The sequence below is a fragment of the Gilliamella sp. ESL1225 genome (genome assembly GCF_058502635.1).
Genome location: NZ_CP196358.1, coordinates 807,400 through 865,070 on the forward strand (window position 1 = coordinate 807,400; position 57,671 = coordinate 865,070).

Consider the following 57,671-nt stretch of genomic DNA (forward strand, 5'->3'; position numbering starts at 1 on the left):
TCTCCAAATTGGTGAGAATGTCAAAATAAAATTAAGTAATAAATTATTAAATGTTCAAATCGTAAATATCGAGAAAGAGCATATTAAAGTTAAAGTTGCCTCTGGGATGGAATTAACAGTAAAACCAGAGCATGTCATTGCATAATAGAGAATCTGAATGAATAAATTGGTAAAAGGTTTTATTAAATTAAGTTTTATCTGGGTTATTTGCAGTCAAAATGTGTTAGCTAAAGAGCAAACGATTGCACAATTACCGATCTTAAAACAAGATGAAATTCATGAGGTTGTGACAAAACGTGTAACTAATTATTTTACACAATCTCATTATCGTAATTTTGCTTTAGATGGCGCATTTTCTGCTAAGATTTTTGATCGCTACTTTAAGTTGCTTGATGGTAATAAAGCTTTTTTTATTCAAAGTGATATTGATAAATTTCGAGGTGAGCAAGAATTAATCAGTAATGAATTATTGTCAGGTGATCTTAAAATCGCTTATGAAATTTATAATCTTTCGCTGAAAAAACGTTATGAACGTTATCAATATGCTTTGAACATTTTACAAAAACCCATGGATTTTTCGAGTCATGAGCAGATTAATTTTAAACGTGACGAAATAGCTTGGGCAGCTAATGAAAAAGAATTAGATGATTATTGGGATAAGCGTGTTAAATTCGACGAGTTAAATCTTGCCTTATCTAAAAAAGATGAAAAAGAGATCCGCGAGATCTTAACAAAACGTTATAATCGTGTATTAAAAACCTTAATGCAATCTTATAACGAAGATGCATTTCAAGTATTTATGAATGCTTTTGCCAATGAAATCGATCCTCATACCAGTTACTTAGCACCCCGTAAAAAACGTGATTTTGAATCTGAAATGAGCTTATCTTTTGAAGGTATCGGCGCGACACTTAGTCAACAGGATGATAATACGGTTATTAATTCTTTTGTGACCGGAGGACCTGCCGAAAAAAGTAAATTATTAGCCGTTGGTGATAAAATTATTGGCGTAGGGCAAAAAAATTCACCTATAGAAGATGTTATTGGTTGGCGATTGGATGATATAGTCGATAAAATTCGTGGACCAAAAGGAACCGTTGTTAAATTAGAAATATTACCAGCTGGTATTAATAGCAAATCTAAAATAGTCTCTATTACTCGCGATAAAATTCGTTTTGAAGATCGGGAGGCAAAACTTAATATTATTAATAATGCTCGAGGTAAAATCGGTGTTATTGAAATTCCGAGTTTTTATATGGGATTAACTGAAAAAGTGGATAAATTATTAGATCAAGCAAATGGCGATAATTTACAAGGACTTGTTATTGATTTACGTAATAATGGTGGAGGCTCTTTAGCCGAAGTTATCTCATTAACAGGTTTATTTATTAATGCAGGTCCTGTTGTGCAAGTTCGTGATAATATGCAAAAAATTATCACCTATGAAGATAAAAGTGAAGGTATTAAATATAAAGGTCCTATCGTTGTTATGATTAATCGTTATAGTGCTTCTGCTTCTGAAATTTTCTCGGCAGCATTACAAGATTATGGTCGTGCAGTAATAGTGGGTGAAACTTCATTTGGGAAAGGTACTGTGCAAACATCACGTAATATTGCTTTTCCAATTGATGCTAAATTGCATCCCAAATGGCCTGAACTTGGAGCTGTGCAATATACTGTGCAAAAATTCTACCGTATAAATGGCGGGAGTACTCAATTAAAAGGTGTTGAACCTGATATCGAAATGAGTAAAAAACAGTTTATTGATGAAACTGGCGAGCGTTTTTTAGATAATGCATTACCGTGGGATAAAATACCATCGTCAACTTATACGAAATTTGCTGATATACCTTCTTTATTACCTGTTTTAAAAACAAAACATTTAGAGCGTATTTCTCAAAATCCCGAATTTGTTTATCTAGATGAAGATATCATTGAATATAATAAAAATAAGGATAAACGTTTTATTATTTCACTTAATAAAGATGAACGTATTAAAGAGCAATCAATTTTTGAAGATCGAGAGTTAAAACGCATGAATGAACGTTTAACGAAGGCTGGATTAGGTAAGATTCAAAAATTAGAAGATTTACCTAAAGATTATAAAATCCCAGATGCTTTTTTAGATGAGGCGATTGAGATTATGTTGGATTTATCCACAATTTACCCGGAAATATATGATACAATTAATTCAAATAAAGTTATTCAATTAAATTTTAAATTTAATTAATATTAATAATTAATCATATTTATTTTAAATGTTATAACATTTAAAAGCACAGCTGAGTAATAAATATAAAATTAACTGGAGATATTAAAATGAGTAGAAATGTTAAATATGCTTTATTAACAGTAGGTTGCATAATAGTAATTTTAGCTATTTTTGGAACAATTGTTGCAACCAATTAAAAATACTTGATTAATTATCAAGGGATCATTATAGTATGCGACTGCTTTTCATAAGCAGATAGCAATAGATAGGTGAGGTGTCCGAGTGGTTGAAGGAGCACGCCTGGAAAGTGTGTATACGGCAACGTATCAAGGGTTCGAATCCCTTCCTCACCGCCATTTATTGGAGCCTTTATGGAAAACTTACTTACTATTCAAGATTTTATCCGTTGGTCGACCTCACAAATCTGTCAGTCTGATGTTTATTTAGGGCATGGTACTAATGATCCTATTAATGAATCTCGGCATCTTGTTCTGGCTACCTTAAACTTACCGTTAACTATCCCTCAAGAATTTTATTCAACCAATTTAACGCAACACGAAAAATCTAATCTTATAGAGATTATTAATCAACGTATTTTAGGTCATGTTCCGACGCCTTATTTAACGGGACAGGCATTTTTTTGTAATCATACATTTTATGTTGATGAACGGGTATTAATTCCGCGTTCACCTATTGGTGAATTAATTGAAAATCGATTTTCTGATTTAATTAATTATAACCCTAAAAATATCCTCGATTTATGTACTGGAAGTGGGTGTATTGGCATCGCTACTGCTTATGCATTTCCTGAAGCAGTAGTTGATATAACTGACATTTCAGAAGATGCTTTAGATGTAGCCAACAGAAATATTGTCTTGCATGAAATGGAAGATAGGGTTATTCCTATTTTATCGGATTTATTTAATGAATTACCTTTAAAGCAATATGATTTGATTGTAAGTAATCCACCTTATGTGGATGAAGAAGATATGAGTGATCTTCCCGATGAATATTTATATGAGCCGAAATTAGCGCTTGAAGCTGGAGTCGATGGTCTGGATTTAGCGAAGCGTATATTGAATCAAGCTGTGAATTATTTAACTGACGAAGGTGTATTAATTTGTGAGGTTGGCAATAGCTGGGTTAATCTTAAGCAAATGTTTCCAGATGTTCCATTTAAATGGCTAGATTTTAAGCACGGCGCTCAAGGGGTTTTTGCGATTTCACGTCGGGATCTTTTAAAATATAATCATTTTTTTAATAATTAATATACATTGTTTTATATCTTCGATAAGGATAAAAAGAAATATGGCAGGCAATTCAATCGGTAAATTATTTAAGGTGACCACTTTTGGGGAATCTCATGGGATAGCTTTAGGTTGTATTGTTGATGGCGTGCCACCAGGTTTAACATTAACTGAATTAGATATGCAGCATGATTTAGATCGTAGGCGACCAGGAGCCAATCGTTATACAACGCAGCGCCGTGAAGCAGATCAAGTCAAAATCTTATCGGGTGTTTTTGAAGGAAAAACAACCGGCACAAGTATTGGTTTACTTATCGAAAATACAGATCAACGTTCTCAGGATTATGGGCGTATCAAAGACATCTTTAGACCAAGTCATGCAGATTATACTTATCAAAAGAAATATGGTATTCGTGATTATCGAGGGGGAGGGCGCTCATCAGCCAGAGAAACGGCGATGCGAGTGGCCGCTGGCGCGATAGCTAAAAAATACCTATATGAAAAATTAGGTATAACTATTCGTGCTTATTTAGCGCAAATGGGTGATGTTGTTTGTGAATTAAAAGATTGGCAACAAGTCGAGCAAAATGCGTTTTTTTGTGCTGATGAAAGTAAACTCCAAGCGTTAGATGAATTATTGCGATCTTTAAAAAAGGCTGGGGATTCTATCGGAGCAAAAGTTTGTATTGTAGCGGAAAATGTCCCTGTGGGATTAGGTGAACCGGTATTTGATAAATTAAATGCCGATCTTGCCCATGCCTTAATGAGTATAAATGCTGTAAAAGGTGTAGAAATAGGTGATGGTTTTGCCGTTATTAACAAGCGTGGTAGTGAAAATCGTGATGAAATTAATCAATCTGGATTTTTATCAAATCATGCTGGTGGTATTTTGGGTGGCATTAGCTCAGGGCAAACGATTACAATGAATATCGCTCTTAAACCGACCCCAAGTATTGAAATAGTCGGGAAATCCATAAATATTGCTGGTGACGAAGTCGATGTTGCAACACATGGGCGTCACGATCCTTGTGTTGGTATCCGCGCTGTACCAATTGCCGAAGCGATGGTAGCCATTGTTTTAATGGATCATTTTTTACGTTATCAAGCGCAATGTCGTGATGTTAATTCATAAAAATGACGCAATGAAGACTAATGAACTAGGTGGTTATGCAATTTAGTTACGAAATTCTAATTTTACTTTTTTTTGTTGCTCTCTTAGCAGGATTTATTGATGCTATCGCCGGTGGCGGGGGATTGCTAACATTGCCTGTTTTGCTTGCTGTAGGTATAACACCTGCCAATGCGCTTGCAACGAATAAATTACAAAGCTGTGGGGGCTCTCTTTCGGCTAGTATTTATTTTATTCGCCAAAAAAAAGTCGATCTAAAAAATCAAAAATGGTCAATTTTATTTGCCTTTATTGGTTCTGCTATTGGCTCATTATTGATTATGTATGTTTCATCCGATTTTTTACGTTATTTATTACCTATTTTGACTATCAGTATTAGTGTATTTTTTTTGTTTATGCCAAAATTGGGTGATGAAGATAAAATTGGTCGATTATCAGCTATACAGTTTGCCTTATTACCAGCACTAATGATCGGTTTCTATGATGGTTTTTTTGGTCCCGGTACTGGCTCTTTATATATGATAGCCTATCTTCTTTTAGCCGGTTATAATCTTGTCAAAGCAACGGCCCATACTAAGGTCTTAAATTTTACGTCAAATCTTTCTAGTTTATTATTTTTTATTTTTGGCGGAAAAGTAATTTGGCTTATTGGTTTTGTTATGCTAATTGGGCAATGTATTGGTGCTAGATGTGGTGCTAAAATGGCTATAAATAAAGGACATAAGCTTATCAAACCGATGCTAATAACTGTATCAATTTTAATGAGTATTAAATTAATTTACCAAAATTTTTTTTAATGGTTTAATCCAATAAAACTCTTAGAACAACAAAAATAGTTAAGCACATCTTATAACATTTGCGCCTTAAAAACCCGTAACCTTTTAATCAATATCCTTATTAATCAATATGACGTTGATTAATAATATATTTCATTTGTGGCTGAAAGATATTATGAAATTACAACAATTACGTTATCTAGTCGAAATAGCTCGTGCAGGTTCAATTAATGAAGCGGCTAAAAATCTTTATATTACTCAACCGAGTTTATCGACGGCTGTTAAAGAATTAGAAGCTGAATTCGGTATTACGATTTTTGTTCGAACTTCTAAAGGTGTGTCGTTATCAACTGATGGCATTGAATTTTTAGGTTATGCTAAACAAATTCTTGATCAAGCTGATTTACTTGAACAACATTATTCTAAATCAGAACCGTCCAAACAACTTTGTAGTATTTCAACGCAACATTATGCATTTGCTGTTAATGCCTTCGTTAACTTAATTAAAAAAAATCGCACTGAAGAATATGAATTTACATTAAGAGAAACGAGAACGTTTGATATTATTACCGATGTGGCCAATTTTCGAAGCGAAGTCGGTATTTTATATTTAAATGAATTTAATCAAAAGGTCATTTTACGTTTATTAAAAGAACATAGGTTAACATTTCATCCATTATTTGAAGCGGATCCTCATGTATTTATTAGTAGTCATCATCCTTTAGCTCATTATCAATCTTTGTCTTTGCAAGATCTTGAAGATTATCCTTATTTATCCTTTGAACAAGGAGAATATAATTCATTTTATTTTTCAGAAGAAATTTTAAGTACGGTTTATCATAAAAAAAGTATACATGTAAGTGATAGAGCAACATTGTTTAATTTATTACATGGTCTAAATGGGTTTACGACAAGTACAGGCATTTTGAGTACTGACTTAAATGGATCTGATATTTTATCGATCCCGCTAGAAGTCAATGAAAAAATTTTAATTGGTTGGATCACTTCTCAAAAAGTACAATTAAGTTATTCAGCATTAAATTTTATTCAAGAACTAAAAAAATTGATACAAGAAGAATATGGTTTTATATTGAAATAATTATTAATGATTAAAAAGATTATATTTCATATATTGATTATAAAAAAGAACACTAATAAGATGGTTTATTTTGCCGTTACCCCTTTTCTTTAAAGTAAAAAGAATGGCAAAAAGTTGTTTTATTTATTAATTAAAGTATAATAATCCCCTTCCATTCTAAATGGAGTTTCGGGGAATGACTGAATTAGAGATTGGTCATTTCAGAGTTTATTTTAAATATTGAGGTTTACTATGTCTCTAACTGTAGAAGATAAAGCACGTATTGTTGCTGAATATGGTCAAGGTACTAACGACACAGGTTCAACTGAAGTTCAAGTTGCTCTTTTAACTGCTCGCATTAATGATCTACAAGGTCATTTTTCTGAACACAAAAAAGATCACCATAGTCGTCGTGGTTTATTACGTATGGTTTCAAGCCGTCGTAAATTATTAGATTATTTACGTCGTAAAGATGTTGAACGTTATAACCAATTAATTCAAAAATTAGGTTTACGTCGTTAATCTTATATCCACTTAAAAAGAGGCTAGCGCCTCTTTTTTTATAAGTGAATAGCATTTTTATTAATAACAAGCGTTATTGTGAATAATTACAATTTTGCTATAATGGTTTGTCTTATATAAATATTTATAGTTATAGGCAATTCAAATTGTGATGATAATTATTATGCGAGAGCATGAAATTATCTGATTCAAAAAGTTTAAAGATTATCTCTCATGCTACGCGCGACTAATGAGAACTTTATCAATGATAGATTTGTCATTAGTCGTGACTGTGAAATAATCTTTTTGTTTAATCATTTGCTTTATGAACGATTATATAACTTAACAATTATTATTTTAAAATTAAATAAAAATAATATGTTAATTTGCATATATACGTTTTTAAAAAATAAGAGGATATTATTTTGTTTAATCCGACACTTCAAAAATTTCAATATGGTCGTCATACCGTAACATTAGAAACCGGTATTATGGCACGTCAAGCAACAGCTGCTGTTATGGTTAATATGGATGATACAGCTGTTTTTGTTACTGTGGTTGCTAATAAAAAAGTAAAAGAAGGGCAAGACTTTTTTCCACTCACTGTAAATTATCAAGAAAGAACTTATGCTGCGGGTCGTATACCTGGTGGTTTCTTTAAAAGGGAAGGTCGTCCCAGTGAAGGTGAAACCTTAATTGCCCGTTTAATCGATCGTCCATTGCGTCCTTTATTCCCAGAAGGTTTTGTTAACGAAATACAAATTATTGCAACTGTTGTGTCTGTTAACCCTGAAGTGAGTCCTGATATCGTTGCAATGATTGGGGCATCTGCTGCGTTAAGTCTTTCTGGCGTTCCTTTTAATGGTCCAATTGGTGCGGCAAGAGTGGGTTTAATAGATGATCAGTTTGTATTAAATCCGTCAGTAAAAGATCTTGATAAAAGTCGTTTAGATCTTGTTGTTGCTGGTACAAAAAGCGCCGTATTAATGGTTGAATCTGAAGCAGATTTATTATCTGAAGATAAGATGTTAGCTGCCGTCGTATTTGGTCATGATCAACAACAAGTTGTTATTGATAATATTAACGAATTTGTCAGTAAAGCAGGTCGTACTGCGTGGGATTGGCAAGCACCAGCCAAAAATGAGGTGTTATTTAATGCGGTATCTGCATTAGCTAAAGACCGTTTAGGCGAAGCTTATCGTATTACTGAAAAACAAGCTCGCTATGCGCAAATTGATTTAATTAAAGATGAAGTTATTGCGACATTAAAAGAACAAAATGATGAATTAGATGAAAACGAAGTCATTAATATTATTGTTGATTTAGAAAGCCAAATTGTTCGTAAACGTGTTATTGCAGGTGAACCTCGTATTGATGGACGTGAAAAAGATATGATTCGTGCGTTAGATATTCGCACGGGGGTATTACCTCGTACTCATGGTAGTGCTTTATTTACGCGTGGCGAAACACAAGCTCTCGTTACTGCAACTTTAGGAACAGAACGTGATGCGCAAATTATTGATGAATTAACAGGTGAATATACTGATCGCTTTTTATTACATTATAATTTCCCTCCTTATTCTGTAGGTGAAACAGGTATGGTTGGCTCACCAAAACGCCGTGAAATCGGTCATGGTCGCTTAGCAAAACGAGGTGTTGCTGCTGTTATGCCTGATGCCGAGGCTTTTCCTTACACAGTACGTGTTGTTTCTGAGATAACAGAGTCTAATGGCTCATCATCAATGGCATCTGTTTGTGGTGCTTCGCTTGCACTTATGGATGCCGGTGTACCGATTAAGTCGTCTGTTGCTGGTATTGCAATGGGTCTTGTAAAGGAAGGCGATGATTTCGTTGTTTTATCCGATATTTTAGGTGATGAAGATCATCTTGGTGATATGGATTTTAAAGTAGCGGGAACTCGTGATGGGATCAGTGCTTTACAAATGGATATTAAAATTGAAGGTATCACCAAAGAAATTATGCAAGTTGCTCTAAATCAAGCAAAAGGGGCACGTTTACATATTTTAGGTGTAATGGAACAAGCGATTAATGAGCCACGACAGGAGATTTCTGAATTTGCTCCACGTATTTATACCATGCATATTAATCCTGAAAAGATCCGTGATGTGATTGGTAAAGGTGGTGCAACAATCCGTACTTTAACTGAAGAAACTGGAACAACAATCGAAATTGCGGATGACGGTACAGTTAAAATTGCAGCATCTGATAGTAATAAGGCTAAAGATGCAATGGATCGTATTACAAATCTTGTTGCCGATGTTGAAATTGGTAAAATTTATACAGGTAAAGTAACACGTATTGTTGATTTTGGTGCCTTTGTTTCTGTTGTCGGTGGTAAAGAAGGTTTAGTCCATGTTTCTCAGATAGCTGATCATCGAGTTGAGAAAGTGACTGATTACCTAAAAGTTGGACAAGAAGTTAATGTGAAGGTATTAGAGATAGATCGTCAAGGTCGTATCCGCCTTAGTATGAAAGAAGCAGTCGCTCCAACTGATTGTACTGCTCCTATTTCAGAATAATTTATTCAGTAATTGGAGTTAATGATGAAACTGAACAATCTTAAAATTGCAAGTGCATTATTTGTTACTATGCTATTATTTGGTTGTTCAGGATCTGAGCCTTTATTGGCAGTACCAGAGCAGATATCTTATGATAGCGAGTTAAAAATTGCGCAATTAGGACAAGAGTTAGCCCGAGCTGATATTGATAGCGGCACTCGCATGCAATATTTATTTGAACGAGGAAATATTTACGATTCTCTTGGTTTAAAAGCTTTTGCGCAAAGTGACTTTACGCAATTATTAAATATGAATGAGCAATTGCCGGATGTATACAATTCTTTAGGAAATTATCTTTCAAGAGATGGCAATTTTGATGCAGCATTAATCGCATTAAATACGTCAATCGAATTAGATAATTCTTATTCTTTCGCTTATTTAAATCGCGCTATTGTTCTTTATCGAACGGCTCACTATCAATCGGCAAAACAAGATGCTATTAAATTTCATCAATATAATAATGACCAACCAATCAGTGCATTATGGGTATATTTAATTGAAACAGAAATTGATAAAAAAACTGCACTGAAAAATCTACAAAAAAGTTATGATTTGTTAACGGATAAAACGAATTATAGCAGCAATATTATTGCATTTTATTTAGGTAAGATTAATGAAACCGAATTAATGCAAAATCTTCAAAAAGGCGTTGAAAATAATGAACAATTAGCGAAACGGCTTTGTGAAGCTTATTTCTATTTAGGTAAATATTATCAAAATAGAGGTAATAATGATCGTGCCAAATTGTTATTTAAATATTCAATTGCATCAAATATTTATAACTTTGTTGAACATCAACAGGCACTTTATGAAATGAGATTATTCGATAACGAATAATCTGTCATGCCAGTTTTAAAAGTGAAAATAGTGTTATAGCGTAGTTCTGATTTGCTAATAATGTTGTATTTAATATGATAAGAGTTATCGTTGTTAAGGCAATAGATAACGCTATCGTAGTATGATTAAATCATATTTAGATATTTTAATTATTTGGCAGTTAGTTATTGGGGTGAGTTGTAAATTTTCAATTTAGTAGGCTGGCGTTATATTCTTATATTCATGTTCAAAGAAGATACAGTAAAACAAAAAGGTGAAATAACTATCAAACTTATTGCTTAGTTAGATGTTATTTAATTAATCATTAACACGGAAGTTAACGCCATCAGATGTTAATCTTAACCTGAAAGTTTGTTTAGGGTATCGAAAGCTGCAAAAGTGGCAATGGATGTTACCGATTTAATCATTGTAACATTTTAATTGATAATGAATATTTATTAAATTTATAAGCGAGTTTACATGACAACAGAAGTTTCTTTTCAGGACCTTGGTTTATCCGAGGATATTCTTAATGCCTTACAGGATTTAGGTTTTACAAAACCTTCTCCAATTCAAACTGAATGTATTCCTCTTTTACTTGAAGGGAATGACGTATTGGGTATGGCACAAACAGGTAGTGGTAAAACAGCGGCTTTTTCAATTCCATTTTTAATGAATATCGATGTTAACTTAAAAGCCCCACAGCTTTTAGTGCTGGCACCAACACGTGAATTGGCTATTCAAGTCGCTGATGCATGTACTGAATATGCAAAATATATTAAAGGATTAAAAGTTCTACCATTATATGGAGGTCAACGTTATGACATCCAATTACGTGCTTTAAAACAAGGACCACAAATTGTTGTTGGTACGCCAGGTCGTTTACTTGATCACTTAAATCGTAAAACATTAGATTTATCTCACTTAAAAGGTCTTGTCCTTGATGAAGCAGATGAAATGTTACGCATGGGCTTTATTGATGATGTAGAAGCGATTATGGCAGCTATTCCAGAAGATCATCAAACGGCATTATTTTCTGCAACAATGCCTGCTCCAATTCGACGTATTACAAAACGTTTTATGAATAACCCTAAAGAAGTACAAATTAAGGGAACTAATCAAGCCGCGCCTGATATTGATCAAAGTTATTGGTTAGTACGTGGTGTACGTAAGAACGAGGCATTAGTACGCTTTTTAGAAGCAGAAGATTTTGATGCAGCTATTATTTTTGTACGTACAAAAACAGCAACCTTAGATATTGCAGAAGTACTTGAAAAACATGGCTATAGTTGTGCAGCGTTAAATGGTGATATGACACAGCAGTTACGAGAACAAACTTTAGATAGATTACGTAATGGTCGTCTTGATATTTTAATTGCAACAGATGTTGCAGCAAGAGGATTGGATGTCGAACGTATAAGCCTTGTTGTAAACTATGATATTACGTTAGATTCGGAATCATATGTCCATCGTATCGGGAGAACTGGACGAGCTGGGCGCGCAGGACGTGCGATTTTATTTGTAGATAGTCGTGAACGTAGATTACTAAAAAATATTGAGCATACCATCAAAAAACCTATTCCAGAAGTTGGATTACCTTCTAAAGAATTATTAGAAAGTCGCCGTTTATCAAAATTTACTGCCCAAGTTGAGCAACAATTAGAAAGTTCAGATCTTGATAAATACCGAGATTTATTGACTAAAATACAAGAAAATAGTGGTGTTGATCTTGATACTATTGCAACGGCATTATTAAAGCTAGCTCAAAATGAGCGTCCGTTAATTTTACCTCCTGATCCAGTATTTAAACCTTCTCGTGATGAACGTGATCGTGATAATAATGGCCGTGAACGTCGTTTACGAGGCGATAATCGAGAATCACCAAAACGTCGTGAACGACGTGATGTTGGTGATATGGATAAATATCGTATTGAAATTGGTAAAGAGAATGGTATCGAAGTTCGCCATATTGTGGGTGCAATTGCCAATGAAGGTGATATTAGTAGTCGTTATATAGGTAATATAAAACTTTATGAAACCTATTCAACGGTTGAATTACCTAAAGGTATGCCTACCGATATGTTAAAACACTTTGAAAAAGTTAGAGTTTTAAATTTACCCATGAAAATGACTCTCATGAAAGAACAAGCTGACTCACGCCGTAGTCGCTTCTCTAAATCTGATGATGATTCATTTGCACCAAAAAAACGATCTCACCGTAACGGTAATGGTCGTAATAATCCACCTAAGTTTTAATTAAAGATTAAATCTGATAGCAAATCCCCTCTTTATTTCAATGATAAAGAGGGAATTAATGCATTATTTTAAACATTGATAATCACAAACGCTAATATTTACAATGCTATTAATGTTGTTTTATCTTGACTATTGGCAGATATATTAAAGCATCTAACCTTATATCATTTGATCCACAAGATTAAAAATGATTTTAGTCGATTTTGAGCTGTGATATGATTGCGTTTAACACATTTCAAATTTTAAGAGAGGCTAATATGACTGATTTTGTAAATAAAACTAAAGCTAACGAAACCCCTGCTTGTTGTTGTGTAGATGTCGGAACAATTATTGATAATGATGATTGTGTTGTAGAATACCAAAAAACATTTTCTTCAGAATTAGATGCCAAAGAAACTTTAACCTTATTAACGCAAGCAGCTAATGATTCTGCAAGTGATTCGGTTGACATTGAAAGTGAAATAAAAGCGATTGAAAATGGCTATCAATTAACGGCAAAATTTACCTTTAGTTGTAGCGCAGAATCTTTAATTTTCCAGTTAAAATTGCGCTAATAAGCCATGAAAGTTTGTATTATGAGACATGGTGAAGCTGGTTTTTCAGCTTCATCAGATGAAAAACGTGAATTAACTGCCGGTGGTGTAAAGCAAGCCGATTTAATTGGAACTTGGTTAAAAGAACAAAATTTCTATTTCGATTTAGGGCTAGTTAGTCCTTATCTGCGCGCTCAGCAAACTATGAATGCTGTATCTTCAAAAGTCATGATTGACTCAATTAATACAGAATCGATGTTAATCCCAAGTGGCGATCCAAAACAAATTGCTGATTTATTAAAGTTATTAGCAAATGAACATCCGCATTACACGGTTATAGTTGTTTCTCATTTACCTTTAGTTGGATATTTAGTCAATGAGCTTTACCCCCAAATTGCGGCGCCAATGTTTAGTGTAGGATCTGTTGCTTGTATAAATTTAACAATTAATGATACTGGTAAGGTAAAAGCTGGAACATTGGAATGGTTCAAACAACCCTAATTAAAAAGCTGAATCTATTTGATTTACCATTAACAGGGCGGGTATTAATTGAAGCCTCAGCTGGTACCGGTAAAACCTTTTCGTTAGCATTTATTTATTTACGCTTGTTACTAGGAATTGGTGATAATGCCTTTCAACGACCTTTAAATGTTGACAATATCCTCGTTGTAACTTTTACGAAAGCAGCAACACAGGAACTTAGATTTAGAATTAGACAAAACATTCAAGAATTATTATTAGGATTAACGCATGGCAAACATGAAGATCCGACTTTTCAGCAATTAATTAATTTAATCGCCGATCCAAAACTTGCGATTGAAAAACTCAATCAAGCTAAACAGTCTATGGATGAAGCAGCAATCTATACGATTCATAGCTTTTGTCAGCGTATTTTACAAAATTATGCTTTCGAATCAGGTGAATTTTTTAATCAAACATTGATTCAAAATGAAGAGCAAACCCAGCTTTTAGTGGTCCAAGATTTTTGGCGACAAGTATTAACGCCATTACCGAAAGAGTTGGTTTATCTCGTTTTAACATTATGGCAACAACCAGAAGATTTACTAAATGAATTAAAGCCTTATTTACGTCAAGATCTAAGCACAAAGCCACAAAATATTGAAGATTTGATACACAAAATTAACGATTTTTATCAAACCAATTTTAATGCAATTAATTTTATTAAACAAAATTGGTTAAACAATATTGAGTTAATAAATCAAATTATTATCGAATCGGGTGTGAGTAAACAATCTTATAGCAGCCGTTTTTTACCGCTTTGGATCAATAAAGTAACCAGTTGGGCTAAACAAGAGACGCTTAATTTTCAATTACCTACTGAATTAGAGCGCTTTAGGCAGTCTATTTTAAATGCTAAAACGAAAGAAGGTAAAGTAAGTCCAGAGCATGTTATTTTTGGTGAAATTGATAACCTATATCAGCGTAATCTTAATTTAGCCAGCCATATTTTGCTAGATATAGCACAAATCATTAAAAAGGGTATTGAACAAGAAAAACTAAAACAAAGTGAAATAGGATTTGATGATTTAATTAGCCACTTAAAAATAGCATTAAAAAGCCAACAAGGACGACAATTAGCAGAACATATTGCGCACCAATATCCTGTAGCTATGATCGATGAATTTCAAGATACCGATCCTATACAATATCAAATATTTGATTGTATTTATCCAAATCAACTTAAAGACCCGATTACGTGTTTGATTTTTATTGGTGATCCTAAACAGGCAATTTATAGTTTTCGTGGCGCCGATATTTTTACTTATTTACAAGCAAAACACTCAATTGGTCATAATCATTTCACGATGGGTATAAATTGGCGATCGTCTTTTAAAATGGTTACTGCGGTTAATAATTTGTTTGATAATTGTGAGAATCCATTTATATTTGCTGAAATTCCTTTTCTTAAAGTTGAGGCAGCGCAAAAAAATCACCAAAAAGCCTTTTTAATTAAAGGAAATGAACAACCTGCATTAATCGGGCATTTATTACCAGAAAGTATAGAAACAATAACCGATTACCAAGAGTTAATGGCAACTTATACAGCTAAAGAGATTAAAATATGGTTGTCGGGAGCAGCAAAAGTATTTATAGGTAAAAACGATGATAATATTCCCCAATATAAAACAGTCACATCATCAGATATCGCAATCCTTGTTAGAACTGGTCAAGAAGCAGAAATAATCCAAAACAAATTAGTTGAGCATGGGATTAAAAGCGTTTATTTGTCCGATCATAAAAGTGTTTTTTTATCGGAACAAGCAAAAGAAGTTTTGCATATTTTAAATGCCGTTTTAATGCCAGAAAATGAAAATAATCTTCATTTAGCCTTAATGACAAAATTACTTGGTTTGAATATGTCTTTTCTTGAAAAACTAAATGAAGATCAAGAAAATTGGGAAGCAATTATTGAAGAATTTAAGCAATATCAAGTAATTTGGCAGTATTATGGCGTGCTAGTTATGTTAAGACGCATGATGAAAAACCGTCATTTAGCTGAGAATATTTTAGCTCATAACAATGGCGAACGTATTTTAACTAATTTAATGCATTTAAGTGAGTTACTGCAAGAAGCTGAAGATAATTTAGATAGTCCTCATGCTTTAGTTCGTTGGTTAACAAAACAAATTATCAAGCCTGATGCAAATGCCTCAAATCACGAGCAACGTTTAGAAAGTGATGAAAACTTAGTTAAAATTATGACTATTCATAAATCTAAAGGCTTGGAGTTTCCTTTAGTTTGGTTGCCTTTTATTGCAAAATATCGCGAAAATGATAATCGCTTTTATCATGATAAACAAAATAACTATCTGCAAACGTACGCTTGGCAACTTAACGATGATATTAAAGCGCAACTTGAAGATGAAAGATTGGCCGAAGATTTGCGTTTACTCTATGTTGCAATAACACGTTCTATTTATCATTGTAGTTTGGGTTTAGCGAATTTAAAAAAAAATAATTCTGCAATTAATTATTTGCTAAATAATGATATGAACGTCATGGCTAAGCTTGCAACAGTTCAGCAAATAAATTTACCTCTTTCTAATGAAAGTGATGATTTTAATAATTATAATCAAATCAATAAACTAAATAACGCGTTATCAGCGAATATATTTACTCGGAAACTTTCTAACGAATGGCAAGTAACGAGTTATACCGGATTACAAAAACAAAATCCTAACATGAGTTTATTTAAAGATATTGATAATAAATGGCAAGAGCCACAAGATTTACAAATAGAGCCTGGTAATAATGAACAGATAATTTATGATATTCATCATTTTCCTAAAGGTGCTCATATTGGGACATTGTTCCATCATATGATGGAAAATATCACGTCCAAATCGGTTGAGTCGTTAAGTCAAACATTGTGCCAAAAACTGAATTTAACAGACGAATGGAATTACGTTTTAATGGATTGGATCCCACAATTATTAACCAGTAAATTGGAACCTCAATCTTTTACATTAGCGCAAATTTTGCAAGGAAAATGTATTAATGAACTTGAATTTTATTTTCCGATTAAGCAATCAGTTAGTGCGCTCGCGTTAGATAATATATGCAAAAAATATGATGAGTTATCCCAATTATGTCCACAACTTAATTTTATGACTGTACAAGGGTTATTGAAGGGATTTATTGATCTTGTTTTTGAATGGCAAGGAAAATTCTATATTGTTGATTATAAATCAAATTGGTTAGGAAATTCGGCAAAAAATTATCATACAGATGCCTTAAAGCAGATTATCTGTACGCATCGTTATGATTTGCAATACCAACTCTACTCACTTGCTTTACATCGTTTTTTAAAAACTCGCTTACCTAATTATCAATATGAACAGCATTTTGGTGGTATTTATTATTTATTTTTGCGAGGAATGCCTCAAAACGGGATTTTTTATCATCTTCCCGAAGAAGATTTTATTATAGAATTAGATCAATTATTCGAAGGCAATAATACATCTTCTTTATCAAAAATTAAATAAAGCAAGTTATCAAAAACTAGTATCTATAAATGAAATTTGCTATCTTGTCGAAAATTAATTTTATTCATATACAACTAAAAGGCGTATCAACGTTATGTCAAATACCTTTACGCATATTAATCAAAAGGGTGATGCCCATATGGTTGATGTGTCAAATAAACCTGTTACTACACGTGAAGCAAGTGCTGAATCGTTTATTTCAATGAATCTTGAAACATTAAATCGAATTGTTGAAGGAAAACATCATAAAGGTGATGTTTTTGCGACAGCACGAATTGCGGGTATACAAGCAGCAAAAAAAACTTGGGAATTAATTCCCTTATGCCATCCTTTAATGTTGACTAAGATCGAAATTAATATTGAACCTGATTTTAAGCAGTGTGGAGTTCGTATTAATGCATTTTGCCGTTTAAATGGGCAAACAGGCGTTGAGATGGAAGCGTTAACAGCTTGCTCAGTCGCAGCTTTAACAATATATGATATGTGTAAAGCGGTACAAAAAGATATGATAATTTCAAATGTGCGTTTACTAACTAAAACAGGCGGTAAATCAGGTGATTTTAATGTTGATATTAATATTAAAGAAGAACAGGATCTTAAGTAACAAAGATGAATAATGTTTTATTTTTTGCGCAAATAAGAGAATTAGTCGGTGTTTCTGAATTAACGCTAAATGCTGCAAATCTGACCATTGAACAGCTGTTAAACCAATTAGCGAAGCAAGGCGATAAATGGTCGCTAGTATTGCAAGAAAAAACTGTACTATGTGCTGTTAATCAGCAATTCGTCAATAAAGAATATCTTATTCAAGATGATGATGAAATTGCTTTTTTCCCTCCTGTGACAGGCGGGTAATAAAATGACTAAAATTGAAGTGAGCACCAACCCATTTGATACTGCAAAATTAATGGAATGGTTAACTAATGATGCGCAAGATGGTGCAGTTGTTACCTTTACAGGTAAAGTTAGATCGATAGAAAATAATATTCAATCCTTATATTTAGAAGATTATGCCGCAATGACGCAAAAATCATTAAACGAAATCGTTAATGAAGCTAGGCAAAGATGGGCATTAAATCATATTGCTATTATTCATCGTATTGGGCTTATTCATAGCAATGAAGCTATTGTTTTTGTTGGCGTTAGTAGTGCTCATCGTCAAGCGGCTTTTTTAAGTGCCGAATTTATTATGGATATGTTAAAGAACAAAGCACCGTTTTGGAAAAAAGAAATTACTGCAGAGGGTGAATATTGGGTAGAGGCAAAAAATAGTGATGCGCAGTGTTTATCGAAATGGCAGTAATCAGCAAATAAAATGGGAATACTTAACATACTTTCCTTGCCTTTAACGTTTGGATTTTTAATTTTCTAATTTTTGCTATAAAATTACACATTTAAAAATAAAAAGTATATAATGTTTAAGATATATCAATTTTTCTAACGAGAGGTTATAAATGGATAAATATTCACAAAATGGCTCATTACTTGAACAGACAAATGCTCAAGTACAAGTTTTTATGAGTCACGTTTATGGATGGATGACAGTTGGTCTTTTACTAACAGGATTAGTTGGCTGGTATGCATCTACTAATACAGCGATAATAAATTTATTATATAATGATTATAACGGATTAACTGCGTTTTCTTGGGTACTTATTATTGCTGAATTAGCATTAGTTTTTGTTCTTTCAGGTATGATTAATCGCTTATCGGGAAGTCTTGCAACGACCTTGTTTATGGTTTATTCCGTATTAAGTGGTTTAACATTAACATCAATTTTTATTGTTTATACAGAATCTTCAATCATTAGCGTCTTTTTTATCACTTCTGCTATGTTTGCCGCATTAGCTTTTTATGGTTATACGACTAAACGTGATTTATCTGCAATGGGTCGATTTTTATTTATGGGCTTAATTGGTATTGTCATTGCTTCTATCGTAAATATCTTCTTACAAAGTGAACCAATGATGTGGGCGATTACTTATATTGGAGTGTTTATTTTTGCTGGATTAACTGCTTATGATACGCAAAAACTCAAAGCATTAGGTGAACAATTATCTCATGAAGATAGCAATGTTTTTCGCCGTTTTGTTATCTTAGGGGCATTAACGTTATATCTAGATTTCATTAATTTATTTATTATGTTATTGAGAATTCTCGGTGATCGTCGATAAAAGACGATGACGAAATAAGGACTCGAATACGAGTCCTTTTTCAATTTTTCTTAGAAGTTAAGCATATCTAAGATTGCACTCATAAAACTTAATGGTTTTTTGTTTTTAAGGATATAAAACAAAGAGTATGAAGGAAACTAATGAAAAAACTTTATCAATATGTATTAATTAATATTTTAATCTCAACACTTATCGCGATTCGTTATTTTAATATTGCTGGTGAGACATTTACTGATGAAGGCATAGGATTTGCTATTATTGCTGTACTTGGGCATTTCTTTTTACTTTATTTTATCCTTTTTATTGTTTGCGCATTATTTCTATGGATTAATAAATCATTTTATAACATTATTTTAGTTTTATTATTTAGTGCCATTCAAATTCTTATCCTTGTTGATACTATTACATTTTCTCAATATCGATTCCATATCAATCCCTCTATTATATCATTTGTTTTTTCTGGGCAAATTGTTGATTTTTCAGCACAAACTTATCAATTAATGGCGGCAATTATTTTAGCTATCGTCATTTTTGAAACGTGTATATTGTTTTTCTTAAGTCTTATTGCTCGTAAACGGAAGAAAACAAATAATATTTTTGACGGCGGGCCAGCTAAAAAAAATCGATTAGTTCGTTTTACAACATTAATATTATTTTTATGTTTACTCGTTAGCCAAATCATCCATATGGTAGCATTTTATTACGCTTATGCGCCGATTATGACTATTAAAGAATATATTCCTTTATATTATCCATTAACCTCGAAGAAAATAATGGGCTTTTTTGATAAAGATGGCGAACGGAAAATAGTTGCTTATACAAGTGATATTAAGTCAAACATTAATTACCCGAAGCAACCATTAATTGTTAATCCTGAACAACAACAGCAACCTAATATCTTATTTTTGGTATTAGATTCATTGCGTTACGATAGTTTTAATGCTGATAACATGCCAAATACTTATCAATTTGTGCAGCAAAATAATGGTGTAATTTTTACCAATCATTATTCGACAGGTAATGCAACGCGTACCGGTATATTCGGTTTATTTTATGGAATACCGGGCACTTATTGGGATGCTTTTTTAAGGCAAAGCATACCGTCAGTATTTGTGACAACATTACAAAAACAAAACTATAATATTGGTCTTTTTACCTCGGCAAAAATTTCCTCCCCTGAATTTGATCGTAATGCTTTTGTGACGATTAAAAATATTCGTATTACTACTGAGGGTAAAACTGTTTCAGATCGAGATAAACAATTAACAAAAGATTGGATTAATTGGTATCAAGCACGAGATAAAAGTAAACCGACTTTTTCATTTCTATTCTATGATGCACCTCATGGTTATGATTTCCCTAAAGATTTTCCGGTGAAATATAAACCAATAGCGAAAGATATGCAGTATCTAACATTAAATAATGATACCGATCCTTTGCCAATTTTAAATCGTTATAAGCAAAGTGTTTATTATGATGATTATTTAATGCAACAAATTTATGATCATCTTACTGTAACGGGTGATTTAAGTAATACACTGATAATTATTACGGGCGATCATGGGCAAGAAATCAACGATAATAAATTGAACTATTGGGGTCATAATAGTGCTTATACCGATGCTCAAACTAAAGTCCCTTTTATTATTATTGGGTCGAAAGATAAAGAACTTTTAGCACGTAATAGTGCAAACCTAACTAGTCATGAAGATGTTGTTCCGACCTTAATGAAACATTATCTGAATGTAAAAAATAATACTCGTGATTATTCTACCGGCATTGATCTTTATAGTTCAATGGAAGATAGAAATTGGTTATTATTTTCAAACTATAGTTCTTATGCTGTAAAAACAAAAGACAATATTTATATTGTTGATCGTTATGGTTTGGGTAAATTGAAGAATAATGCTTATCGAGATATAAAAGGGACACCCGATTATAAATATTTAAGTCATGTGCTTGATGATATGCGCTATTTTTATAGTCAAAAATAATGGTAAGTTAAAAATTTAAAAAATAGATATTTCGTTAATTGTAATAATTTTACATATTATAAAAAATCCGTTAGTGATTTTGTACTAACGGATTTTTTATTTAATTCTATATCAATTGCCATTTGAAAGGAGATAATAATCCTAAAAAACATCTGCACAATTTAAACAATAAATATAACGATTTTGAGGGTCATTAAATTTTGTCATCAAATTAATATGTTGTTTTAATTGTTTTACTTCTGTTAAATTTTCAAAAATAACGCTGGCCGTTGATTGTGGTAATTTTGCGACTATATTAAATGTTAAGGCATTAAACAAAGAGACTTCCGGTTTTTGCCAATCGATAGTAAATTGACTAAGATTTGCTAAAGATGCAGCTTTAAGCATGGCATCATCAAAATCACCCAACTCATCTATGAGCCCATATTTGAAAGCTTCTTCTCCTAACCAGACTTGCCCTTGTCCAATCTCATCGACCTTAACTTTGGACATGTTACGAGAGCTGGCAACGAGCGAAATAAAATTTTGATAGCCATTTTCAATATTTAATTGAATTAAATCGCGCATTTCTGGCGGTAAGTCTTGATAAATATTGCCATTCGCTAACGGTGAAGTTGAAACTCCATCATTATGGATACCAATATGAGATAATGATTTTTCAAATGTAGAGAACATACCAAAAATACCAATTGAACCTGTAATTGTATTTGGTGAGGCAATGATATAATCAGCAGCTGTTGAAATCCAATAGCCACCTGATGCAGCCATACTGCCCATTGAAACAACTATAGGTATTTTCCTTTCATGTAATGCAATTAGTTCTTCACGAATGGCCTCCGCAGCATCAACACCACCACCTGGACTATTAACCCTTAAAACAATCGCTTTTATATCGGCGTTTTCGCGGATGGTACGTAATTGATTAACGATATCATCACTACCTGCAATTTGCTGGCTATTCGAGCCATTACTAATTGTACCATTGACAAAAACAACGGCAATGGTGCCTTTTTCTTGTTGCTGTTGAACAGATATAGATTTATTTTCATTAACGAATGACAGAGAGTTTAGATCGTTGTGCAATTTATAATCATAAATACTTATTTGATTTTCTTGTTTGAGATCTAAATCAAAATCGGCATAAGAATAGAGATCATCGACTAAGCCATTAGTTAACGCATATTGAGCCATACTTCCATTTAATTCTTTTAATTGTGCTAACATTAAAGATGGAGTTGGTACAAGATCATTTGCAGCTTGTTTACGATTCATGGCAAGATCATTGAGATAATTTTTCCATAGACTAGATAGCCAGCGTTCTGTGTTTTCGCGAGCTTCTTGTGACATATTATCACGCGTAAAGGGTTCGACAGCAGATTTATAAGTACCTACACGAAAGATATGGGTATTTACTTTTAAATTATCAAGCAAAGTTTTGTAATACAAATTATTAGCAGTTAATCCATATACATTGACTGACCCTAATGGCGTAAGGTAAATCTGATCTGCAAAACTCGCTAAATAATATTGGCTTTGTGTGTAATTGGAGCCAATCGCATAAATAAGTTTATTAGCCTGTTTAAATCGTGTTAAATATTTACCTAAGTAAGCTAATGAACTTAAATCAGAGCCTGCAAAATGATCAAGTTTGAGAATGATGCTTTCAATATTGGGATCATCAGTTGCTTGGGCAATTTTTTGACTAATCTCAAAGAGGCTGTTTTCGCGAGTTTCGTCTATATTTTTTCCGTAAATTTTATTTTGTAGATAATAGATCTCATCGTTAAACAAAGTATTATCAACAATGACTCCCTGAATATCTAATACAAGGGCCGTATTCGGAAGAATAAATTCTTCAGATTGTGAGTTAATCCATTCACGTATTAAAATATAGAACAAAAAAAGGAACAGAAAAAAGAATAAATTTAAAATGATTATTCTAATAATATTAATTGTTTTAAAAATAGGTTTTAAATAGGAAAATCCCCTCATACCATTTTATCCTTTTATAGATTTCTTTAATTTAGCTTCAATGTTTCTTTTTTTAAAAAACTGTTTATCTTCAAAACGTAGAGCTGTTAATTTCCCGCCCCAACAACAGCCCGTATCGAGAGCGATAACATGACTGGGAGTTCCTTTACCCATTAAGGCCGCCCAATGACCAAAAGCAATTGTATAATCGGCAGGTATTTGACTAGGTAAATCAAACCAAGGCTTTAATTTTGTAGAGGCTTCTTGCGGCGATTCTTTACAATAAAAATCCAATCGACCATCGTTATAACAATATCGCATCCGCGTAAAAGCATTGGCTATAAAACGTAAACGATCCATGCCTTGCAAATCCTCTGACCAATTATCGGGGAAATTGCCATACATTTGATCTAAAAAGAAAGGATATACATCATTATTTAAAACAGAAGTTAATTCAAAATTGCATTGTATGAGTGTCTTTAAATCCCATTGCGGCGTAACACCTGCATGGGTCATGATTAATTTAAGATTATCATCTATTTGTAAAAGTGGCTGTGTTCGAAGCCAATTTATTAGTTCATCAGAATCAGCAGCTTGTAATATCGTTTGGATGTGGTCTTTTTTTGAAGATCCTGTAATACCAGCATAGACAGATAAAAGATGCAAATCATGATTGCCTAGGACTAATCTTATTTGGTTGGCATGTTTTTTTACAAATCTTAATACCTCAAGCGATTTAGGTCCCCTTGCAACAAGATCGCCTGTTAACCATAAAGTATCGGTTGAAGAAAATTGTGCTTTTTCAAGGAGTCGCATCAATTCATCATAACAACCATGTACATCACCAACCAATAAATTTGCCATAAGTTAAAATTCCATGTGTTACTTCCATGCATTAGCTAAAGTACAATATTGCGCTACCGATAAATTTTCGGCACGTAAATTTGGATCAATACCTATATCAATTAATTGTTGTTCACTAAACATGTTATTAAGGCTGTTACGAATAGTTTTACGCCTTTGATTAAATGCTTCAGTCGTGATGCGTGATAAAATACGAATGTCATTAACTTGATAGGGTTTTTGTTGATAAGGGATTAATTTGACAACGGCAGAATCAACTTTAGGAGCCGGTTTAAATGAAGTTGGCGGGACTTCTAAAATTGGCACAATTTGACAGTAGTATTGTGTCATTACACTTAACCGTCCATAAGCTTTACAATTAGGTGCTGCAACTAAACGGGTCACAACTTCTTTTTGTAACATGAAATGCATATCAGTGATAGCATTTGTAAATTCAAATAGATGGAACATGATGGGTGTTGAAATATTATAGGGTAAATTACCAAATATGCGTAATGGTTTACCTAATTGCTCTGCTAAGTTTGCAAAATCGACAGTTAAGGCATCTTGTTCAATAATGGATAATTTATTATTAAATAATGGATTTTCTTGTAATCTTTGTACAAGATCACGATCTATCTCAATCACTGTTAAATGATTAACTAACTTGCTCACAGGCAAAGTTAATGCTGCTAAACCAGGACCAATTTCGACTAAAGCCTGATCGGGCTTAGGGGCGATACCTGCAATAATACTTTCAATAATATAATCATCCTGTAAAAAATTTTGCCCAAAACGTTTACGGGCAAAATGTCCTTGATGTACTCGATTATTCATTAGAATCGTCGCCTATAATTTTAATATATGCATCACCTTTTAATTCTTGAACCCAAACTTGCGCTTCTTCAGCAAATTTACGATTAAAGATCAATCGGTAAGCTTGTTCTTTTTTTGCTGTTGTTGTTTTGTCTACTTTGCGGCTATCAATAAGCTGAATTAAATGCCAACCAAATGCCGATTTGATAGGTTGACTAATTTCACCTTTTTTGAGACTGATTAAACCTTTACGGAAATCGGGATCGTAACGATCTGGATTATTCCAGCCTAAGTTACCGCCATTGTCGGCAGAGCCAGGATCTTCTGAAAAAGATTTGGCTGCGGCTTCAAAAGTTAATGAGCCATTTACTATTGATTTGCGAATTTCATTCAATTTTTGTTTTGCTTGGTCATCTGTAATGAGCACATTCGTTTTGATAAGGATATGACGAGCATCAACTTCTTGTGTAGTTATAATTTTTGGCGCTTCACTACGTAAATCATCAACTTTTAAAATATGAAAACCTACACCAGAACGTAGTGGACCAATAATGCTATTTTTTGGTGCGCGAATTAAACGTTCTTCAAATATAGAAGGTAATTCATTTAATTTGTGCCATCCCATTTTTCCACCTTTTAAGGCATAATCATCATTAGAGTAAGTGGTTGCCAGTTTAGCAAAATTTTCACCTTTTTGTGCACGATTAAAAATATCGTTAGCTTTATTAGCCGCACTGTTGATTTGTTGCTGATTGGCATTTTCGGGAACAGCGATTAAGATATGACTTATATTAACATCAATATTATTGGTCGGTTGTTGAGCAATGAGGTTAGATAGATTGTCGACTTCTTTATCTGTAATAACAATTCGAGGACGGACTTGATCCATCCGAGTACGTTCAATTAACATATCATTATGAATACGGTCACGATAAGAGGCATAACTAATATTCATTAGTGATAATTTACTACGTAATTCATGAATATCCATCCTATTTTCATCGGCGATATTTGCAATAGCTTCAGTCACTTCGTCGTCTCCAACCGTAATTTTTGCTTTTGCTGCTTTTTGTAAAATTAAATTTTCAATTATTAATCGTTCAATAATTTGATGGCGTAGGGTTTTATCATCGGGAAGACTGTCAGAAACATTACTGGATTTGATGGATTTGAGCATTTCATTAACATCACTCTCTAAAATAACGTTATTATTTACAATTGCGGCAACCTTCTCAATGACTTGGGGTGCTGCTTTTGCATTAACGGCAGTAAATGTAAGGCAGATGCTTAAATTTAGTGAAACAAATAATTTTAAGAATTTCATATCAACTCAACTTATTTATATACATGACTAGATAATTATTCGACTTTACATTTATGGATTAGTTCCATAAATATAAGTTCACATATCATAGCGTTATACACTTATTCAAAGCTTGTTATATAAGGTAATTTACCAAAATTTAACATTTTAGCTGTTGGGTCATTAGGACGTCCAAGCCCCTGTAGTTCAAAATTGAGTGAGAATTTATTTTCATATTTACTATTATATCTAATATTTTGAGCAAACTGAGTGGCTTCCCAACCGGTAATTTTTCGACCATATTCTGCTGTAACAGCCCAACAACAATCACTATAATGTAAACCGACAAAACTATCAGCGGTTTGGTTTAATTTGATATCATAATAATAAGAGCCTACTGTGCTAATGGTTTCGGTTAAAGGCCAAGACGACATAACACCTATTTGGGATATATTTTGTTTATAACGCATATCAGTTGATGCGCCAATAGCATCGATATATCTTTTATTTGCATAACGGTAAGAAAGCTGTATAAGTTTATCAATATTTGGACGATATTCAACTATTGCATTAGCTAACGAGACATTTTCAATTCGTCTATCATATTGAATACCACTTCTAAAAATAAAATCATTAAGTGGGCGCCAATAGCTATCTGCAGACCATGTAATACTACCTGTATCACGATTTTTGTCTAAGCTAGAATTAATATCACCGGTTTTAGACTCGGTAAAATAAGTAATTTGTCCGACCGAAAAATTAAAACGTTCAACTTTATTATTATCATATAAACGAGAGGTTACGCCTGTTGCGATTTTATTGGCTGAAGCAATACGATCAAGTCCGCTATAAGGTTGATCTCTAAATAATCCGATATAATCTGATTGTAATAATGTCGAATCATAATTTAAAATAGAGGATTGATTACGACTTGGCATATATAAATATTTTATGCGAGGCTCTAATGTTTGTGTGTAATTTTCAAATAAACTTATATCACGTTCTAAAATAATTTTACCATCTATACTAAATTTAGGAATATAACGGCTGACATTACGATCAAGATAGCTAAATTGTTCATGTTTGTTAGGCAAGTCTTGATTATAGTGTGTTGCTAATAAACTGACTTGGCTACTTATTGTGTACCACGAATTAAATAAGTTATACGTTAAATTTGGCTCAATGTGGTAACGCCAGGTTTCAGGTTTTTGCTTTCCATTAGTTACAAAGCGGGATATCTGAGCAAAGGTTTTAAATTTAAACGGACCAAAATTATAATCATAATAATTAATATTTAATTGTGGTTCTGTTTGATATAAATTATTACGGATTTCGCGATAAAATGATTGAAAATGTTTATATCCTAAATTGATATCCCAATTTTCATTATTAAAAGTCAATGTATAAAATTGATTTAAATATCCATCAGTTTCAGATACATACTTAGAGCTTAGATCCGATAAATATTGATTATCACTTACACGACTATAATTTGTATTAAATCGCCAATATTCATTGATTAAACCGTCATTTTTCCAATGAAATAACCATCTATGTCGATTATTATCAGAATTAGTATCATTTAATTTTTTATTATCGTCATCATATTTTTTATCATGTTGCAACCAATCAAAAGCGATAGTTCCTAAACCTAATGTGTTTAAATAACGGAATTCATTTTGCAATTGTAAACCCCGTTTTTCAATCATATGCGGTGTAATTGTTGCGTCATAATCAGGGGCAATATTCCAATAAAAAGGTAATGAAATATCTAGCCCATCTTTACTATCATAATTAAAAGAAGGAATTAATAAACCTGAACGTCTTTTATTACCCGTTGGAAATTGTAAATAAGGTGAATAAAAAACAGGAATTTTTGCTATTTTAAAAACGGCATTCCAAACTTCAAGTAATTGCTCTTGATTATCATGAATGATTGTCGTACCTTCAATATTCCAACTGCTATCATTAACAGGGCAAGAAGTAAAACTACCGCTCTTTAATATTACATAACGATTGTCGTTTAATGAAACTTTAGCCGCATTACCACGCCCTAATCTATTCATTAAATGATATTGACTTTGTCCTGAATCGACATTGTTTGTATTTAAATTCATTAAAGCATCGTTACCTTTGATTTTGATCAAGTTATCTTTGTAGGTAAAAGGCCCGTCTAATTTAACGATACGATTATTTTTATCATGGCTATCAATAGTTGCTTTTTCAGCTTGCACACTGCGATTACCTTGTTCAATCGAAACATCACCTTGATAAATCGCAGTATTTGGATAGACAGCTTCAAATTGATTTGCTTCAGTATCAATAGGTAAAGCGTGAATGTCAGTTGTAACGACAGGGCGATCAAACATGGGAATATCAACTACACATTGTTGATTTGTATAATAATTTGGTAATCGGCTAACAGCATAACTAGTTGAACTATATAAGGTAAAGGTAACGGCTAGTGCAACAAATGTAGGATTAAATTTTTTCATCTATTATCAACAAAGTGTCTGATTATTTTAATTTCTGCATTATAGCGATTATTTAAAAAAGTGCGACCTAAAATTATCGTTTACCTTTACGTTTATAAGATTTCGGTAATTGCTTTACCATATTGGCTCGTTTTTCAACTGATGCGAGTTGAAATTCATACCACCATTTTGTCAATTCAATTAAATCCCCTTTTTCAATTGAAGATCGCATTTCTAATAAATCATAGGCAGCACGAAATTTAGGATGATCTAAAATAGCAAAAGCTCGTTTCCCTTCTCGTTTTTTCATCCGTAACTGTAAACGCCAAATATCGCCCATTGTCGTTGTAAAACGACGAGGAATGGCAAGAACATGGCATTGTTCTTTTAAAACATCATTGATTGCCATTGAAAATGCATCGTAAAAAGGTAAACCACTTTCATTACAAATCGATTGTGTTAACTCAATAATTGGATACCATAAAAAAGCAGCAAATAAAAAAGCGGGATTGACGCGCTGTTTATTGGCAATTCTATAATCGGTATTTTTAAGGGCGTGTTTAATGATAGTTTCCAAATAATTGTGTGAACTATTTGAAATATAATTTGCAACAGTTGGGAATAACTGTTCAAAAAGGTGATATTTTCTTAATAAAAAATAGGTTTCTGTTCCATGCCCGCTTTGTAATAGTTTAATGGATTCATCATACAATCTAGCTGCAGGAATATTTTTTAATAAATATGCTAATCGAGCGATAGGTTTTGCCGTGTTTTCTTCTATGCTTTTATTTAATTTAGCAGCAAAACGAATTGCACGTAACATGCGAACAGGATCTTCTCGATAGCGAACCTCTGGATCGCCAATTAATCGGATAATGCCGTTTTGCAAATCTTCTAAACCATTGCAATAATCTCTTAATGTAAAATCTTTAACATTATAATAAATGGCATTCATCGTAAAATCGCGACGCATTGCGTCTTGTTCAATTGTCCCATACACATTATCTCGTAATAACATACCAAATTGGGAACGTTTAGAGATATTATTTTGCTCGGCAGACGAATCATGCTCGCCTCGAAATGTAGCGACTTCAATAATTTCTTTACCATAAATAATATGCGCAAGTCGAAAACGGCGTCCTACTAATCGACAATTACGAAAAATCTTTTGAATTTGTTCGGGCGTTGCATTCGTCGTAATGTCAAAATCTTTTGGTTTTTTGCCGAGGATTAAATCTCGAATGCCGCCACCGACAAGATAAGCTTCATAACCCTGATTGTTTAAACGATATAATACTTTTAACGCATTTTCACTGATATCTTGTCGAGATATTTTATGTTGGCTGCGAGATATAGAGTGATAATTTGATTCTTTTCTTTTTTCAGAACCAAAGATCTTGCGATAAAAATGAGAAACTTGCTTAAAAATAGTGCACCTCTAAATTTTATTGAATTTATAACGCGTATTACTAATAAAAATTATAGGTCATTATAACCTAACTACCGTGTCATTTGTCTTTTGTAAATGAATATTAACGTCAGAAAGTATAACGTAATTGGCATTAACATGCTATGGTATACTTCTGCTTTCAATTTACATTATTTTTTTAACGGTTAAGCCTTACTTATAAAGTTAATTAGAAAAACTTAAAAAATTAACAAATATTCTATTTGATTTTTTGTTACATAATTATCAAAATAGAAGATTATTATGGAAGATTTTTTAAGGCTCGTTATAAAAAAATTATTATATTCGGTAAATTAACCGAATATTTCAGGAAATATTCGGCAATATTCATTTTACATTGATGGTGTTTTTACATCCTCTATTGCTAGAGTTTATAGTCTAAAAAATTTATACGCTAAATTTATGGATTATTATAAAGTGTTTTTTTGCTTACTGATTTTCTTTGTTTCCTTTTTCTTGATAACGGCTAACGACTTAAATTAATTAATCACTTATTTGGGGATATTATGAATATTCGTGATCTAGAATATTTTGTTTCATTAGCTGAATTTCGTCATTTTCGTAAAGCGGCTGATGCTTGTAATGTAAGTCAGCCTACATTAAGTGGTCAAATAAGAAAGCTCGAAGATGAACTTGGTGTTATGTTATTAGAACGTACAAGTCGTAAGGTCTTATTTACACAAACAGGTATGATGCTAGTTGAACAAGCAAAAGAAATCTTGCGTAATATTCAAATTCTTAAAGAGATGGCAAGTAGGCAAGGTGAAGAGATGTCAGGTCCAATGCATGTTGGTCTTATTCCAACGATTGCCCCTTATTTACTACCACACATTATTGTTTTATTACAAGAAGCTTTCCCTAAGTTAGAACTCTATTTACATGAAGCGCAAACTTCGCAAATTATTACACTTTTAGAAAGTGGCAAATTAGATTGTGCTATTGTTGCGCAAGTTAAAGAATCGTCTCAATTTATTGAATTACCCTTGTTTAAAGAGTCAATGTTGCTCGCGGTACCGACGTCAGATCCTTTATCAAAACAAAATTCGGTTAAGTTATCTAACTTAAAAGGACAAAAATTTTTAATGCTCGAAGATGGTCATTGTCTACGGGAACATGCGATGGGTTATTGCTTTCAAGCGGGTATTGAAGAAGATAAACAATTTATAGCAACAAGCCTTGAAACATTACGAAGTATGATATCTGCAGGGCGAGGTATTACTCTATTCCCACAATTAGCAGCACCTAACGAACGTATTCGCGATAATATTTGTTATATTCCATGCATTGAGCCAGATCCAACGCGTAATATTGTTCTTATTTATAGACCGGGTTCACCTCTAAGAGCGCGATATGAAACGATGTCTAAAACCATTCGAGATCATATGCCGACAGTTTTGGCACAAAAAGAATTATTAATAAAAAATAGTGAACGCTAAAGTGTTAAAAATTGTTATAGATTGTAAGTGGTAAATATCATTGACCATAATGAAAAATAGTAAAATTTGCGGTATTCGAGCAAAACAAAAAGAAAAAACAAGGCGTAATCTGATTGATGCAGCATTTAATCAATTAAATGCTGAACAAGGTTTTGCGAGTTTGAGCTTACGTGAAGTCTCTCGAGAAGCAGGTATTGCCCCGACATCATTTTATCGACATTTTCGGGATATGGATGAGTTAGGATTAGCCATGGTTGATGAAAGTGGTTTAACTCTACGTCAATTATTACGCCAAGCTCGAAAACGGATCGAAAAAGGTGGCAGTGTTTTACAAACCTCGGTGATCACCTTTATTGAGTTTATTGATAAAAATCCTAAAATATTTCTATTATTATTACGTGAAAAAGCGGGAACCTCTGCCGCTTTTCGCTCCGCAATTGATCGAGAAATTCAACATTTTATCATTGAGTTAGTTGATTATCTTGATAACACTAATAATTTTCCACATGAATATAATCAAGCTCAAGCGCGTGCTATGGTTATGATCGCTTTTAATGCTGGCGCTGAGGCCATTGATTTAGATATTGCCAAAAGACAAACCTTAATTGATGATCTTATATTTCAACTCCGAATGGTTTCAAAAGGGGCTTATTATCTACATACTCAAAATCAAATTAAAAAAGATAAGAATATGGATTGATAATTATTTTTTACTGAAATTGTTAGCTTATTTTAAGCAATGTTGATAAATAAATTTGTCGACAGATAAGTCAATAATAAACAGCGATTAAAAGCTCGATTCAATAAAAAAGCAGCGATTTTATTTAATCGCTGCTTTTTTTGCATTTTATATTTTACGTTTACATTTTGTAGGTAAAATTTAAAAACGATTGTTTAAAGACAGATTAAAGATTTTGTAATACTTTTTCTACACTATCTTTTGCATCCCCAAATAACATAAAGCTATTTTCTTTAAAAAAGAGAGGATTTTGCACACCAGCATAACCGGTATTCATTGAACGTTTAGAAATAACCACATTTTTTGCTTTCCAAACTTCAAGAACAGGCATCCCTGCAATAGGACTATTCGGATCTTCTGCTGCGGCAGGGTTGACAGTATCATTAGCACCAATTACCCAAACCACATCTGTTTCAGGGAAATCTTGATTGATTTCATCCATTTCTAACACGATATCGTATGGCACTTTAGCTTCAGCTAATAAAACATTCATATGACCCGGTAAACGCCCAGCAACTGGGTGAATCGCAAATCTTACTTCAATGCCTAAAGCACGTAATTTTTGAACAATATTACTTACCGCTGTTTGTGCTTGAGCCACTGCCATGCCATAACCAGGAACAATAATAACTGAACGTGCATCTTTTAAAATTTGCGCAACTTCAGCCGGTTGCATTTCATGATATTCACCTAGCTCTTCATCACCTTTAGATGATGAGCTTGAGGTTGTACCAAAACCGCCAGCAATCACATTAATAAAAGAACGATTCATTGCTTTACACATGATGTAGGACAAAATTGCACCCGATGAACCAACAAGGGCACCTGTTACAATTAATAAATCATTATCTAAAATAAAGCCTGTAGCAGAAGCCGCCCACCCTGAATAGGAATTAAGCATAGATATGACAACGGGCATATCAGCACCGCCAATTGAGGCAACCAAATGGAAGCCAAAAGCAAGCGCAATAATTGTCATTAGGAATAAACAAACTAACGCAATTATTTTAAAATAGCCATTTGAGCTGTTGGTATCATTTCCCCAAGAAAGGAATAAACTTTTAAAGAAACTTTCAATTCCATTATCAATGACCATCACAAAAATAATCATTAAAATAATCGAAACAATGATTGCCGCCAAATTCCAATAGTGTTTAAAAGGAATAGTTAAAGCTTTTGCGCTAATACGCCCATTTAATTTTCCAAATGCGACTATTGAACCTGCAAAAGTTACCGCGCCGATAAATATGCCGATAAAAATCTCAATCAGATGAATATTGATAATACTCAGTGAAGATTCTTTTTGACTAAGTTTTAAAACGTGTTTTAAAAATTCTTCTGAATTCATATTAAAGAAACTATTAAAACCAACAAGAACAGCAGCTAAACCAACAAAACTATGTAGTAATGCGATTAATTCAGGCATTTGTGTCATTTCGACTTTTTGAGCTAAATAAATACCAATCACTGCACCAATTACTAAGGCAATAATTACCCAGTAAATACCTGATGTTAAACTTGCGATGGTTGCTAAAATAGCAATTGTCATACCAATAATACCGTAAATATTACCGGTTTTAGCGCTTTCTTGTTTTGCAAGTCCGCTTAGACTAAAAATAAAAAGTAGGGCAGCAATAATATAAGCTGCTTGTAAAATTCCTTGACTTAACATTATGTTATTTCCCCTTTATTTGCCACGTTGAAACATTTTCAACATTCTGTGAGTGACAAAAAAACCACCAAAAATATTGATACTTGCAATACAGATTGCGAAAAATGCAATAATTAACATTAAAGTTGAAGTTGAAGTCATTTGTAAGATTGCACCAACTAAAATAATGCCTGAAATTGCATTAGTTACCGCCATTAACGGCGTATGAAGAGAATGGGAAACGTTCCACACCACGTAATAACCGACAACACAAGATAATGCAAACACCATAAAATGGGATAAGAAGTCTCTTGGAACAACATTTGCCATCATAAAAAAAGCAATAATCGCTATAGCTAATAAACCGAATTTTTTAATAGGATCCATTGGTTTAGGTTCTGGCTTAGCAATAGGTGCTGTTTTTGCTTTAACTGGTTGAGCAGATACTTGAATTGGCGGCGCAGGCCAGGTGATTTTTTGATCTTTTACAACTGTTACACCACGAATCACAACGTCGTCAAAATTAATATCTAATTGTCCGTTTTTTTCTTTATCTAACAATTTTAATAAATTAAGAATATTAGTACTGTAAAGCTGTGATGCTTGTGTTGGCATACGATTAGCTAAATCAGTATAACCGACCACTTTAACGCTATTATCTGTTTCGTAAACTTCACCAGGTTTGGTTAATTCACAGTTTCCGCCATTTTGCGCAGCTAAATCAACAATCACGCTACCAGGTTTCATCGATTCAACCATTTCTTTGGTGATTAGTTTTGGTGCAGGTTTCCCCGGAATGAGTGCAGTTGTAATGATAATATCGACTTCTTTTGCCTGCTCTGCAAATAATGCCATTTCTGCTTTAATAAATGCGTCAGACATTTGTTTAGCATAACCATCGCCTGAGCCGGCTTCTTCTTTAAAATCAAGTGGTAAAAAATCAGCGCCCATGCTATTAATTTGCTCAGCAACTTCAGGTCGAGTATCAAAAGCACGCACAATAGCGCCCATACTAACTGCTGCACCGATGGCAGCAAGCCCAGCAACGCCCGCACCAATAATTAAAATTTTAGCCGGTGGCACTTTACCCGCAGCGGTAATTTGACCTGTAAAAAAACGACCAAATTGATTGGCTGCTTCAATTACTGAACGGTAACCCGCGATATTTGACATTGAACTTAAAGCATCTAGTGATTGCGCTCTGGAAATACGAGGAACACAATCCATCGCCATTACAGTAATATTTTTTGCGGCAAGTTTTTCTAACAATGGTTGATGTTGGGCGGGATAAATATAACTAATTAAGGTAGAGCCTTGTTTCATTAGCTCAATTTCATCATCTGTTGGGGCATGTAATTTTAAAATAATATCTTTTTGCCAAACATCTGCTTTATTTTCGATTAGCGCACCGGCATCTTGATAAGACTTATCTTCAAAAAAAGCGGCTTGACCTGCACCTTTTTCGACTGATACTGAAAATCCAATTTTTAGTAATTGCTGTACAGTATGAGGCGTTGCCGCTACTCTAGCCTCGTGAGGCATGCTTTCTTTAGGAATACCTATATGCATTGTTTCACATCCTTAAATTAATAAATAAAAAATATCTAAAAGCACTTTGATTTTAGCATAAATTACTTGTAACGATAGTACTTAAACTGTATTTTTTAGGCTTGTTCGGCGAACTCATATTATTTTTTAATTATTTGATTACTAGATATAAAGTAAGAAAGGACGAAAATAAGCGATCTTAGGTTTAAATTATAAATAAATTAGATCACTGACGAGCTATATTTTTACTTGATTGATTAATCTAAAAAAATAATATAGTTTTATCTCGTGTTGATGGTTATGGTATTTTTGGTTATATCGATCCAAGTGAGCCACAAAGTACGACAATATGTCGTAACGATTAATTATAAATTATTGCTAGCATTTTTGTGCCTAAAGCAAAAATGCTAGCAATAATTCCATTACAAATTTTTAGCAAATTGTTATATACTGACGCGTATTTAGTTTGCTAATTTGATGGTTTAAAATATAAACACTTTCCCTAAAATCATGTTCTACATAGCGATTTTTTCGATTTAAATAATATAAATCTATTATCAAACTGATATAACAATATTGTTTATTAATGTTAAGTTATCCTATTAATCCTTTAAAGAAGGAATCTTTATGATTGATTTTTCCCAATCAGTGCCAGAATTGGTCTCTTGGGCAAAAAAGAATGATTTTTCGATTACATTGCCAAATGAACGTTTAGCTTTTTTACTTGCCATCGCCGCCTTAAATGGAGAAAGATTTGATGGCGAGATGATAGAGTCTGAACTCGTTGATGCATTTCGTCATGTCTCACAGATTTTTGAACAAAGTCAAGATACTATCATTGTTAGGGCTAATAATGCTATTAATGATTTAGTTCGCCAACATTTTATTACCCGATTTAATAGTGAATTGACTGATGGTCATGCAATTTATCGTTTAACGCCTTTAGGGATCGGTATTACAGACTATTATATTCGTCAACGTGAATTCTCGACTTTGCGCCTTTCTTTACAATTATCCATTGTTGCTCAAGAATTAAAACGTTCGGCTGATGCTGCATTAGAAGGCGGTGATGAGTTACATTGGCATCGTAACGTGTTTGCACCACTTAAATATTCAGTTGCAGAAATTTTTGACAGTATTGATATAACACAACGTGTGATGGATGAGCAGCAAGCACAGGTCAAAGAAAATATTTCGGCTCTTCTTAGCCAAGATTGGCAATCAGCAATTAGTAGCTGTGAGCATTTATTAACGGAAACATCGTCCACCTTACGTGAGCTACAAGATACACTTGCTGCTGCAGGCGATAAATTACAGGCAAGTTTATTATTAATTCAAGATGCCACTTTAAATAATCCCGAATTAGATAAAATCAATAATATTGTCATCGACTTACAAGGTAAGCTTGATAGGATAATTGGTTGGGGACAACAAGCCATTGATTTATGGATTGGTTATGATAGACATGTACATAAATTTATCCGTACTGCGATTGATCTTGATAAAAATCGCGTGTTTTCGCAGCGATTGCGTAAATCTATCCAACATTATTTTGAAGCTCCGTGGGCGCTTTATCATGCTAATGCCCAGCGCTTAATGGATCTACGTGACGAAGAGTTAACTTTAAAAGAAGCGGATGTAACAGGAGAATTACCGTCCGAATTAGAGTTTGAAATGATAGAAGAGCTACAAAGCCATATCATAGAGCATATTGAACAAAATTTAGCAGTTTTTAAACAAAATAGGCAAGCGCTTGATATTGGTCAGTCATTAAAGCAGTATTTAATACAGTTTCCTCGCGAACAACATTTTGATATTGCTCGATTATTTATCGATCAAGCGATTCGCTTAGGTATTGCACAAGATGATTTAAATGGCATACCAGTTAAATGGCAAACAATTAACGATTATGGAGCTAAGGTACAAGCACATGTCATCAATACATACTGAAAATTTTGATGCAGAACAAACTGCACAGCAAATCGATGAAGTGATCGAAAAAATTACCCAAATATCGCAAGATTCACTTGATAAATATATGCCGGTAAAACTTGCAAAAGCAATCGCAAATCCACGATTTCCTGAATTAGATAGCCAATTAAGATCAGGACGACATATTGGCATGGATGAGCTTGATAATCATGCGTTTTTGATGGATTTTCAACCTGAGCTTGAACAATTTTACCAGCGTTATAATGTGGAATTAATCCGAGCACCGGAAGGGTTTTTTTATTTACGACCAAGATCAACGACGTTAATTTTACGTTCTGTATTATCTGAACTTGATATGCTTGTTGGCAAAGTCTTATGTTATCTGTATTTAAGTCCTGAACGTTTGGCGCATGAAGGTATATTTACTGTACAAGAATTATTTGATGAGCTGGTTTCGCTCGCTGACGAACCTAAATTATTAAAATTGATTAATCAACGCTCAACAGGTTCAGATTTAGATAGGCAAAAACTATTTGATAAAGTAAAAACAAGCTTAAATCGATTACGAAAATTGGGTATGCTTATCTTTATTGTTGGCAATGATAGTTCGCGTTTTCGCATTAATGAGGCGATTTTTCGATTTGGTGCTGATGTTCGTAATAGTGATGATGCCAAAGAAGCGCAATTACGGTTAATCCGTGATGGTGAAGCCATTAGCCTTGAAACGGCTCTTGATCTTTCCGATAATGAATTAAATAAAGACAATCAAGATGATGAAGAAGTTAATGAGGAGCTTGAATAACGATGATTGGACACGGTAAATTTCACTCATTAACGCTAATAAACTGGAACGGTTTTTTTGCACGTACGTTTGAATTAGATGAATTAGTGACGACTCTTTCTGGTGGTAATGGCGCGGGCAAATCAACAACGATGGCAGCATTTGTCACAGCACTGATCCCTGATTTAACCTTATTACATTTTCGTAACACAACAGAAGCAGGCGCAACGTCCGGCTCACGCGATAAAGGTTTACATGGTAAATTAAAACCAGGCGTCTGTTATTCTATGTTAGACGTACTTAATTCACGCAATCAACGTATTTTATGTGGCGTACGACTCCAACAAGTCGCAGGGCGTGATAAAAAAGTTGATATTAAACCATTTTTAATTCAAGGATTGCCGATCGAAATTCAACCCACTGAACTTGTTACTGAGCGGGTAAACGATAGACAAGCGAGAGTTATTTCACTTATCGAATTAAAAGATAAACTTGAACAATTAGAAAGCGTTATTTTTAAACAATTCAATTCGATAACAGATTATCATTCAGTCATGTTTGATTTTGGTTTATTACCTAAACGATTGCGAACCTCTGCTGATCGCGGTAAATATTATCGATTAATTGAAGCTTCTCTTTATGGGGGCATTTCAAGTGCGATAACGCGATCTTTACGCGATTACCTATTACCGGAAAATAGCGGAGTACGTAAAGCTTTTCAAGATATGGAAGCCGCATTACGTGAAAACCGAATGACCTTAGAAGCCATCCGTGTAACGCAATCAGATCGCGATATGTTTAAACATTTAATCACTGAATCAACCGATTATGTTGCCTCAGATTATATGCGCCACGCTAATGAAAGACGTATGCATATTGAATCGATGTTAAATTTACGGCGCGATTTATTTACGTTACAGAATCAACAAATTGATATTACTTCTCGTCATATGGAAATGGAAAACGAGATCAATGAACAGAAAATTGCGCAAAACGATTTAGAAACCAATTTACAAGCAGCAAATACGCATCTTAATTTAGTACAAGCTGCTTTACGCCAACAAGAAAAAATTGATCGTTATCAAGCTGATATTGAGGAATTAAAGTTAAAACTGGAAGAGCAGCAAGAAGTTGTCATTGAATCTAATGAACTATATCAAACTTATCGCGATAAAGTCAGCGAAAGCGAGCAAGAAGTTGATGAAATTAAAACGCAATTAGCGGATTATCAACAAGCATTAGGTGTTTCGCAAACGCGTGCTATTCAATATCAGCAAGCTTTACAAGCATTAGCAGAAGCTAAATCATTATGTGAATTGCCAGAGCTAACACTTGAAAATATTGAGCAAACGTATGCAAATTTCGCACATAAACAGCAACAAATTACCGAACAAGTCTTATTATTAGAACAAAAAGTTAGTGTTGCAGATGCGGCTGTTAATCAATTTGATCGTGCTTATGAGTTAGTCGTTAAATTAGTTGCAGATGTAACTCGTAGCGAAGCATGGCAAACGGCGAAAGAGGTATTACGCAATTGGGCGTCCCAATGCTATCTCGCCGATCAAAATGAACAATTACAGCTACAATTTGAGGAGCTCGAACACCGATTTTTTGAACAAAAAGAAGCCGAAAGTTTATTACAGCAATTTTGTAAGCGTTTAGGTCGCATTGTATCTTATGATGAATTAGATGAATTACAACACGAACTGGAAACAAAGCTTGATGAAAATGATGAATTGGCTAATCAATCAAGCGAAAAACGTTTTGCATTAAGGCAAGAATTTGACAGTTTACAAAATAAAATTAATGAATATCGACAAAAAGCGCCGACATGGTTAAAAGCGCAAGATGCATTAATACAAATTCAGGAACAAACGCAAATACAGTTTACTGATAGCCAATCTTTAACTTTGCATATGCAAAAATTGCTAGAGCAAGAACGTATGCTTGGCGCAGAGCGTGATCAAATTCTGTTTAAACGTAATCAATTAGATAACCAAATTGAACGTTTAAATCAACCAAGCGGTGTCGACGATGGTCGTTTATCACTATTGGCTGAACGCTTTAATGGGGTCTTACTTTCCGAGATCTATGAAGATGTTACGATTGATGATGCTCCTTATTTTTCTGCTTTATACGGACCGTCAAGGCAAGCTATTGTTGTGCCAGATTTGGCGTTAGTTAAAGCGCAATTAGAAACATTAACGCAAAGTGAAGAAGATTATCCAGAAGATATTTACTTTATTGAAGGGGATCCTTCGTCGTTTGATGACAGTGTATTTGACTGTGAAGAATTAAATAAGGCGGTGTTAGTTAAAACTGGTGATAGACAATGGCGTTTTTCGAGTTTCCCAACCGTACCTTTATTTGGGCGTGCAGCACGTGAGCAGCATTTAGATAAGTTAATACATGAAAGAGATGAACTTGCTGAAAAATATGCTGTTATATCGTTTGACTTACAAAAACTGCAACGCATTCAGCAGAATTTAAGCCAATTTATTGGTCAATATCTTGCCATTGCCTTTGAGATAGATCCTGAAGCAGAATCACAAAAATTGGGGCAACGTCGTATCGAAATAGAGCGCCAATTAACAGCACAGGAAAGTATCGATAAACAACATCAACAGCAAGTTGCTAATTGTAAAGAACAACTCAATCAAATTAATAAATTAATCTCGCAAATACATTTATTAGCAGATGAAGATTTAGCTGATCGTGTTGATGATATGCGCGAACAGTTATTAAATGCACAAGCTGCTTTACAATATGTCAATCAGAATAAGCATATTATTAACGAATTAGAGCCACAAATTCCGATTTTACAAAGCGACCCACAGCAAAGTGAAACCTTGCTAAAAGAGTATCAACAGATAAAATCTTCACAACAAACCATTAATAAACAAGTATTTGCTTTAAAAGAAGTGATGCAGCGGCGTCAACATTTTACTTATGATGATGCAATTGCTATGGCAAATAATGACGGTGATCTAAACGAAAGCTTACGTGCACGTTTAGAAGTTGCAGAAAGGCAACGTGCTGATGTTCGCCAGCAAATGGAGCAATATCAAAATCAATATAATCAATGTAATCAACTTTTAGCCTCACTTAAAAGTGCCTATGAGACTAAATGCGGTGTGTTAAATGATGTTTACAAAGAAATAGAACAAATCGGGATTAAAGCCGATGCAATGAATGAAGAACGTGCGACCTTGTATCGCGATGAGCTTAATCACAAACTTAATCAAAATCGCCAACATTGTTCAACGCTCGAAAAGCAATTAATTATGTTCGAAAATGATATTTCACAAATGCAAAAACGTTTAGTGCAAACCTTACGCGACTATAAACAATTACGTGGGCAAGTTGTGCAAGCTAAAATGGGTTGGTGTTTAGTCTTGCGACTTGTGAAAGAAAATGGTGTTGAACGGCGTTTACATAGGCGTGAACTTGCTTATTTAGGTGCTGACGAATTACGCTCTATGTCCGATAAAGCGTTAGGATCGTTACGTTTAGCTGTCAATGATAACGAACATTTACGTGATGTTTTAAGACAATCAGAAGATCCAAAAAGACCGGAGAAGAAAATTCAATTTTATATTGCTGTTTATCAACATTTACGCGAACGTATCCGCCAAGATATTGTTAAAACAGATGATCCGATTGAAGCCATCGAACAAATGGAAATTGAATTATCTCGCTTAACCGAAGAACTTACCTCAAGGGAGCAACAGCTCGCTATTAGTTCAAAAAGTGTGGCTAATATTATTCGCAAAACTATCCAACGAGAACAAAATCGTATTCGTATGTTAAATCAAGGATTACAAGCGGTTAGTTTTGGACAGGTCAATGGAGTCCGATTAAACGTGAATGTCCGTGAAGCACATACGTCACTTTTAGCGGCGTTAGCCGATGAAAAAAGTGAACACCAAGATTTGTTTACTAATAATCGTATGACATTTTCAGAAGCTTTGGCAAAATTGTATCAACGTTTAAATCCGCATATTGATATGGGTCAACGTAGTGCGCAAAATATTGGTGAAGAATTACTTGATTACCGTAATTATTTAGAATTAGATATCGAAGTTAACCGCGGTGCCGATGGTTGGTTACGCGCTGAAAGTGGTGCATTATCAACAGGTGAAGCTATTGGTACAGGTATGTCTATATTATTAATGGTAATACAAAGCTGGGAAGAGGAATCCAAACGTTTACGTAATAAAGATATTATGCCTTGTCGATTACTCTTTTTAGATGAAGCTGCACGTTTAGACGCTAAATCCATTGCGACGTTATTTGAACTGTGCGAAAAGCTAGCAATGCAATTAATTATTGCTGCACCAGAAAATATTAGTCCTGAAAAAGGCACAACGTATAAATTAGTTCGAAAAGTGATGAATAATCAAGAGCATGTTCATGTAGTTGGTCTAAAAGGATTTGCATAATATTCAAATAGCTGTTTTTTATTAATTCCTAAATAATATCGATAATTATTTCTAAAGATATTATTTAGGATATTTTCTAAAGCCAATTGTCCACTTTTATTTCCTATTATTTAGTCCTCATTATTGATATCTAATAACTTGCTCTTATACATTGCCCTATCATTTATTAATTTTTTTAATAAGGATTCCAATTTGTTAAATTAATAATAATATACTAGTAACGATAAAAATTACGGTTCTTGCGTTCTTGTTAATATTATATTATTTATATCAATTGCTTAAATAATTTAATCATTGATAAAAGTCCTTTACTAAATGCTTTCAAAGGTAATTAATTAATTTGAAGAAATCATTAACCCCAAACTCGTAAAATAAAATTACTTTAATTTGCAATATCACGGAGTTAAAAAACATGATGAATTAACCGACTTAATTGAAGGTAATAGAAAATGTATTTTAATGTGATTTAAGTTAAGTAGTTTTATTCATACTAACTAACAATAAATGATAAAAGTGAGGTCAGCATGATTTTCGACTTAACATTAATTCAACAAATTTATAAAACTTATCCTGAAAAGCTTGCGGCTATCCGCCTAAAAATAACTTCCCCGCTAACGTTAACTGAAAAAATCTTATACAGCCATCTTGCTGATGGTGAAGAAATTCGCCATTACAAACGTGGTGAAGATTATGTAAATTTCATGCCGGATAGGGTTGCCATGCAAGATGCAACTGCGCAAATGGCTTTACTACAATTAATGAATTCAGGGCGAGATCGCGTTGCTGTACCATCAACTGTACACTGTGATCACCTTATTCAAGCATACAAAAATGGCTATGATGACGTTATTATGGCTGAAAAAAATAACCAAGAAGTTTACCAATTTTTGCGTGATGTGAGTAATAAATACGGAATTGGTTTTTGGAAACCTGATGCAGGTATTATTCATCAAGTATTACTTGAAAATTATGCTTTTCCTGGTGGTATGATGATAGGAACAGATTCACATACGCCAAATGCAGGTGGTTTATCAATGATAGCCATCGGTGTAGGGGGGGCTGATGCCGTTGATGTTATGTCCGGTATGCCTTTAGAGCTAAAAATGCCAAAAATTATTGGTGTAAAACTAACCGGACAATTATCGGGTTGGGTCTCAGCTAAAGATGTTATTTTAAAATTAGCAGGAATATTGACTGTTAAAGGCGGTACTAATTCCATCATTGAATATTTTGGTGAAGGCGCAGATAGTTTATCTGCAACCGGCAAAGCAACCATTTGTAATATGGGCGCGGAGGTTGGCGCTACCACGTCAATTTTTCCTTATAGTGCGAAAAGTGGCGATTATTTAGCAATGACGGGCAGACAGGCGATTAAAGAGATAGCCGATAAATTGACGGATATTTTTGTGGCTGATGCAAAAGTTATGCAAACCCCACAAGATTATTATGATCAATTTATTGAAATTAATTTAAGTGAATTAGAGCCTTATATTAATGGTCCATTTACTCCTGATTTAGCCTATCCTATTTCGCAATTTGCTAAAGCCATTAAAGAGCACAATTATCCCGACAATATGGAAGTTGGATTAATTGGTTCATGTACCAATTCCTCATACGAAGACATGATGCGAGCAGCGTCAATTATTGACAATGCGGATAAACAAGGTTTATCACTGCAGTCGAAATTATTAGTTAATCCTGGTTCCTTACAAGTTAAAGAAACGGCAAGTCGGGATGGTATTTTAGCTATTTTTGAAAAAGCAGGAGCAACAATTATGGCTAATGCTTGCGGACCTTGTATTGGTCAATGGCGGCGAGATGATGTCCAAGACGAACATAAAAATTCGATTGTCACCTCTTTTAATCGCAATTTTGCCAAACGTAATGATGGCAGCCCAAATACTTATGCTTTTATTAGTTCACCCGAAATTGTTGCCGCTTTGTCGGTAGCTGGACACTTAAGTTTTAACCCATTAACGGATTATTTGATTAATGCGCGTGGCGAAAAAGTAAAACTTGCTGAGCCAAAAGGGGATGAATTACCGAAAGAACAATTTACTGTTGAAGATATTGGTTATATCGAACCTGCTATAAATGGTCAAAACGAGACTATTTATATTAATCCTGAATCTAATCGCCTACAAAGATTGTTACCTTTTGAATCATGGAATGGGCAAGATATCATTGCTGAACCATTATTAATTAAAGCGGCAGGTAAATGTACGACCGATCATATTTCAATGGCGGGTAAATGGCTAACTTATCGGGGGCATTTGGATAATATTTCTAACAATATGTTAATCGGTGCAGTTAATGCGTTTAATCATAAAACAAATTGTGTTTTAGATGCAAAAACGGGTGAATATATTGAAGTGCCATCATTAGCACGAAAATTAAAAGCGTTAGGGGTAGGATCAATTGTTATCGCCGAAGAAAATTATGGTGAAGGATCCTCGCGCGAACATGCTGCAATGGAGCCTCGTTTTTTAAATGTAAAAGCCATTATTGTTAAATCATTTGCACGTATTCATGAAACCAATCTCAAAAAGCAAGGCATGCTTGCTTTAACGTTTGTCGATAAAAATGATTACGATAAAATTCGAGAAGATGATCATATTAGTATCACGGGATTAAATCATTTTGCACCTAAACATAATCTTACATTAACCTTGCATCACAGTGATGGTAGTGAAGAAAGTTTTGCCGTAGCACATACTTATAATGAAGCGCAGATTGAATGGTTTAAAGCGGGTAGTGCATTAAATAAATTAAAAGAAGGGATGAAAGATGATCAATGAAAAAAAGAGTCAGAAATTAACCATCGAAAACGGTCAATTAAGGGTACCTAATTATCCAATTATTCCTTTTGTTGAAGGTGATGGTGTGGGTAAAGAAATTTGGCAGTCGGCACGAGCAATATTTGATAAAGCTGTTGCTAAGGCTTATCAAGGTGAACGAAAAATCGATTTTCGTGAAGTCCTTGCTGGCGAAAAAGCTTATGAGAAAACCGGTTCGTGGTTGCCCGACGACACAATGTCTGCCTTTAAAGAATATTTAGTCGGAATTAAAGGTCCACTAACAACACCAGTTGGTGGCGGGATCCGATCTTTAAATGTTGCGTTACGCCAAGCACTTGATTTATATGTTTGCTTGCGCCCTGTAAGATGGTTCAAAGGCGTAGAATCGCCAATTAAAGCGCCAGATAAAGTAAATATGACGATATTTCGAGAAAATACCGAAGATATTTATGCCGGTATTGAATGGCAAGCTGGCTCGGCAGAGGCTAAAAAATTCTACCAATTTTTAGTTGATGATATGGATGTTAAAAAAATCAGATTTCCGATGACATCGGCATTTGGTGTTAAACCTGTATCAATTGAAGGAACTGAGCGCTTGGTTCGTGCTGCGATTATTTACGCACTTGAAAATAAATTACCGACAGTCACTTTAGTCCATAAAGGTAATATTATGAAATTCACGGAAGGGGGATTTAAAAAGTGGGGATATGAATTAGCTGAACGCGAGTTTACGAATAACGTTTTTACCATGCATCAATATGAGCAGATAAAACAGCAACACGATGAAAACGTAGCTAAAAATGCACTTAATCAAGCTAAAGAAGCGGGCAAACTTATCATTAATGATGTGATTTGTGATGCTTTTTTACAAAATACCTTATTAAAACCCCAAGATTATTCGGTTGTTGCAACGTTAAATCTTAATGGTGATTATATTTCGGATCAATTAGCTGCTATGGTTGGTGGCATTGGTATTGCACCTGGTGCAAATATCAATTATCAAAGTGGGCATGCGATTTTTGAAGCAACACATGGCACTGCGCCTGATATTGCAGGCACTAATATGGCAAATCCTTCTTCTTTAATTTTATCTGGTGCGATGATGTTTGATTATTTAGGCTGGCACGAAGTTAGCCAATTAATCATAAATGCTATGCAATTATTATTTCAAGAAGGGAAAGCAACCATCGATTTAAGTCGATTTATGGCACATGGCGTAGCTTTAACAACAAGTCAATTTACGCAAGCCATTCTCGAACGTTTATAAACCTCGAATCCACCCATTTTACAAGGGTGGATTTTCGCGTTATTTTTATGTAAAAATTATTATGATCGTATAAATAAATGATAATAATTATTATTTACTATTGTAGATTAAGTTTAATCCTCCTATGATGGTCTAATTGGATAATTTAAATACAATGTCGAGGTGATCATGTTAAATGGTGCGCGCAAAATCATCATTTCTATCATGTTTTTTATTTTTTCAAGTATTTCAATTTCTTCCTGTTTTGCAGATATTCAATTACCAGAGCCTCAAACCAATGATGGTATGGGACTTTTTTCAGCGCTAAAAAAACGTGCTTCAACGCCTGGCGGCGGTTTCCCCGTGGGTAACATTTCCTCTCAAGAATTATCTACCGTGCTTTGGTCAGCAACGGGCTTAAATCGGGGTAAATTAGGCTGGACTGTCCCTATGGTGCAAGGTAAAGCACCTTACATTAAAATTTATGTTGCCAATGAAAAAGGAGTTTATTTATATGATTGGCAAGATAATAATTTGCAAGAAATTTCATCTCATGATATTCGCGCTCTTATTGGTAAGCAAAGTTTTGTTAGCCGTGCTAGCAATATCTTAATTTTTGTCAAAGATGTTCACGAACTTAATAAGTTTACTGCTCAAGAAGCTGATAATTTTAGCTTTATTGCTGTTGGCGCAATGAGCCAAAATATTTATTTAGCCGCTGCCGCTTTGAAATTAAGTGTACGTTATATCCATTCTATTAACTCTGATGCGATTAAGCAAAATTTAGAGTTAACGGATGAAAACGAACCGCTTGGCGTAATGTTATTGGCTAAATAAACAAAATAAGGGGATATCGTGAAGCATTTTTTAGATGATCACTTTTTTTCTAATCTTTGTCGTTCTAAACTTTGTTATTTGAAACTTATTTTTTCAAAACCTGGTTTTGCAAAGCCCTGCTTTGCAATGGGTTCTTTTCGGTTTTGTTTTTTAAGACATCGACTTATTAGGTATTTCCTATCACTTTTCTTAATTATTACGACAAGTTTTTTTCTTTTTATGCCTTCGGCGCATGCTGTCGATAAAACATATGCTAGTTGGAATGCGATTGTTGATGAGATGGATGGCATTTTAAATAATGCTTATGATCTTTATTTTATGAAAGATAGTGACGCTGCTAAAGCACGCGTTAATGATGCTTATTTTGGCTTTTATGAAAAACACGGTGTTGAACGGGCGGTAATGTCTTATATTTCAGGAAAAAGAGGCACAGATACCGAATATCAATTTGCTAAAATTAAACGATATATGAGCGAAGGTAAACCGAATAAAATCGTACGCGCAGAAATTGATGTTATTTTAAAAATGTTACATGAAGATGCTAATGAATTAGACGGTAAAAAAGAGAATGGCTGGAGCGTTTTATTAGCCTCATTTATTATTATTTTCCGCGAAGGATTAGAAGCCATTTTAGTGATTGCTGCGATTTCAGCTTATCTATTTCGCTTGGGTAATCACACTCTTTTACGAACTGTATATTTAAGCGCCGTATTAGCTATATTTGCGAGTATAATTTTAGCCATTTTACTTAATACAGTCGTTAATTTAAGCGGTGCAAATCAAGAATTGATCGAAGGATTTGCAATGCTCCTTGCCACAGTGGTCTTATTTTTAATTAGCAATTGGATGTTTTCGAAAGCAGAAGCGCAAGCCTGGAAGCATTATGTTGAAGATAAAGTACAAGTCGCTATTAAAAAGGGCAGTGGATTCACACTAGGATTTGCTGCTTTTTTAGCAGTATTTCGTGAAGGTGCTGAAACCATTCTTTTTTATCAAGCCATGCTAGGCGAAGCGAGAGATCATATCGACATGATATGGTACGGTTTGGCAATTGGGATTATAGCCTTATCGATTATATTCCTTATTATTCGCTTTGGTAGCTTAAAATTACCATTAAAACCTTTTTTTATTGGCACAAGTTTTTTGATGTATATCATGGCTATTTCTTTTGCTGGGGGTGGTGTAAAAGAACTGCAAGAAGCCGATATTATTCCCGTTACTCCGATTGGATATGTTCATTCAATAGATATTTTAGGTGTCTATCCAACCATTGAGACATTGATTCCCCAAATAGTTTTACTTTTAATGGGAATTGTTGCCGTCATCTATTATAAATATTTTTTTAAAGTAAAACCGAACATCACTAATCTAAAATAGAGGAAGTTATTATGAAAAAACAGGTATTAACCGTTGCCATAACATCACTTTTGTTTGCCTCATCCATTGCGTTCGCCGCACCAGCGCCTGCACCGGGTATACAAAAAGGATTTGAAGAATATCCCTTAGGCGATGAAGTGACTAAAGGCCCTTTAAATATTTCCGCAGTCTATTTTCAACCTGTTGATATGGAGCCAGCGGGTATGGGTGGCTTAAGTGCAGCACAGTCAGATATTCATATTGAAGCCGATATTTCTGCAGCGCAAAATAATGATTTAGGTTATGGCGTAGGGAGTTTTGTCCCCTATTTAACCATTAAATATAAAATCCAAAAACAAGGTAGCAATAAAGTCATCGAAGGGAATTTTATGCCAATGAGTGCATCAGATGGTCCTCATTATGGTAATAACGTTAAGTTAGATGGTGCCGGAAATTATAAAGTGACCTTTATCATTGATAATCCTGAAAAACAAGGTTATTTATTACATGTTGATAAAGAAACCGGTGTTGATGGTCGTTATTGGACTAAACCGATAGAAGTTTCATGGGATTTTGACTACATTCCACGATCATGGTAAATTTGATTAATAATCAACGTGTTATATTTATTGACGAGTTTTTCTCGTCAATAAATTGAGTCAATATCAGCTAGGTGTTTGTTATGCTGCAATATCTTATTAAAGTTATCGATAATACCTTTGTCCCTATTATCATATTGGCAATGATTTGCGCATTGTTATCTCATTTTCAGGGATTTCAAGTTAAGAAAGTAAGTCGTCTTGGTTGTTTAATCGGCTTACTTGTGGCTGCGATTTATAGTTTTTTAAAATTAAATACCGGCTACGCAGTTAGAGAATTTTATGATCTTCTTATATTAATTCCTCTTGTTGCTATTAGTTTATTATTCATCTTAAGTTATAGCCTACAAAAATTAATCTCAATTCGTTTAAATCACCGATTTATTATCATTTTATCGTTTTTCATTTTTGCTCTTATCAGCGCTCAATTTTTACCGAATTTATTACTTTATCCTTTTGAATTTAATGTTGGTATGGATTCGATTTTTAATAATGACTATCTTAATAAATGGTTAGGTTATTGGCTTGCGATAATTATTATTTTAGGTTTGGGATATTTAACTTACCGAATAGGCATAAAATTGCCACGAAATTTTATCTCTATCATAGTAAATATTTCGTTGCTAATTTATACCTTAGCCAATGCGATTAATATTTTGCAAATAGTGATTGTTAGGCGTTTTATCAAACCACAAAAATGGATGATCGATGGGGTTATTTATATATTAGATCATGTTAATTTATTTCATTTTATCTTTTTAGTGATCATCGTCATATTGGCTGTTTTGTTATTGATTAAGACACAGTTAACGCCATTAACGGGTACTAATCCTGCGCAAACTCGTTTATTGACCGCCCAAATTCGTAAAGATAAACGCAATTCGTTACTTCTTATTGCAGGTAGTGCGATTACGTTATACACGATAACACGTGCGCGTTATATCTTAGAGAAAGGTGTTACACTTACCCCCGCTGTCCCTGTAACCGTTAATGAAAATGGGCAAGTGATTATTGCTTTAGATGATGTTAATGATGGCAATTTACACCGTTATGGCTATACGGCCTCTGATGGTACGGTGGTTCGCTTTATTGTCATTAAAAAAAGTGATAATGCTTATGGAGTTGGATTAGATGCTTGTGATATTTGTGGTGCTGCGGGTTATTATCAGCGTGGTAAACAGGTCGTTTGTATAATGTGTGATGTGGTAATGAATATTGCAACTATTGGCTTTGCAGGCGGTTGCAATCCAGTACCATTAAAGCATGAAATTAGAGAAGGTAAATTAATTGTCAATTCTTCAAATCTTGAAGCAGAAAAAAATCGTTTTAAATAATGAGGTTGGCAATAACGATAGGGTAAATGTTATTTTATTGTTAAATGAAAATATGCCTAAAAACAAGCTCCACAAAAAACAATCTGAAGGTATTTGATATGTTTTTTAAAATGGTATTTAACGGCATCATCCGCCAAAAAAATAAATTATTTTTAATCGCATTAACTGTTGCTTTAGGTGTTTCGCTGGCAGCAGCTATGTTAAATGTAATGTTTGCTATTGGTGATAAAGTCAATCAAGAGTTAAAAGCTTATGGAGCAAATCTAAATATTGTGCCACGTAGCGCCGCATTATTGAATGATATGTATCAACTGAATAATAGTGAACAGGCGTTATCGTCCCCACTAATTAAAGAAGCTGATTTAGTAAAAATTAAAATGATTTTTTGGGCTTATAATATTGTTGATTTTACGCCATATTTAACGGTTCACGCGAATTATCAAGATAAGCCAATTAGTGTTGTAGGTACTTGGTTTAATAAACATCTTGTTATTCCTACTGGCGATAATGTCGATACTGGAATGCTTGCAATGAAATCATGGTGGACTATTGATGGCGATAAAATACATGATGATAATCCGCAAGAGGCAATGATTGGCGCAAATATAGCAGAGCAATTAGGGCTTAAAATAGGTGATGAAATAGCATTATCTTCAAATCAGCACCCCGAAAAAATAACATTGCGAGTACATAATATTTTTCATTCTGGCGACGCTGATGATTCGAAAATATTCGTTACTTTACCTATCGCACAAAGTTTGGCTAATAAAGCTGGGCTAGTTGAACGCGTTGAAGTTAGTGCACTAACAACGCCTGAGAATGCACTAGCCCGCAAAGCGGCACAAGATCCCAACAGTTTAACGCGAAAAGAATGGGATACATGGTATTGCACAGCATATATTAGTTCAATTGCCTATCAATTAGAGGAATTAATGCCTGACGTTAAAGTAAAAGCGATCTTGCAAGTAGCTGATTCTGAAGGATCGATTTTAGATAAAACGCAATTATTAATGTTACTGTTAACTATTTTGTCGTTGGTTTGTTCAGCACTTGCGATTTCTAATTTAGTGACGGCGAATGTCATTGAACGCAGCAAAGAAATTGGTTTATTAAAAGCGTTGGGTGCGACAAGTTTTAGTGTATCGTTATTACTTTTTACCGAGATTTTTGTTGTTGCTTTATTGGGTGGATTTGTAGGTTATTTTTTAGGTCTTGGCTTTGCACAAATTATTGGTCGAAGTGTTTTTGGATCTTTTGTTGAACCAGAATTATTAATTATTCCGCTGATTTTTATGATGGTACTTGCAATCACGTTAGTTGGTAGTTTATCGGCCCTTAGATTAATGATTTTTTTACGGCCTAAAGATGTTTTACATGGTAGTTAAGTTTATACTTTCTATGACATTTATCTGGATAAGTTATGAGTTTAAATAAAAATTTTCTTTTTTTGCTTAACATCATTTTTAGCTCTTTAATCAGGCGTCGCTCAAGGATTGCGGTTGCATTATTAGGTGTGATTATTGGCGCAACGGTATTATTAGGTATGGTTACCCTTTGTTATGATATACCTCGGCAACTAGGTCAGGAATTTAGATCCTATGGAGCAAATTTATTATTAATGCCAAAAAGCAATCAATCTACTCTTAATTTAACGGATGTTGACGAAGCTATTTCATTAATTCCAAAAGATCAGTTATTAGGTGTGACACCTCTTCGTTATGATACGGTGCGCAGTGGTTTACAACCTTATACACTAGTTGCCACAAATTTTAAGCAAATCATTAAAACCAGTCCTTATTGGCATATTGAGGGGAATTACCCAACTAAAGCGCATGAAATTATGATTGGGACAGATATTGCCAGTTTTGCTAAATTATCAGTTGGCGACAAGATCCCTATTTCAGGCACAAATCTTAATGGTTCGCATTTTGAAGATGAGGGGATAATTGCAGGAATCGTGAAAACAGGACGAGCTGAAGATGGTTTTATGTTTATCGATCTCGATGAATATGCCCAATTAGCCGATGAGCCAGTACAAATAGATGTTGTCGAAGTTAGCGTTAATGCTAACGAAGCACAATTACAAAATTATATAACAAAAATTAACGAACAATCGACGAGTGTTAGTCCTGAGCCGATTAAATGGCTGATTCATTCTGAAAGTTCTGTATTAGGAAAATTATCTTCTTTATTGTATTTAGTGACATTTATTGTGCTTATTTTAACGATGATTTGTGTTGCAACCACCATGATGGCTGTTGTTATGGAACGTCGAAACGAAATTGGTCTCAAAAAAGCATTAGGTGCCGAAAATCATAATATTGCCAGTGAATTTTTGATTGAAGGTTCAATTATAGGTCTTGTTGGCGGTGTGATTGGGGCAATATGTGGACTTATCTTTGCAGAGCTAATTAGCACGGATGTTTTTGGTCGTAACATTCATATGCAATGGAATTTAATTCCTTTAACGATTATTTTATCGGTGCTTATCACTGTTATATCTTGTTTAATTCCCGTTAAACGAGCGATTGAAATTGAACCGGCACGAATTTTACGCGGTGAATAGGATTTTATTTATGAATATGCTTGAAGTTAAAAATGTTTCTAAAATTTATGGCTCATTAGCAGCTTTATCAGATATTAATCTAACCGTACCAGAAGGTAAATGGCTATCTATCATGGGACCTTCGGGAAGTGGTAAAAGTACATTAATGAACATTATAGGATGTATGGATAAACCCACTTCCGGCAGCGTGATATTAGATAATCAAGATATAACGCATTTATCCTCGGCACAATTAACTGAAATTCGTCGTGACAAAATTGGGCTTATCTTCCAACAATTTCATTTGATCCCTTATTTAACGGCATTAGAAAATGTAATGATTGCGCAATATTATCACAGTATGGTTGACGAAAAAGAAGCCATGCAAGCCTTAGCGCGTGTAGGATTAGCAAATAGAGCGAAGCATTTGCCAAGGCAATTATCCGGTGGTGAACAGCAGCGCGTATGTATCGCAAGGGCATTAATTAATTATCCTAAATTAATTTTAGCCGATGAACCAACCGGTAATTTAGATGAGGCAAATGAAGCATTAGTCATGAAATTATTACATGAATTACATGCTGAAGGCAGTACGATTATTGTTGTTACTCATTCACCGAAAGTCTCTAAACATGCCGATCAAACGGTTGTGCTTGAACACGGTAAAATTGCACAAGTAATTAATAATTAACAAATTACGTTATCAAATAACTAATTTTATGTTGTTTATTTTTATCTAAAGCGATAACTTATTTTTAATATCTAAAGATAACTATTTTTGCAACAAAGGATTATAGCCCATTGCTATCATTATTTGATTAAGTTTGATTAATGGCAAACCGACTAAACTATTAATATCGTCGCCTTCTAATTTTTGGAATAGGGTAATACCAAGCTCATCGCATTTAAAGCTGCCAGCGCAATGTAATGGTTGCTCTTTTTCGATATAAGCCATAATTTCTTCATCCGTAAGTTGCCTAAATGTTACAGAGAATGGCTCACACAAGGTTTTTATTTCTCCTGTTCGGCTATTAATGACAGTGAGACCTGTATAAAAATGCACGGTTTTACCCCGACTTTGTTGCAATTGTTTAAATGCATTTTCAAACGTTAAAGGTTTACCTATAATTTTGCCCTCTAAAACGCCCACTTGATCAGAGCCAATAATTAAACTATTAGGATGATTTTTTAACAAAGAGTGTGCTTTAGTAAGAGAAAGCCGTGTTACAAGCTCAGTTGCATTTTCATTGGGTAAAGGTGTTTCATCACATATAGGAGGGATACATTGAAATGGGATGGCTAATTTCTGTAATACTTTTTTACGTGAGATTGAGGTTGAGGCAAGAATGATGTTCATAATAATTCACTGTATGATAGCTTTTAATGGTATACATTTAGTAAGCAAATAAATAGTTAACTAGCTAAAAAATAAAGGGTAATTTACAAGACCAATAATTTGGTCTTGTCTAAATAAGCGAAATAAATACAAGTTATTAATCTTCAGGATAACCATTTGGATTTAGTGTTTGCCAGCGCCAAGTATCTTGTGCCATTTCATCTAACGTTAATTCCGTTTGCCAATTGAGCTCTTGTTTTGCTTTAGTAGCATCCGCCCAAAAAGCGGCAAGATCGCCTTCGCGCCGTTGTACGATTTGATAGGAAATATTTTTTTGGCAAGCTTTTTCAAAGGCGCTGACAACATCTAGTACACTATTTGCTTGTCCAGAGCCTAAATTATAAACATGAATACCTGAGTGGTTGATATTTTTTAACGCGGCAACATGTCCTTTTGCTAAATCTTCAATATGAATATAATCACGTAAACAAGTCCCATCTGGCGTTGGATAATTATCACCATAAATAGATAAAAATGGTCTTTTACCAATAGCGACTTGTGAAATATAAGGCATAAGATTATTTGGAATACCTTGCGGATCTTCCCCCATTAATCCAGAAGGATGAGCGCCGATAGGATTAAAATAGCGTAAAAATGTCATACTCCATGAAGGTGCCGATTTTTGTAAATCTTCATAACATCTTTCTACCATAAATTTACTCCAACCATAAGGGCTCGTGATTTGCCCGGTTGGATAAGATTCGAGATAAGGAATAGGGTTTTGCTCACCATAAACCGTTGCAGATGAACTAAATATTAAATTAGTGATCTCAAATTGTTGCATAACTTCAGCTAAACAAATTGCACCATAAACATTATTATCATAATAACTCAGTGGAATTTTGACTGATTCACCTACCGCTTTTAAGGCAGCAAAATGAATAACGGCATCAATTTTGTGTGATTTAAAAATGGTTGCTAGCAAATCTTTATCACGAATATCACCTTGATAAAAAGTCGGTTTTTTTCCGGTAATGGCAAGAATACGATCAAGAACAGTTTTTTTACTATTGTAGAGATTATCAATAATAATTGGATTATAATTAGCTTCGATTAATTTAACACAAGTATGGCTACCTATATACCCTAAGCCACCCGTTACTAAAATATTTTGCATATCATCACCTTATCCTTGTTAATGAATTTATTATTATAACGAGGTATCCCTTTTCCTCAAGGGGATTTTGTGGAATTGATGAGTCATTAAAAAATCAATCAAACAACGTATAAATGAATATTATTCTAGTACGATTTGAATTTCTATATAATAAAATTCACACGATATATTTTATTCTCAAAATAAGCATTAATAATTATTTATACAAGTAAAACAATTACTTAAGTATTAAAATGCAGTATGATAGTAAATATATGTTCAACGCTTTTAAAAAGCGTTTATGCTAAAAGTCATCATGGCAAATCTGTGTATTTTGTGTTTATTATTTATTAATCATCTTCTAAAAAATTATTATTGTTAAAGAGGTCTGTATGAAAAATGAGGCAAAACGACAAGCAATCGATTCATTGACACCAATGCAATATCACGTCACGCAAGAAAATGGTACTGAGCCACCGTTTAAAAATGAGTTTTATGACAATAAAAAAGAAGGTATTTATGTCGATGTGGTATCGGGCGTGCCGCTTTTTAGTTCTAAAGATAAATTTGATTCTGGCTGTGGCTGGCCGAGTTTTACCAAACCTGTCGATACGCAAAAAATCACAGCGAAAGAAGATAATAGTCATGGTATGAAACGTATCGAGATACGTTCAACTGATGCGGATTCTCATTTAGGTCATGTTTTTAATGATGGTCCAAAAGACTTAGGCGGATTACGTTATTGTATTAATTCGGCTTCATTACGTTTTATCCCTAAAGATAAACTTGTTGAAGAAGGTTATGGAGATTATTTAGGGTTGTTTGAATAAGTCGTAAAGCCAGCCAAATTAAACCCCTATTATCGAGAGTTTAATTTGGCAGAACAAAATTATATTTTAATAACGATTATTGTTTCTTAAAAATATTTTGTTTAATTTTAGCATCTAAGTTATTAACCCAACGGTTATAGTTACGATGAATATTTCCATCTTTATCTTTTAAGTTATCGCTAGCAGATAGATATTTGATGGTATAATTTGTTGCAGAATAGGGAATAGTGACTTCAACTTTATAACCACGATTAAAGAGACTTCCTTCGATGGTACTATCATTAACTTCTTTCATTTTCCAAGCACCTAATGCTGCTTCATCTTCTGTTCCTGTTTCAAGGATTGCGCTTTTCACTTGCGCTTTAGTTAAGCCTGTTACAGGGGTATTAAACTCTTTTGGTGCTTGATATTTACTCGCACAACCAAATAGTGCTAGAGCTAATGTTGCTGATACTAATATTTTCCAAAATTTCATTGCTTACTCCTTAAAGTAATATTTACTGAATGTTGTTTTTTAACGTTTTTTACATATGAGCAAGCTATGACCTAACCCTAAGCCGTCAATATCTTGCTCAACATGGAAACCAGCTTTATTTAAACATTGATAAAAAACTTTTGAATGATAAAAACGACTATTCCCATTTGCTAAGCAGCTAAAATATAATGATGAAGCATTTAAGCTAAGTGCTCCTGCTGCAAAATCTTGTCTGTCCCAAAATGTTTCCATTATACATACTGCTGCATCATCCTTCATATTGCGATGAATGAGAGAAAGAATATTCACTATTTCTGTTTCACTAAAACAATCTAAAAATTGACTCATCCACCAAATATCGGCTTCATTAGGCAATGATTCCGTTGATAGTAAATTAACGGCATGCCCAAAAATACGTGATTCAAGTCCTTGATATTGGATATTTTTCTTTGC

At 33.8% G+C, this 57,671-nt stretch carries 45 protein-coding genes and 1 tRNA gene (2 of these 46 only partly in view); 34 read left to right on the forward strand and 12 right to left on the reverse strand.

All coding sequences use genetic code 11. From position 1 onward, the window contains the following. From proQ to ACSYSW_RS03670, 19 genes are all read left to right on the forward strand, one after another. Positions 1-145, forward strand: the 3' end of a protein-coding gene (gene proQ, locus ACSYSW_RS03580; RefSeq protein ID WP_491704661.1) for an RNA chaperone ProQ. Its footprint begins 401 nt before the window's first position; only the last 145 of its 546 coding nucleotides appear in the window; its start codon lies off the left edge, out of view; its stop codon occupies positions 143-145. Positions 146-157: 12 nt separating this feature from the next. Further along, entirely contained in the window at positions 158-2,230 is a 2,073-nt protein-coding gene (prc, locus tag ACSYSW_RS03585; protein ID WP_491704660.1) for a carboxy terminal-processing peptidase, read from the forward strand. A gap of 250 nt (positions 2,231-2,480) precedes the next feature. Continuing rightward, positions 2,481-2,568, forward strand: a tRNA-Ser gene (locus ACSYSW_RS03590). 15 nt (positions 2,569-2,583) lie between these two features. Continuing rightward, positions 2,584-3,480 carry a 50S ribosomal protein L3 N(5)-glutamine methyltransferase gene (prmB, locus tag ACSYSW_RS03595; protein ID WP_491704659.1) on the forward strand — a complete coding sequence of 299 codons (897 nt, stop codon included), beginning with the start codon at positions 2,584-2,586 and terminating at the stop codon, positions 3,478-3,480. Positions 3,481-3,520: 40 nt separating this feature from the next. Beyond that, positions 3,521-4,591, forward strand: coding sequence for a chorismate synthase (aroC, locus tag ACSYSW_RS03600; protein ID WP_491704658.1), 1,071 nt, complete (start codon positions 3,521-3,523; stop codon positions 4,589-4,591). 35 nt (positions 4,592-4,626) lie between these two features. Next, on the forward strand, positions 4,627-5,385 hold the full coding sequence (locus ACSYSW_RS03605) for a TSUP family transporter (RefSeq protein WP_491704657.1): 759 nt from the start codon (positions 4,627-4,629) through the stop codon (positions 5,383-5,385). 154 nt (positions 5,386-5,539) lie between these two features. Then, positions 5,540-6,463, forward strand: a complete 924-nt coding sequence (locus ACSYSW_RS03610) for a LysR family transcriptional regulator (RefSeq protein WP_491704656.1) — start codon at positions 5,540-5,542, stop codon at positions 6,461-6,463. A gap of 231 nt (positions 6,464-6,694) precedes the next feature. Continuing rightward, on the forward strand, positions 6,695-6,964 hold the full coding sequence (rpsO, locus tag ACSYSW_RS03615) for a 30S ribosomal protein S15 (RefSeq protein WP_491704655.1): 270 nt from the start codon (positions 6,695-6,697) through the stop codon (positions 6,962-6,964). Between the two features lie 404 nt (positions 6,965-7,368). Continuing rightward, positions 7,369-9,483 carry a polyribonucleotide nucleotidyltransferase gene (pnp, locus tag ACSYSW_RS03620; protein ID WP_491704654.1) on the forward strand — a complete coding sequence of 705 codons (2,115 nt, stop codon included), beginning with the start codon at positions 7,369-7,371 and terminating at the stop codon, positions 9,481-9,483. Positions 9,484-9,504: 21 nt separating this feature from the next. Then, positions 9,505-10,359 (forward strand): lipoprotein NlpI, encoded by an 855-nt coding sequence (nlpI, locus tag ACSYSW_RS03625; protein WP_491706296.1) that lies wholly within the window; start codon positions 9,505-9,507, stop codon positions 10,357-10,359. A gap of 459 nt (positions 10,360-10,818) precedes the next feature. Continuing rightward, positions 10,819-12,594 carry a DEAD/DEAH family ATP-dependent RNA helicase gene (locus ACSYSW_RS03630; protein ID WP_491704652.1) on the forward strand — a complete coding sequence of 592 codons (1,776 nt, stop codon included), beginning with the start codon at positions 10,819-10,821 and terminating at the stop codon, positions 12,592-12,594. Between the two features lie 257 nt (positions 12,595-12,851). Further along, complete coding sequence (locus tag ACSYSW_RS03635; RefSeq protein WP_491704651.1) at positions 12,852-13,148, forward strand: YfcZ/YiiS family protein; 297 nt, start codon at positions 12,852-12,854, stop codon at positions 13,146-13,148. Between the two features lie 21 nt (positions 13,149-13,169). Beyond that, positions 13,170-13,628 (forward strand): phosphohistidine phosphatase SixA, encoded by a 459-nt coding sequence (gene sixA / locus ACSYSW_RS03640; RefSeq protein ID WP_491706297.1) that lies wholly within the window; start codon positions 13,170-13,172, stop codon positions 13,626-13,628. Further along, entirely contained in the window at positions 13,610-17,134 is a 3,525-nt protein-coding gene (gene recB, locus ACSYSW_RS03645; protein WP_491704649.1) for an exodeoxyribonuclease V subunit beta, read from the forward strand. Before sixA ends, recB begins: the two co-directional genes overlap by 19 nt. A gap of 94 nt (positions 17,135-17,228) precedes the next feature. Then, positions 17,229-17,738, forward strand: a complete 510-nt coding sequence (moaC, locus tag ACSYSW_RS03650) for a cyclic pyranopterin monophosphate synthase MoaC (protein WP_491704648.1) — start codon at positions 17,229-17,231, stop codon at positions 17,736-17,738. A 5-nt stretch (positions 17,739-17,743) separates the two neighbouring features. Then, complete coding sequence (moaD, locus tag ACSYSW_RS03655) at positions 17,744-17,989, forward strand: molybdopterin synthase sulfur carrier subunit (protein ID WP_491704647.1); 246 nt, start codon at positions 17,744-17,746, stop codon at positions 17,987-17,989. 4 nt (positions 17,990-17,993) lie between these two features. Beyond that, positions 17,994-18,437, forward strand: a complete 444-nt coding sequence (gene moaE / locus ACSYSW_RS03660; RefSeq protein ID WP_491704646.1) for a molybdopterin synthase catalytic subunit MoaE — start codon at positions 17,994-17,996, stop codon at positions 18,435-18,437. 151 nt (positions 18,438-18,588) lie between these two features. Then, positions 18,589-19,308, forward strand: a complete 720-nt coding sequence (locus tag ACSYSW_RS03665) for a Bax inhibitor-1/YccA family protein (RefSeq protein WP_491704645.1) — start codon at positions 18,589-18,591, stop codon at positions 19,306-19,308. Positions 19,309-19,448: 140 nt separating this feature from the next. Beyond that, a complete protein-coding gene (locus ACSYSW_RS03670) occupies positions 19,449-21,302 on the forward strand; it encodes a DUF3413 domain-containing protein (protein WP_491706298.1) in 1,854 nt (617 codons plus the stop codon). A 141-nt stretch (positions 21,303-21,443) separates the two neighbouring features. On the opposite strand, the gene sppA is transcribed toward ACSYSW_RS03670, so the two are convergent. The 6 genes from sppA to pcnB all read right to left on the reverse strand — a co-directional run bounded on the left by sppA (position 21,444) and on the right by pcnB (position 30,138). Continuing rightward, positions 21,444-23,201, reverse strand: a complete 1,758-nt coding sequence (gene sppA, locus ACSYSW_RS03675; protein WP_491706299.1) for a signal peptide peptidase SppA — start codon at positions 23,199-23,201, stop codon at positions 21,444-21,446. A gap of 99 nt (positions 23,202-23,300) precedes the next feature. Beyond that, entirely contained in the window at positions 23,301-24,137 is an 837-nt protein-coding gene (gene apaH / locus ACSYSW_RS03680; RefSeq protein ID WP_491704642.1) for a bis(5'-nucleosyl)-tetraphosphatase (symmetrical) ApaH, read from the reverse strand. Positions 24,138-24,155: 18 nt separating this feature from the next. Beyond that, positions 24,156-24,953: a 16S rRNA (adenine(1518)-N(6)/adenine(1519)-N(6))-dimethyltransferase RsmA gene (gene rsmA / locus ACSYSW_RS03685; protein ID WP_491704641.1), complete on the reverse strand. Its 798-nt coding sequence runs from the start codon at positions 24,951-24,953 to the stop codon at positions 24,156-24,158. Next, complete coding sequence (surA, locus tag ACSYSW_RS03690) at positions 24,946-26,256, reverse strand: peptidylprolyl isomerase SurA (protein WP_491704640.1); 1,311 nt, start codon at positions 26,254-26,256, stop codon at positions 24,946-24,948. The genes rsmA and surA overlap by 8 nt, the downstream gene beginning before the upstream one ends. Positions 26,257-26,357: 101 nt before the next feature. Next, a complete protein-coding gene (lptD, locus tag ACSYSW_RS03695; RefSeq protein WP_491704639.1) occupies positions 26,358-28,730 on the reverse strand; it encodes an LPS assembly protein LptD in 2,373 nt (790 codons plus the stop codon). Between the two features lie 73 nt (positions 28,731-28,803). Further along, positions 28,804-30,138 carry a polynucleotide adenylyltransferase PcnB gene (pcnB, locus tag ACSYSW_RS03700; protein WP_491706102.1) on the reverse strand — a complete coding sequence of 445 codons (1,335 nt, stop codon included), beginning with the start codon at positions 30,136-30,138 and terminating at the stop codon, positions 28,804-28,806. A gap of 545 nt (positions 30,139-30,683) precedes the next feature. Here pcnB and oxyR point away from each other — a divergent pair. Both oxyR and fabR read left to right on the forward strand, forming a co-directional pair. Next, the gene (gene oxyR, locus ACSYSW_RS03705; RefSeq protein WP_491704638.1) at positions 30,684-31,613 is read left to right on the forward strand and encodes a DNA-binding transcriptional regulator OxyR; all 930 of its coding nucleotides are present in this window, start codon (positions 30,684-30,686) and stop codon (positions 31,611-31,613) included. A gap of 49 nt (positions 31,614-31,662) precedes the next feature. Then, positions 31,663-32,313 carry an HTH-type transcriptional repressor FabR gene (gene fabR, locus ACSYSW_RS03710; RefSeq protein ID WP_491704637.1) on the forward strand — a complete coding sequence of 217 codons (651 nt, stop codon included), beginning with the start codon at positions 31,663-31,665 and terminating at the stop codon, positions 32,311-32,313. Between the two features lie 205 nt (positions 32,314-32,518). On the opposite strand, the gene ACSYSW_RS03715 is transcribed toward fabR, so the two are convergent. After that, complete coding sequence (locus tag ACSYSW_RS03715; RefSeq protein WP_491704636.1) at positions 32,519-34,024, reverse strand: NAD(P)(+) transhydrogenase (Re/Si-specific) subunit beta; 1,506 nt, start codon at positions 34,022-34,024, stop codon at positions 32,519-32,521. Between the two features lie 15 nt (positions 34,025-34,039). Continuing rightward, positions 34,040-35,572: a Re/Si-specific NAD(P)(+) transhydrogenase subunit alpha gene (locus ACSYSW_RS03720; RefSeq protein ID WP_491704635.1), complete on the reverse strand. Its 1,533-nt coding sequence runs from the start codon at positions 35,570-35,572 to the stop codon at positions 34,040-34,042. A gap of 606 nt (positions 35,573-36,178) precedes the next feature. On the opposite strand from ACSYSW_RS03720, the gene mukF reads away from it, so the two are divergent. The 12 genes from mukF (at position 36,179) to ACSYSW_RS03780 (ending at position 54,112) form a co-directional block, all read left to right on the forward strand. Continuing rightward, positions 36,179-37,501: a chromosome partition protein MukF gene (gene mukF, locus ACSYSW_RS03725; RefSeq protein ID WP_491704634.1), complete on the forward strand. Its 1,323-nt coding sequence runs from the start codon at positions 36,179-36,181 to the stop codon at positions 37,499-37,501. Between the two features lie 61 nt (positions 37,502-37,562). Continuing rightward, complete coding sequence (mukE, locus tag ACSYSW_RS03730) at positions 37,563-38,285, forward strand: chromosome partition protein MukE (RefSeq protein WP_491706101.1); 723 nt, start codon at positions 37,563-37,565, stop codon at positions 38,283-38,285. A gap of 2 nt (positions 38,286-38,287) precedes the next feature. Beyond that, complete coding sequence (mukB, locus tag ACSYSW_RS03735) at positions 38,288-42,706, forward strand: chromosome partition protein MukB (RefSeq protein WP_491704633.1); 4,419 nt, start codon at positions 38,288-38,290, stop codon at positions 42,704-42,706. A 524-nt stretch (positions 42,707-43,230) separates the two neighbouring features. After that, positions 43,231-45,504: an aconitate hydratase gene (locus ACSYSW_RS03740; protein WP_491706300.1), complete on the forward strand. Its 2,274-nt coding sequence runs from the start codon at positions 43,231-43,233 to the stop codon at positions 45,502-45,504. Further along, positions 45,494-46,771 (forward strand): NADP-dependent isocitrate dehydrogenase, encoded by a 1,278-nt coding sequence (gene icd, locus ACSYSW_RS03745; RefSeq protein WP_491704631.1) that lies wholly within the window; start codon positions 45,494-45,496, stop codon positions 46,769-46,771. The genes ACSYSW_RS03740 and icd overlap by 11 nt, the downstream gene beginning before the upstream one ends. Before the next feature lie 168 nt (positions 46,772-46,939). Then, entirely contained in the window at positions 46,940-47,587 is a 648-nt protein-coding gene (locus tag ACSYSW_RS03750) for a nitroreductase family protein (protein ID WP_491704630.1), read from the forward strand. A 219-nt stretch (positions 47,588-47,806) separates the two neighbouring features. After that, positions 47,807-48,964: an FTR1 family iron permease gene (locus tag ACSYSW_RS03755; RefSeq protein ID WP_491706301.1), complete on the forward strand. Its 1,158-nt coding sequence runs from the start codon at positions 47,807-47,809 to the stop codon at positions 48,962-48,964. Between the two features lie 11 nt (positions 48,965-48,975). Beyond that, positions 48,976-49,542: an iron transporter gene (locus ACSYSW_RS03760; protein WP_491704628.1), complete on the forward strand. Its 567-nt coding sequence runs from the start codon at positions 48,976-48,978 to the stop codon at positions 49,540-49,542. A gap of 83 nt (positions 49,543-49,625) precedes the next feature. After that, a complete protein-coding gene (locus tag ACSYSW_RS03765) occupies positions 49,626-50,876 on the forward strand; it encodes a Fe-S-containing protein (protein WP_491704627.1) in 1,251 nt (416 codons plus the stop codon). Between the two features lie 98 nt (positions 50,877-50,974). Next, positions 50,975-52,261 carry an ABC transporter permease gene (locus tag ACSYSW_RS03770; RefSeq protein WP_491704626.1) on the forward strand — a complete coding sequence of 429 codons (1,287 nt, stop codon included), beginning with the start codon at positions 50,975-50,977 and terminating at the stop codon, positions 52,259-52,261. Positions 52,262-52,296: 35 nt separating this feature from the next. Further along, the gene (locus tag ACSYSW_RS03775) at positions 52,297-53,442 is read left to right on the forward strand and encodes an ABC transporter permease (protein WP_491704625.1); all 1,146 of its coding nucleotides are present in this window, start codon (positions 52,297-52,299) and stop codon (positions 53,440-53,442) included. A 10-nt stretch (positions 53,443-53,452) separates the two neighbouring features. Continuing rightward, positions 53,453-54,112: an ABC transporter ATP-binding protein gene (locus tag ACSYSW_RS03780; RefSeq protein WP_491706302.1), complete on the forward strand. Its 660-nt coding sequence runs from the start codon at positions 53,453-53,455 to the stop codon at positions 54,110-54,112. An 81-nt stretch (positions 54,113-54,193) separates the two neighbouring features. Here the strand turns inward: ACSYSW_RS03780 and ACSYSW_RS03785 are convergent, their stop codons facing one another. Together ACSYSW_RS03785 and galE are read right to left on the reverse strand one after the other, a co-directional pair. Next, positions 54,194-54,781: a Maf family protein gene (locus ACSYSW_RS03785; RefSeq protein ID WP_491706323.1), complete on the reverse strand. Its 588-nt coding sequence runs from the start codon at positions 54,779-54,781 to the stop codon at positions 54,194-54,196. Between the two features lie 133 nt (positions 54,782-54,914). Next, positions 54,915-55,934, reverse strand: coding sequence for a UDP-glucose 4-epimerase GalE (galE, locus tag ACSYSW_RS03790; protein ID WP_491706303.1), 1,020 nt, complete (start codon positions 55,932-55,934; stop codon positions 54,915-54,917). A 371-nt stretch (positions 55,935-56,305) separates the two neighbouring features. On the opposite strand from galE, the gene msrB reads away from it, so the two are divergent. Continuing rightward, on the forward strand, positions 56,306-56,743 hold the full coding sequence (msrB, locus tag ACSYSW_RS03795) for a peptide-methionine (R)-S-oxide reductase MsrB (protein ID WP_491704622.1): 438 nt from the start codon (positions 56,306-56,308) through the stop codon (positions 56,741-56,743). A 76-nt stretch (positions 56,744-56,819) separates the two neighbouring features. Here the strand turns inward: msrB and ACSYSW_RS03800 are convergent, their stop codons facing one another. Next, on the reverse strand, positions 56,820-57,218 hold the full coding sequence (locus tag ACSYSW_RS03800; protein WP_491706304.1) for a hypothetical protein: 399 nt from the start codon (positions 57,216-57,218) through the stop codon (positions 56,820-56,822). Positions 57,219-57,257: 39 nt separating this feature from the next. After that, positions 57,258-57,671 carry the end of a methyltransferase gene (locus ACSYSW_RS03805; protein WP_491706305.1) on the reverse strand. It continues 678 nt past the right edge of the window, so the window shows 414 of its 1,092 coding nt (coding positions 679-1,092); its start codon lies off the right edge, out of view; the stop codon is at positions 57,258-57,260.

What these genes read in the sequence shown, in the direction of transcription:
- prc (WP_491704660.1), top strand. Translation starts at nt 158, where the DNA reads ATGAATAAATTGGTAAAAGGTTTTATTAAATTAAGTTTTATCTGGGTT.
- prmB (WP_491704659.1), top strand. Translation starts at nt 2,584, where the DNA reads ATGGAAAACTTACTTACTATTCAAGATTTTATCCGTTGGTCGACCTCA.
- aroC (WP_491704658.1), top strand. Translation starts at nt 3,521, where the DNA reads ATGGCAGGCAATTCAATCGGTAAATTATTTAAGGTGACCACTTTTGGG.
- ACSYSW_RS03605 (WP_491704657.1), top strand. Translation starts at nt 4,627, where the DNA reads ATGCAATTTAGTTACGAAATTCTAATTTTACTTTTTTTTGTTGCTCTC.
- ACSYSW_RS03610 (WP_491704656.1), top strand. Translation starts at nt 5,540, where the DNA reads ATGAAATTACAACAATTACGTTATCTAGTCGAAATAGCTCGTGCAGGT.
- rpsO (WP_491704655.1), top strand. Translation starts at nt 6,695, where the DNA reads ATGTCTCTAACTGTAGAAGATAAAGCACGTATTGTTGCTGAATATGGT.
- nlpI (WP_491706296.1), top strand. Translation starts at nt 9,505, where the DNA reads ATGATGAAACTGAACAATCTTAAAATTGCAAGTGCATTATTTGTTACT.
- ACSYSW_RS03630 (WP_491704652.1), top strand. Translation starts at nt 10,819, where the DNA reads ATGACAACAGAAGTTTCTTTTCAGGACCTTGGTTTATCCGAGGATATT.
- ACSYSW_RS03635 (WP_491704651.1), top strand. Translation starts at nt 12,852, where the DNA reads ATGACTGATTTTGTAAATAAAACTAAAGCTAACGAAACCCCTGCTTGT.
- sixA (WP_491706297.1), top strand. Translation starts at nt 13,170, where the DNA reads ATGAGACATGGTGAAGCTGGTTTTTCAGCTTCATCAGATGAAAAACGT.
- recB (WP_491704649.1), top strand. Translation starts at nt 13,610, where the DNA reads ATGGTTCAAACAACCCTAATTAAAAAGCTGAATCTATTTGATTTACCA.
- moaC (WP_491704648.1), top strand. Translation starts at nt 17,229, where the DNA reads ATGTCAAATACCTTTACGCATATTAATCAAAAGGGTGATGCCCATATG.
- moaD (WP_491704647.1), top strand. Translation starts at nt 17,744, where the DNA reads ATGAATAATGTTTTATTTTTTGCGCAAATAAGAGAATTAGTCGGTGTT.
- moaE (WP_491704646.1), top strand. Translation starts at nt 17,994, where the DNA reads ATGACTAAAATTGAAGTGAGCACCAACCCATTTGATACTGCAAAATTA.
- ACSYSW_RS03665 (WP_491704645.1), top strand. Translation starts at nt 18,589, where the DNA reads ATGGATAAATATTCACAAAATGGCTCATTACTTGAACAGACAAATGCT.
- ACSYSW_RS03670 (WP_491706298.1), top strand. Translation starts at nt 19,449, where the DNA reads ATGAAAAAACTTTATCAATATGTATTAATTAATATTTTAATCTCAACA.
- apaH (WP_491704642.1), bottom strand. Translation starts at nt 24,137, where the DNA reads ATGGCAAATTTATTGGTTGGTGATGTACATGGTTGTTATGATGAATTG.
- rsmA (WP_491704641.1), bottom strand. Translation starts at nt 24,953, where the DNA reads ATGAATAATCGAGTACATCAAGGACATTTTGCCCGTAAACGTTTTGGG.
- surA (WP_491704640.1), bottom strand. Translation starts at nt 26,256, where the DNA reads ATGAAATTCTTAAAATTATTTGTTTCACTAAATTTAAGCATCTGCCTT.
- lptD (WP_491704639.1), bottom strand. Translation starts at nt 28,730, where the DNA reads ATGAAAAAATTTAATCCTACATTTGTTGCACTAGCCGTTACCTTTACC.
- oxyR (WP_491704638.1), top strand. Translation starts at nt 30,684, where the DNA reads ATGAATATTCGTGATCTAGAATATTTTGTTTCATTAGCTGAATTTCGT.
- fabR (WP_491704637.1), top strand. Translation starts at nt 31,663, where the DNA reads ATGAAAAATAGTAAAATTTGCGGTATTCGAGCAAAACAAAAAGAAAAA.
- ACSYSW_RS03715 (WP_491704636.1), bottom strand. Translation starts at nt 34,024, where the DNA reads ATGTTAAGTCAAGGAATTTTACAAGCAGCTTATATTATTGCTGCCCTA.
- ACSYSW_RS03720 (WP_491704635.1), bottom strand. Translation starts at nt 35,572, where the DNA reads ATGCATATAGGTATTCCTAAAGAAAGCATGCCTCACGAGGCTAGAGTA.
- mukF (WP_491704634.1), top strand. Translation starts at nt 36,179, where the DNA reads ATGATTGATTTTTCCCAATCAGTGCCAGAATTGGTCTCTTGGGCAAAA.
- mukB (WP_491704633.1), top strand. Translation starts at nt 38,288, where the DNA reads ATGATTGGACACGGTAAATTTCACTCATTAACGCTAATAAACTGGAAC.
- ACSYSW_RS03740 (WP_491706300.1), top strand. Translation starts at nt 43,231, where the DNA reads ATGATTTTCGACTTAACATTAATTCAACAAATTTATAAAACTTATCCT.
- icd (WP_491704631.1), top strand. Translation starts at nt 45,494, where the DNA reads ATGATCAATGAAAAAAAGAGTCAGAAATTAACCATCGAAAACGGTCAA.
- ACSYSW_RS03750 (WP_491704630.1), top strand. Translation starts at nt 46,940, where the DNA reads ATGTTAAATGGTGCGCGCAAAATCATCATTTCTATCATGTTTTTTATT.
- ACSYSW_RS03755 (WP_491706301.1), top strand. Translation starts at nt 47,807, where the DNA reads ATGCCTTCGGCGCATGCTGTCGATAAAACATATGCTAGTTGGAATGCG.
- ACSYSW_RS03760 (WP_491704628.1), top strand. Translation starts at nt 48,976, where the DNA reads ATGAAAAAACAGGTATTAACCGTTGCCATAACATCACTTTTGTTTGCC.
- ACSYSW_RS03765 (WP_491704627.1), top strand. Translation starts at nt 49,626, where the DNA reads ATGCTGCAATATCTTATTAAAGTTATCGATAATACCTTTGTCCCTATT.
- ACSYSW_RS03770 (WP_491704626.1), top strand. Translation starts at nt 50,975, where the DNA reads ATGTTTTTTAAAATGGTATTTAACGGCATCATCCGCCAAAAAAATAAA.
- ACSYSW_RS03775 (WP_491704625.1), top strand. Translation starts at nt 52,297, where the DNA reads ATGAGTTTAAATAAAAATTTTCTTTTTTTGCTTAACATCATTTTTAGC.
- ACSYSW_RS03780 (WP_491706302.1), top strand. Translation starts at nt 53,453, where the DNA reads ATGAATATGCTTGAAGTTAAAAATGTTTCTAAAATTTATGGCTCATTA.
- galE (WP_491706303.1), bottom strand. Translation starts at nt 55,934, where the DNA reads ATGCAAAATATTTTAGTAACGGGTGGCTTAGGGTATATAGGTAGCCAT.
- msrB (WP_491704622.1), top strand. Translation starts at nt 56,306, where the DNA reads ATGAAAAATGAGGCAAAACGACAAGCAATCGATTCATTGACACCAATG.
- ACSYSW_RS03800 (WP_491706304.1), bottom strand. Translation starts at nt 57,218, where the DNA reads ATGAAATTTTGGAAAATATTAGTATCAGCAACATTAGCTCTAGCACTA.